Here is a 47,273-nt window from a genome sequence, read left to right as displayed (position 1 = left end):
AGAAAATCAAGAAGTTCCGGCGGTTATCTACACGCTATGAGCGACTGGCAAGAAACTACCAGTCACTCCTCTGCCTCGTGTCAGCCGCCATATGGCTGGCCTAATTGTTAACGCCCCCTAGGGGGGATAAACTTTACTGGCACTGACCGCCGCCGGGCAGGAGTACCGCAGCGTATGGCAGAGCCGGGACAGGTCGCAAAGGGGTTCTACGCCAAGGATGGCGTAGGTAGCGTCCAGGGATGGATTTACAGCGCCCCGTGCAGACCTGTCCCCGGCTCGGCTCAAGGTTTACGGTTAACTGTGTGATAATAGCCGCCTGACTTCGTTGACAATAAGTGCGTAACCATGACCGATTCACCGAAAACCCGCGTGCTGACCGGCATCACCACCACCGGCACGCCGCACCTGGGCAACTACGTGGGCGCCATCAAGCCCGCCATCGAGGCAAGCCAGGACCCCAGCGTGCAGTCGTTCTACTTCCTCGCCGACTACCATGCCCTGATCAAGTGTCAGGACCCCAGGCGCGTGCAGCAGTCGCGGCTGGAAATCGCCGCCACCTGGCTGGCGCTGGGGCTGGATACCGACAACGCCATTTTTTACCGCCAGTCCGACATTCGCGAAATCCCCGAGCTCACCTGGATGCTCTCCTGCGTCTCGGCCAAGGGCCTGATGAACCGCGCCCACGCCTACAAGGCGGCGGTGGCCGAGAACCAGGAGGCCGGCAGCCAGGACGCCGACAAGGGCATCACCATGGGGCTTTTCGGCTACCCGGTGCTGATGGCGGCGGATATCCTGATGTTCAACGCCAACCGCGTGCCGGTGGGCCGCGACCAGATCCAGCACATCGAGATGGCCCGGGACATCGCCGGGCGCTTCAACCACCTCTACAAGGGCGAGTACTTCACCCTGCCCGAAGCGGCGGTGGACGAAAGCGTCGAGGTGCTGGGCGGGCTCGACGGGCGCAAGATGTCCAAAAGCTACAACAACACCATTCCGCTGTTCGTCTCCGAGAAAAAGCTGCAGAAGCTGGTGCGCAAGATCAAGACCAACTCGCTTGAGCCCGGCGAGCCCAAGGACCCGGAGAGCTGCACGCTGTTCCAGATCTACGCGGCCTTTGCCACGGCGGAGGAGACCGCCGCCATGCGCGAACGCTACGCCGAGGGCATCGGCTGGGGCGACGCCAAGAACGCGGTGTTCGAGCACCTCAACGCCCACTTAAGCGGCCCCCGGGAGCGCTATAATGCCCTGATGGAAGATCCCGGCCATATTGAGGCAGTGCTTGAGAAGGGCGCCGAGCGCGCCCGAGAAGAGGCCGCCGTGACCATGGACAAGCTGCGCCACGCCGCGGGGCTTGGCCGCTTTATCTGACGCTTGCTCGATTCATCACTGCTCCATCCACAATGGTGCAGTCAACAACGGGACGAATGCGATGAGTGACGCTTCTGTAGGCGAGCCCCGTCCGCCGGTGGCGCGCTACCGCATCGCCGGGCTGGCAACGGCCGCGGTGGTGCTGGGCAGCGTGCTGCTCGGCGCGCTGTTTGCTGCCAACGTCGGCCTTTTGCTGATTGTCGGCGGGCTCTTTGGCGCGGTGCTATACCACGCCGCTTTTGGCTTTACCTCGGCCTGGCGGGTGCTGATTACCCGGCGCCGGGGCCGCGGGCTGCGCGCGCAAATGCTGATGCTGGCCGTGGCCGTGGTGCTGTTCTTCCCTGCGCTGGGGGCGGGTAGCCTGAACGGCGTCGCGGTGGAGGGCTTTGTCGCCCCGCTGGGCATCTCGGTGCTGGTGGGCGCTTTCCTGTTCGGCCTGGGGATGCAGCTGGGCGGCGGCTGCGCGTCGGGCACGCTGTTTACCGCCGGCGGCGGCAACGCCCGCATGCTGATCACGCTTGTATTTTTTATCGTCGGCTCGGTGATCGGCACCGCGCATTTCCGCTTCTGGACGGAGCTTCCGGCGCTGCCGCCGGTGTCGCTTGTCGACGTTGGCGGCGCCTACGGCGGCATGGCGATAAGCCTTTTGCTGTTCGCCGCCATTGCTGCGGCCACGGTGGTGCTGGAAAAGCGCCGCTACGGCGAGCTGGAGCGCACTGCCCCGGCGCCGCGGCGTGGCCTTGAGCGGCTGCTGGCCGGCCCCTGGCCGCTGCTGGCGGGGGCGGTTGGGCTGGCGCTTTTGAACTTTGCCACCCTGGCCCTTGCCGGGCGGCCCTGGGGCATTACCGCGGCGTTTGCGCTGTGGGGGGCCAAGGGCTTCTCGCTGCTCGGCGGCGACGTTACCCAGTGGGGCTACTGGCAGTCGCCGGGCAACGCCGCCGCCCTCGAGGCAAGCGTCTGGGGCGACATTACCACGGTGATGAACGTCGGCATCATGCTCGGCGCGCTGGCGGCGGCAAGCCTTGCCGGGCGCTTTGCGCCGAACTTTCGCATTCCGCTGCGTTCGGTCGTGGCGGCGGTGATCGGCGGCCTGCTGCTGGGCTACGGCGCGCGGCTGGCGTTTGGCTGCAACATTGGCGCCTATTTCAGCGGCATTGCTTCGGGCAGCCTGCACGGCTGGCTGTGGCTGGTGGCCGCCTTTGCCGGCAATATGCTGGGGGTCAAACTGCGCCCGTTGTTCTTCACCGGCGAGGCGGCGCGGCGGCCCGTGGCCAAAACGTCCTAGCCTGTCACCAATACGCTATGCCAACTGAGGATGACCCCGGTTTTTGCGTCGCCGGCGTGTTACATTAAGCGAGACTGTTTTCAAAAACGTTTTCCACAATCGGTTTTCACAGCCGGTATTCAAGACTGGTGGGCCGCTCCGGCCAAGGGCGTCGTAATGCGCCCTGGCCGCCACTGCCGGCCGCAACGGTTAGTCGATTCATCTGGTAGAGAGTAGCCATGACCATGAGCAAGCGCCCATTATATATCTCCTACGCCGGTCCGTCCCTGCTGGAAATGCCGCTGCTGAACAAGGGCAGTGCGTTTTCCGGGGAAGAGCGCGTGGCCTTTAACCTCATCGGACTTTTGCCCCAGGACCGGGAGACCATCGAGGATCAGGTGGAGCGCGCCTATCGCCAGTACCAGCAGTGCAACAGCGACCTGGAGCGCCACATCTACCTGCGCGCCATTCAGGACGACAACGAGACGCTGTACTTCCGCCTGGTGACGGAACACCTGGAAGAAATGCTGCCGATCATCTACACCCCGACGGTGGGCAAGGCGTGCCAGGAGTTTTCCAACATCTACCGCAACCACCGGGGGCTTTTCATCAACTACCCCGACCGCGAGTACATGGACGACATCCTGCGCAGCGCGACCAAGGAAAAGATCAAGGTCATTGTGGTGACCGACGGCGAGCGCATCCTGGGGCTTGGCGACCAGGGCATCGGCGGCATGGGCATTCCCATCGGCAAGCTCGCCCTCTATACCGCCTGCGGCGGCATCAGCCCGGCCTATACGATGCCGATCACGATCGACGTGGGCACCAACAACCAGGCACTGCTCGACGACCCCATGTACATGGGCTGGCGCCACAAGCGCGTGAGCCAGGAAGAGTACGACGCCTTCATGGACGAATTCATCGCCGGGGTGAAGCGTCGCTGGCCCGACGCGCTGGTCCAGTTCGAGGACTTTGCCCAGGCCAACGCCGTGCCGCTGTTGGAGCGCTACCGCGACGAGCTGTGCTGCTTCAACGACGACGTTCAGGGCACCGCTTCTGTGGTAGTCGGCACGCTGATGGCCGCCTGCCAGGCGCGCCAGGAGACGCTTGCCGACCAGCGCGTGGTGTTTGTCGGCGGCGGCTCCGCCGGCTGCGGCATCGCCGAGCAGGTGATCGTCGCCATGCAGACCCAGGGGATGAGCGAAGAAAAGGCCCGGGAGCGGGTTTACATGGTCGACCGCGACGGGCTGATGACCACCGACCAGGACTGGCATCGGGACTTCCAGCGCCGGCTGGCTCATGACCCTTCGGTGGCCGCCGAATGGCAGGGTCAGGGGCTCGACGAGACCGTCGCCCAGGTCAAGCCGACCGTGCTGATCGGCGTGTGCGGGCAGAAGGGCATCTTCACCGAGCGCGTGGTTCGCACCATGCATGAGCACTGCGAGAACCCGGTGATTTTCCCGCTGTCCAACCCCACCTCCCAGGCGGAGGCGGTGCCCGAAGATATCCTTGAGTGGACCAACGGCGCTGCCCTGGTCGCTACCGGAAGCCCCTTTGAACCGATCGTGCACAACGGCCGCAGCATTCCCATCGCCCAGTGCAACAACGCCTATATTTTCCCCGGCATCGGCCTTGGCGTGGTCTCGGCCAACGCCTCCAAGGTCACCGACGAGATGCTCATGAGCGCATCCAGAGCGCTTGCCCGGGAAGCGCCGCTGGTCAAGGAGGGCAAAGGGGCACTTTTGCCGCCGCTGTCGCGCATCCGCGAGATCAGCATGGCCATTGCCTTCGAGGTGGCCGCCCAGGCCCAGCACGACGGCGTGGCGCTGAAAACCGACGGCAACCGGCTGCGCGAGGCCATTCAGCACAACTGCTGGGAGCCCGAGTATCGCACCTACCGCCGTAGCGCCGTATAAGCGCTCGGCGCTTTGAGGCGGCGCGCCAGTCTGCGATGAAGCAAAAAAAAGCCCCCGCCAGCCAAGCTAACGGGGGCTTTTGCATGACGGCATTCAAGCCGTGGCAGCGATACGCTTACGCCGCGCCGATCATCTTGCGCAGCACGTAGTGCAGGATGCCGCCGTGGCGGTAGTACGCAAGCTCGTTGTCGGTGTCGATGCGGCATTTGGCGTCGAGCTTGTGCTCTTTGCCGTCGGCGGTCTTGATGGTGACCTTGACGTTGCCGCCCGGGGTCAGGTCGGAGAGCCCCTCGATGGAGACCTCTTCGTCGCCGGTCAGGCCCAGCGCCTTGCGGTCCTGCCCCTCGGGGAACTGCAGCGGTACCACGCCCATGCCGATCAGGTTGGAGCGGTGGATACGCTCGTAGGACTCGGCGAGTACGGCGCGCACGCCCAGCAGGCGCGTGCCCTTGGCCGCCCAGTCCCGGGAGGAGCCGGTGCCGTATTCCTTGCCGGCGATGACCACCAGTGGGGTATCCTCCTCCTGGTACTTCATGGCGGCGTCGTAAATCGCCATCTGCTCGCCGCTGGGCACGTGGCGAGTTTGGCCGCCAACCACGCCGTCGAGCATTTCGTTTTGAATACGCACGTTGGCGAAGGTGCCGCGCATCATCACTTCGTGGTTGCCGCGCCGGGAGCCGTAGGAGTTGAAGTCCACCGGCTTGATGCCGTAATCCTGCAGGTAGCGCCCTGCCGGGCTGTCGGGCTTGATGGCACCGGCCGGCGAGATGTGGTCGGTGGTGACCGAATCGCCGAGCATCGCCAGCACCCGAGCGTTTTTCACGTCTTCGACGGTGTCGGGCTCGCGCTTCATGCCGTCAAAGAAGGGCGGGTGCTGAATGTAGGTGGAATCGGGCCATTCGTAGACCTGGCTTTGGGGCACGTCGATGGCCTTCCAGGTCTCGTCGCCTTCGAACACCGCCGAGTATTCCTTGTGGAACATTTCGGTGTTGACCTGCTCTACGGCCTTGGCGATCTCGGCCTGGGACGGCCAGATGTCCTTGAGGTAGACCGGGTTGCCGTCGCTGTCCTGGCCCAGCGGCTCTGTGCTGAGGTCGACCTGCACGTTGCCAGCCAGCGCGTATGCCACCACCAGGGGCGGCGAGGCCAGCCAGTTGGTCTTGATCTGGGGATGGATGCGGCCTTCGAAGTTGCGGTTGCCCGAGAGCACCGAAGCGACGGTCAGATCGCCGTCGTCGACGGCCTTCTCGATTGCGTCGGGCAGCGGGCCGGAGTTACCGATACAGGTGGTGCAGCCGTAGCCCACCAGGTGGAAGCCCAGGGCGTCCAGGTCGTCGTTGAGTCCGGCGGCGGCGAGGTAGTCGGTGACCACTTTGGAACCGGGGGCCAGCGAGGTCTTCACCCAGGGCTGGGTTGCCAGGCCCTTTTCCCGGGCGTTGCGCGCCAGAAGCCCGGCGGCCATCATCACGCTGGGGTTGGAGGTGTTGGTGCACGAGGTGATCGCGGCGATGACCACGGCACCCGGGTTGAGCTTGAACTCCTGGCCGCGGTAGTTCACCGGCTGGCTTTCGGGCTCCTCGTAGCTGCGCTCGACGCCCACGGCGGTTTGTCCGCCTTCGGAAAACAGGCGACCTTTCTCTTCGGACGCGGTGCGTTTGACCCCGGGCGTGGTCTCCTTGGTTTTCTTCTCGTCTTCGAGGATCCGCTCGAAGGTTTTCTTCATGTCGCCCAGTGCCACCCGGTCCTGGGGGCGCTTGGGGCCGGCCAGGCTGGCTTCTACGTCGCCCATGTCCAGCGCCAGGGTGTCGCTGAAGACCGGCTCGGCGCCGGGCTCGCGCCACAGGCCCTGGGCCTTGCTGTAGGCTTCGACCAGCTCAATCTGCTCGTCGTCGCGGCCGGTCAGGCGCAGGTAGCGCAGGGTTTCTTCGTCCACCGGGAAGAAGCCGCAGGTGGCGCCGAATTCCGGCGACATGTTGGCAATGGTGGCGCGGTCGGCCAGGGGCAGGTCTTTCAGGCCGTCGCCGTAGAACTCGACGAACTTGCCCACCACGCCCTTGTCGCGCAGCATCTGGGTCACGGTCAGCACCAGGTCCGTGGCGGTGATGCCTTCGCGCAGCTTGCCGTCGAGCTTGAAGCCGACGACTTCGGGAATCAGCATGGACACCGGCTGGCCGAGCATCGCGGCTTCGGCTTCGATGCCGCCCACGCCCCAGCCAAGAATGCCCAGGCCGTTGATCATGGTGGTGTGGGAGTCGGTACCCACCAGAGTGTCGGGGAAGGCGTAGGTTTTGCCGTCGACTTCCTTGGACCAGACGGTCTTGCCCAGGTACTCAAGGTTGACCTGGTGGCAGATACCGGTGCCCGGCGGCACCACGCGGAAATTGTCAAAGGCGTGCTGGCCCCAGCGCAGAAACTCGTAGCGCTCGCGGTTGCGCTGCATCTCGATTTCCACGTTGTTGGTAAAGGCCTGGGCATTGCCGAATTCGTCCACCATCACCGAGTGGTCGATGACCAGATCCACCGGCGATAGCGGATTGATACGTGCCGGGTCGTCGCCGAGCGCCTGCACCGCGTTGCGCATGGAGGCCAGGTCAACCACGCCGGGCACGCCGGTGAAGTCCTGCATCAGCACCCGGGCAGGACGATAGCCGATCTCGCGGCTGGACTTGCCCTCTTTCTGCCAGTCGACCAGCGCCTGGAGGTCGGCGGCTTCGACGCTTTCGTCGTCGGCGAAGCGCAGCTGGTTTTCGAGTAGAATCTTGAGCGTCTTGGGCAGACGGTCGATGTTGCCCAGCGCCTCAGCTGCCTTGGGAAGGCTGTAGTAATGATACGTCTGGCTGCCGACATCGAGTGTCTGGCGCGTATCGGGTATCTGGCTCATGCCTTTCTCCTCTGCTGACTAGACCACGGATGGCCTGGCGCGACAGGCGCTCGCGTTGCCCGTTACGCTATGGGGCTGGCACGGGCACGGCGTCCGGCGCGGCGGCCGTTGTTCTTCTTTAGCGGCTTTCCTTTAATATGGCTCATCCTAGCCATAGTAGATGGGTGCTGGCGAGGGCGGTTTCAAGGATCTACGCCCAATGGCTAAGGTCCAACCGGCCTCGGCCTTGCGTATCTGCGGCGCCGGGCGCACCCTGCACGGGCCCGGCGCGCAGCGCCCGGGCCGGCTCACGAGCCCGGTTGGCTCATGGCCCTGTTGGACTCATTACCCTGTTGACGAAGAAAGGTGTTTTCATGGAAACGCGGCACGAACGTTTGATCATTCTCGGCTCCGGCCCGGCCGGTTATACGGCGGCGGTGTACGCGGCGCGTGCCAACTTGAAGCCGCTGTTGATTACCGGCATGCAGGCCGGCGGGCAGCTGACCACGACCACCGACGTGGATAACTGGCCGGGCGATGCCGAGGGCGTGCAGGGCCCGGCGCTGATGGAGCGCATGAAGGCCCACGCCGAGCGTTTTGATACCGAGGTGCTGTTCGATCACATCAATGAGGTAAGCCTGGGCGAGCGGCCCTTCACCCTGACCGGTGACAACGGCGTTTACACCTGCGATGCGCTGATCATCGCCACCGGCGCCAGCGCCCGCTACCTGGGCCTGCCCTCCGAGCAACAGTTCATGGGCCAGGGGGTCTCGGCCTGTGCTACCTGCGACGGGTTTTTCTACCGCAACAAGGAAGTCATCGTGGTGGGCGGCGGCAATACCGCCGTGGAAGAAGCGCTGTACCTGACCAACATTGCCTCGAAAGTCACCCTGGTACACCGTCGCGACTCGCTGCGGGCGGAGAAAATCCTCCAGGACAAGCTGTTTGAGAAAGCTGAAGAAGGCAAGGTGGTGCTGGAGTGGAACTACACCCTGGACGAGGTGTTGGGCGACAACACCGGCGTTACCGGCGCGCGGCTCAAATCCACCCGGGACGACAGCGCCAAGGAGCTGGACGTCCCGGGCGTGTTCATCGCCATTGGCCATAGCCCCAACACCGACATGTTCCAAGGCCAGCTGAAGATGAACGGCGGCTACATCGAGGTGACCTCGGGGCTTAACGGCAACGCCACCGCGACCAGCGTGCCCGGGGTGTTCGCCTCGGGCGACGTCATGGACCACGTCTACCGCCAGGCCATCACCTCCGCGGGCAGCGGCTGCATGGCGGCACTCGACGCCGAGCGCTACCTGGACGGCCTGGCTTAAGGCGCCGCTTGGGCCCGGCTAGGAGGCAGCGCAGACGCCGGGGGTGTGACTCACGCTGGTGCGCCCGAGCTGGCTGAGTACCAGGGTGTTGTGGCCGCCGGAAGCTACATTGCCCGCGGGGCACAGGGTAAAGGTGCCGTTGTGCCCGCTGCTGTGGCCCAGCGGGCTGAAGCGCACGCGCCGCCAGCCGCGGTTGTAGGTAATCCGGGCTTCCACCTTGGGAAACACGCGCACAATGCGCTCCGCCGGCAGCGGCGCGCGGGTGTCGCCGGTGACGACCAGCAGGGTGCGGCCCCAGTCAAGACCGCAGGCGTTGCGGCTGCCGGCCCGGGGGCAGACAAACACGCGCTCGCTGCGGGTGATGGCCGTATGCCGGGCCAGCGCCAGCGCGCTCTGCAGCTGGCCTAGCGCCGCCCGCTGGGCGCTGCGCTCTGCCAGGCCGCGCATTTGCGGATAGCCCACGCTTGCCAGCAGCACGACCAGTGCCAGCACTACCAGCAGCTCGAGTAGCATCGTCCCCCGCTGAGCGCTCGCTGCCATGGCGCACCTCCCCGTTTGCCGTGGCCCGAATCTCGGGCCATGGGGTCATGCTAGGAGCGCAAGGTCGGGCGGGCGTAAGACAAAGCGGATAAGGGCGGTAGGACATCGCCCGGCGCCGGCGGGCGGCTGAGGCAGGCTGTGGAGGGCACAAGACTCAAGGCACAGGCGCAGCGGGCGTTCAGGGCGAGGGCTTGTCCTGCTCGGCGAGGAAGCGATCGCGGTGGGCGGGGCAGCAGAACCATTCGGCGCGTTCGCGCAGGGCTTCGTTTTCCGGCACGTGGACGTCGCACCAGCGGCAGCGCACCATCTTCCCGCCTTCGTGGCGGTTTTCGCGCTCAAGGCGCGCCTCGCGTTCGAGTTTCCATTCGCGGTAGATGCCGTAAAGCTTCAGGCCGGCGAAAAATATGACGCCAAAAAGAATCAGCCGAATGATCAAGAGGTTCATCCTTAGTGTCTCCCGAGAGTCGTGCGCGCCTGGCCTTTGCCAGCCGGCAGTGCTTGCGGGACAATGCCACAAGACGCCGTGTAAAAACAGCGGTGAACGCCTGAGCCGGTGCCGCCGTTGGCGCTGCTTGCGCTCGGCCTTCCGGTTCTCCCGACTTCAGATTTTCAAGAGATTTCAACGCCCATGCAAGATTTGACGCTGGTGATGGCGCAGTTCGACCCCCTGGTGGGAGACATTCCGGGTAACGCCGCCCGGGCCGTTGAAGCCGTGCGCGAGGCGCGCATCGAGCATGGGGCGGATATCGTGGTCTTCCCGGAGCTGTTTCTGTCCGGCTATCCGCCCGAGGACCTGCTGCTTCGCCCCTCCATGGAGGCGCGCCTGCGCGAGGCTCGGGCCGTCATGGCGGAAAAGGTCTCCCCGGATGTGATGGTGATCATCGGCTACCCCGGCGTGCGCGAAGGCAAGCGCTATAACCTCGCCGGCGTGCTGTACAACGGCCAGTGGGAGGCCGAGTACGCCAAGCAGGTGCTGCCCAACTATCAGGTGTTCGACGAGCAGCGCTATTTCACGCCTGGCGAGAAGCCTCTGGTTCACGAGCACCGGGGCGTGTCGCTTGGCCTTTTAATCTGCGAGGACCTGTGGGACGAGGCGCCGCTGGAGGCCGTGCGCGACGCCGGCGCCGACGTGATCGTGACGCTGAACGCCTCGCCCTACCACCAGCAAAAGCCCGCCGAGCGCCTGCGCCTGATGGAAGCCCGCGCGGCCCAGGCGCAGTGCCCGCTGGTGTACGTCAACGCCATTGGCGGCCAGGACGAGCTGGTGTTCGACGGCGGCTCCTGCTGTTTGGACGGCGAAGGCGAGCTTGCCGTGCTGGCGCCTTACTGGCAGCCGGGGCTGATGCCGGTGGCGCTGCGCCAGCAAAGCGCCAGCGCCTGGACGGTGATGTCCGGCGAGGTCGAGCCCGACGTCGAGCCCGAAGAGAGCCTTTACTGCGCGCTGGTGACCGGCCTGCGTGACTACGTCAACAAGAGCGGGTTTGACGGCGTGGTGCTGGGGCTTTCCGGCGGCATCGATTCGGCGCTGTCACTGGCCATCGCCGTGGATGCGCTGGGCCCGCAGCGGGTGCAGGCGGTGATGATGCCCTACCACTACACCGCCGATATCTCCCGGGAGGACGCCGCCCGGCAGGCCGATATGCTCGGCGTGCACTACGACGTCATGCCCATCGAGCCTATGGTGGAATCCTTCATGACCTCGCTTGCCGGGGTGTTTGAGGGCACCGAGCGCGATACCACCGAAGAAAACCTGCAGGCGCGCTGCCGCGGCGTGCTGCTCATGGCGATTTCCAACAAGAAGGGCCTGATGGTGCTGGCAAGCGGCAACAAGAGCGAAATCGCCGTGGGCTACACCACGCTTTACGGCGACATGGTGGGCGGCTACAACGCCATCAAGGACGTCTACAAGACCTGGGTTTACCGCCTGGCGCGCTGGCGCAACACCGAGTCGCCGGCGATCCCCGAGCGGGTCATCGAGCGTCCGCCGTCGGCGGAGCTGGCGCCGGACCAGCAGGACAGCGACTCGCTGCCCGGCTACGACGTGCTCGACGCTATTCTTGAGCGCTACATCGAAGGCGACATGAGCGCCGAGGCGATTATCGCTCTGGGCTTTGAGCGCGACGACGTCTATCAGGTGGTCAAGCTGGTGGACCGCTGCGAATACAAGCGCCGCCAGGCGCCGGTGGGCGTGCGCGTGACGCCCCGGGGCTTTGGCCGCGACCGGCGCTACCCCTTGGTCAACGGCTGGCAGCCCGGCGACTAGATCCGGCGGGGCAAGTATTCCGCCAGGAAGTGGGAGCGGACTTCAGTCCGCGAAGAGGCTGCCTTGACACAGCGTTCGCGCAATAAGTTGTGCTCCCACGATAAGTTATCAATGCTTGGGCTTGAACGCGCCGTTTTTCAGCTGCTTGTGGTCCGGGGCGTTGTCCTTGAGTACCTTGAGCACCTCCCGGGCGCGATCGTCCATGCCCAGCCCCTGGTAGCCTTCCACCATGGTGGCCAGGGCGTCGGCGCCGGCGCTGGACTCGGGATAGTTTTCCAGCACCCAGCGGCCGCGCTTCACCGCCGCGACAAAGGCGCCCCGGCGCAGATAGTAGTCGGCGACGTGCAGCTCGTGGCGGGCCAGCAGGTCGCGCAGGTAGACCACGCGCTGGCGGGCGTCCGGGGCGTAGTCGCTTTGCGGATAGCGGGTAAGCAGGTCGCGAAAGTCGTTGTAGGCGTCCCGGGTGGCGCCGAGGTCGCGCTTGGAAATATCGACCACGCGCATCCGCTCGAGGCTGAAGCGCCCGGCCTGCCAGGCCGCCAGGCCGCGCAGGTAGTAGGCGTAGTCGGCCTGGGGGTGGTCAGGGTGCAGGCGCACGAAGCGGCTCGCCGCGGCGCGGGCTTCTTCCCACTTGCTGTTTTCGTAGTAGGCGTAGATCAGCTCCAGCTGGGCCTGCTCGGCGTGTTTGCCAAACGGATAGCGCGAATCCAGCGCTTCCAGCCGCTCGATGGCGGTGGTGTAGAGGCTGCGGTCGAGCGCGTCCCGGGCAAGCTCGTAGAGTTCGCGTTCACCGGTGTTGGCGTATTTCCCCTCGTCAACGGAAGAGTCGGTAGCGTTACTGGCACAGCCGGCGAGTAGCGTAAGGCTGAGCGCGACGGCGCCAAGCCGGGTCGCTGCGGAAAAAGCGCGCATGAAGTTCCTCGTGACAATCAAGCCGTGATCACCGAAATGCGGCGATGGCCGTGGTAGAATGGACGCAGTTGATACACTATAAAACACCTCGAGGCAAAACGCAGGCATCGCCGGCGTGCTCGGGGGCAAGGAATTCTTATGACCCGCACCGTTGACGCCACCGCGCGCGTGCCGACCGGCCTTGCCGGTGCCCGCTTGGACCAGGCGGCGGCCGAGCTGTTCAGCGACTATTCGCGCGAGCGCTTGAAAGCCTGGATCAACCGCGGCGAGCTGACCGTGGACGGCGCCCGGGCCAAGCCCAAAGCCAAGCTCATCGGCGATGAAACCCTGACGCTTAGCGCCACTCTGGAAGAGGAGCAGCGCTTCGTCGCCCAGGACATCCCCCTTGACGTGGTGTTTGAAGACGACCACCTGCTGATCGTCAACAAGCCCGCGGGCATGGTGGTCCATCCCGCCGCCGGCAACCCCGACGGCACGCTGTTAAACGCGCTTTTGCACCATCATTCGCCCGTGGCCGAAGTGCCCCGGGCGGGCATCGTCCACCGCCTGGACAAGGACACCTCGGGGCTTTTGATGGTGGCCAAGACGCTGGCCGCGCAAACGTCGCTGGTCGAGCAGCTCCAGGCGCGCACGGTCTCCCGCCAGTACGACGCCGTGGCGATCGGCACGCCGGTCGCCGGGGGCACCGTGGACGCGCCCATCGGTCGCCACCCCAAGGACCGCAAACGTCAGGCGGTGAACGCCTCGGGCAAGCCGGCGGTGACGCACTTTCGCGTGGTCGAGCGCTTTCGCGCCCACACCCACGTGCGCTGTACCCTGGAAACCGGGCGCACCCACCAGATACGGGTGCATATGGCCCACGCCCGCTACCCGCTGATCGGCGATGCGCTGTACGGCGGCCGGCCCAAGCTGCCGCCGGGGGCGTCGGATACGCTCAAGGAGATCCTGCGCGAGTTCCCCCGCCAGGCGCTGCACGCCCGCCGGCTGGGCTTTGTGCACCCCGAAAGCGGCCAGGAGGTGACCTTCCGCGCACCGCTGCCGGATGACCTGCTGATGCTGCTCGACTACCTGCGCGAAGACCACGAGACGATGCGATGAGCCGGGAGGGCACGAGATGAGCGACGCGCCGGATTTGACGCCAACCCTGATTACCCCCGACTGGCCGGCGCCGGCCAACGTGCACGCCTTTGCCACCACCCGGGAGACCGGCCCCAGCCAGGGCGCCTTTGCCGCCTTCAACGTCGCCACTCACGTCGGCGATAACGCCGACCACGTGGCCCTGTGCCGGCGCCTTTTGGCCAGGGAAACCGGCGACGAACGGCCGTTTCTGTGGCTCAACCAGACCCACGGCGCCCGGGTGCAGCAGCACTACCCGCGGCGCACCGCCCTGCAAAGCGAGATCCCCGAGGCCGACGCCGCCGTGGCCGACAGCGCCGACTACGCCTGCGTGGTGCTCACCGCCGACTGCCTGCCGGTGTTTTTCTGCAACCGCGCCGGCACCCGGGTGGCCGTGGCTCACGCCGGCTGGCGCGGGCTTGCCGGCGGCGTGCTCGAGGCAACGGTCGCCGCGCTCAATACCCGGGCGGAGGACGTTATCGTCTGGCTGGGACCGGCCATTTCCAACGCCCAGTTCGAGGTCGGCCCCGAGGTATTCGAGGCCTTCGTCGCCGTCCACCCCGAGGCCGAAGACGCCTTCGACCTGAGCCCCTACCGGCTGGGCCATTACATGGCCGACCTTTACCGGCTGGCCCGGCTGCGCCTTGAGCGGCTGGGCATCGACGAAGTCAGCGGCGGGCATTTTTGCACCGCCAGCGAATCGCGTTTTTACTCCTACCGCCGGGACAACGGCCAGACCGGACGCATGGCCAGCGTCATCTGGCTAAGCTAGCGCCGTCCTCTTGAAACGCCCGCCCACAGCCGCCATCTAGTCAAGCATACCGATACCGCCGCAAGGTGCCGCGTGACGGCGTTTTCCCGGCGGACAATGCTTTAAGAAGAGGATGGCACAGATGCGATTCGACAAGTTTACTGCCAGGCTGCAAAACGCCATTGCCGATGCCCAGTCGCTGGCCGTTGGGCAGAGCCACAACCAGATTGCCCCGGTTCACCTGCTGCTCACGCTGCTGGACAACGCCGATACCGGGATGAAGTCCCTGGTGGAAAAAGCCGGGGGCAGCGCTTCAACCCTGCGCGATACCCTGACCGACCAGCTGGACGACCTGCCCAAAGTGGGCCAGTTCGACGGCGACGTGCAGCCGTCCAAGGAGCTGATCAAGCTTTTCAACCTCACCGACCGCGAGGCCCAGAAGCGCGGCGACCAGTTTATCGCCTCGGAGCTTGTGCTGCTCGCCGCGCTTGAAGCCGGCGGCGAGACCGGCCGCGCGCTCAAGCAGGCGGGCCTTGCCCGCCGGGCGTTGGAGACCGCCATTGACGGCGTGCGCGGCGGCGAAAACGTCACCGACCCCAACGCCGAGGAGTCCCGGGAGGCGCTGGACAAGTACACCCAGGACCTGACCCAGCGGGCGCTCGACGGCAAGCTCGACCCGGTCATCGGCCGCGACGACGAGATTCGCCGCACCATCCAGGTGCTCCAGCGGCGCACCAAGAACAACCCGGTGCTGATCGGCGACCCCGGCGTTGGCAAGACCGCCATCGTTGAGGGGCTGGCCAGCCGCATCGTCAACGGCGAAGTGCCCGAAGGGCTGAAGGACAAGCGCGTGCTGTCGCTGGACCTGGGGTCGCTGCTGGCCGGGGCCAAGTTCCGCGGCGAGTTCGAGGAGCGCCTGAAGGCCGTGCTCAAGGAGCTGTCCGAGGAAGAGGGGCGCATCATCCTCTTCATCGACGAGCTGCACACCATGGTGGGCGCGGGCAAGGCGGAAGGCTCGATGGACGCCGGCAACATGCTCAAGCCGGCGCTGGCCCGGGGCGAGCTCCACTGCGTGGGCGCCACCACTCTCGATGAGTACCGCCAGAACATCGAAAAGGACGCCGCGCTCGAGCGCCGCTTCCAGAAGGTGCTGGTCGACGAGCCCAACGAGGAAGACACCGTGGCGATTCTGCGCGGCCTCAAGGAGCGCTACGAGGTCCACCACGGCGTGGACATTACCGACTCGGCGATCATCGCCGCGGCCAAGCTCTCCACCCGCTACATCACCGACCGCAAGCTGCCCGACAAGGCCATCGACCTGGTCGACGAGGCGGCCTCGCGCATCCGCATGGAGCTGGATTCCAAGCCCGAAGAGATGGACCGCCTCGACCGCCGGCTGATCCAGCTCAAGATGGAGCGCGAAGCGCTGAAGAAGGAAACCGACGCCGCCTCGCAGAAGCGCCTCGACGCGCTCAACGAGGAAATTCACGAGCTGGAGCGCGAGTACGCCGACCTCGACGAAATCTGGAAGGCGGAAAAGGCCAGCATCCAGGGCGCGGCGCAGTTCAAGGCCGAGCTTGAGCAGGCCCGGCTGGACATGGAGCAGGCCCGGCGCCAGGGCGATCTCGGGCGGATGTCGGAGATCCAGTACGGCACCATCCCCGCGCTTGAGAAAAAGATCGCCGAAAGCAGCGAGAGTGAAGAGGCTGATACCTCCACCCACCAGCTCTTGCGCTCCAACGTCACCGAGGAGGAAATCGCCGAGGTGGTGTCGCGCTGGACGGGTATCCCCGTGGCCAAGATGCTTGAAGGCGAGCGCGACCGGCTTTTGCGCATGGAAGACGCCCTGCACGAGCGGGTGATCGGTCAGGCCGAGGCGGTGCAGGCGGTGTCCAACGCCGTGCGCCGCTCCCGGGCGGGGCTTGCCGACCCGCATCGGCCCAACGGTTCGTTTCTGTTCCTTGGCCCCACCGGGGTGGGCAAGACCGAGCTTTGCAAGTCGCTTGCGCACTTCCTCTTCGACACCGAAGAAGCCATGGTGCGGGTGGACATGTCCGAGTTTATGGAGAAGCACTCCGTGGCCCGGCTGATCGGTGCGCCCCCGGGCTACGTAGGCTACGAGGAGGGCGGCTACCTCACCGAGGCCGTGCGCCGCAAGCCCTATTCGGTGCTGCTGCTCGACGAGGTGGAAAAGGCCCACCCGGACGTGTTCAACATCCTGCTCCAGGTGCTGGAGGACGGCCGCCTCACCGACGGCCAGGGCCGCACGGTGGACTTTCGCAACACCGTGATCGTAATGACCTCGAATCTTGGTTCGGACATCATCCAGCGCATGGGCGGCGACCAGAGCGATGCGGGCGGCGGCGACTACGACGCCATGCGCAGCGCGGTGATGGAGGTGGTGGGCAGCCACTTCCGCCCGGAACTGATTAACCGTATCGACGAAGTCGTGGTCTTCCACGCGCTGGGGCAAGAGCAGATTCAGGCCATTGCCGGCATTCAGCTTGAGCGCCTGCGCGCGCGGCTGGCCGAGCACGACCTGGGCCTTGACGTCAGCGATGACGCCATGGCCCAGCTGGCGGTGGTCGGGTTTGACCCGGTATTCGGTGCCCGGCCGCTCAAGCGGGCGATCCAGAGCCGGATCGAAAACCCGCTGGCCCAGGATCTGCTGGCGGGCAAGTTTGTCCCCGGCAGCGTCATCCGCGTGACCGCCGAAGACGGCGCGCTGCGCTTCACCACCGCCTGAGCACGGTGAAGGCGGCGCTGCGGAATCTCACGCCGCGGTGCCACTTTCGTCGGAGCGCTTTCGTCAAACGCCCTGTCGCCTGCTGCGACAGGGCGTTTTTGTGCTCGTTTTCCCGCCGTGGCGGGCCCCGGCGGTTGACAAGCCAGAGCGCTAATGGAATCTTGAGGGTTCCTGATTTGCGGGCGCGGAACCCACGGGCAACCCCCTATCCCCGCGCGAAGGGTAGGCGTTAACGCCTCTACCCGCCGAAGGACTTCCGGGCTTGGGCTGACCGCCCGACCTGGCCAACGCCCCGACGCGGTAAACCGCCGTGAGAGAGTGCAGACCCTAACCGGGTCACATGCCAGGGTTTGGCATCAGGTGCCGGCGTAACCGGCAGCGGCATATCGCCGCACTCGACATGGTGGGCAACTGCCTGCCGATGGCACTCGAGACCTTCAGGGGAGAAACACTGTGGAACTGCTTTCCGGCGCAGATATGATCGCCCGCTTCTTGCAAGATGAGGGCGTCGAATACATTTATGGCTACCCAGGCGGGGCGGCGCTGCATATCTATGACGCGCTCTTCCGTCAGGACAAAGTCAAGCACATCCTGGTGCGTCACGAACAGGCCGCCACCCACGCCGCCGACGGCTACGCTCGGGCATCGGGCGAGCCAGGCACGGTGCTGGTCACCTCCGGCCCCGGCGCGACCAACGCGGTCACCGGCATTGCCACCGCCTACATGGACTCGATTCCCATGGTGGTGCTGTGCGGCCAAGTGGCCAGCAACCTGATCGGCGAGGACGCCTTTCAGGAAACTGACATCGTTGGCGTGACCCGGCCCATCGTCAAGCACAGCTTTGCGATCCGCCACCCGTCCGAGATTCCCGAGGTGCTGAAAAAGGCCTATTACCTGGCCTCGACCGGCCGCCCGGGCCCGGTCGTCGTGGACATTCCCAAGGACATGACCGCGCCCACCGAGCGCTACGAGTACGTTTACCCCAAAAAGGTCAAAATGCGCTCGTACAACCCGGTCACCCGGGGCCACACCGGCCAGATCAAAAAGGCCGTGGAGCTGATGCTCAAGGCCCGCCGCCCGGTGTTTTATACCGGCGGCGGCGTGGTGCTGGGCAACGCCGGCGACGGCCTGACCGACCTGGTGCAGAAGCTCGGCTACCCGATTACCACCACGCTGATGGGCATGGGCGCCTACCCCCAGAGCGATAATCAGTGCCTGGGGTGGCTTGGCATGCACGGCTCGTATGAATCGAACATGGCCATGCACCATGCCGACGTGGTGATCGCCATCGGCGCGCGCTTTGACGACCGGGTGACCAACAACGTCTCCAAGTTCTGCCCCACGGCCAAGATCATTCACGTGGACGTGGACCCAAGCTCGATCTCCAAGACCGTGCACGCCGACGTGCCCATCGTCGGGCCGGCCCAAAGCGTGATCAACGAGATGATCAGCCTGGTCCAGGGCAAGGATATCGCCAACCCTGACGCTATCAGCGACTGGTGGGAGCAGATCGAGGACTGGCGCGCCGAGCGCGCGGGCAAGCTCTACGAGCCGTCCCGGGACGACGAGATCCTGAAGCCCCAGGAAGTGATCGAAGCCGTCTGCCAAAAGACGCACGGCGAGGCGTTTGTCACCACCGACGTCGGCCAGCACCAGATGTTTGCCGCGCAGTACTACAAGTTCGATAAGCCGCGGCGCTTCATCACCTCCGGCGGGCTTGGCACCATGGGCTTTGGCTTCCCCGCGGCCATGGGCATCAAGCTTAACTACCCGGACGACGACGTGGTGTGCATTACCGGCGAGGGCAGCTTTCAGATGATGATGCAGGAGCTGTCCACCTGTAAGCAGTACGGCATCGGGGTCAAGATCATCAACTTGAACAACGCCTCGCTTGGCATGGTGCGCCAGTGGCAGGACTTGAACTACAAGTCCCGCCACGCGCACTCCTACGTCGAGTCGATGCCCGACTTCCATCTGCTCACCCAGGCCTACGGCTTCACCGCGATTACGGTGAACACCCTGGATGAGCTGGCGCCGGCCCTTGAGCGGGTGTTTGCCGACAAGCACGAGCTGGTGTTTTTGGATGTCAAAGTCGACCCCTTCGAGCACGTCTATCCGATGCAGGTGCCGTTAGGCTCCATGCGTGACATGCTGCTGTCTAAAACGGAGCGTACCTGATGCGTCATATCATCTCGATTCTGATGGAAAACGAACCGGGTGCCCTGTCGCGTGTGGTCGGTCTGTTTTCGCAGCGTAACTTCAACATTGAAACGCTCAACGTAGCGCCCACCGATGACGAGTCGCTGTCGCGGCTGACGGTCACCACCGTCGGCGACGACCGCGTGGTCGAGCAGATCACCAAGCAGCTGAACAAGCTCATCGACGTGGTCAAGCTGGTGGACCTGACCGAGGGCAACCACATCGAGCGCGAGCTGATGCTGGTCAAGGTCAAGGCGCTGGGCGCTGCCCGGGACGAGGTCAAGCGCACCGCGGACATCTTCCGCGCCCAGGTGGTCGACGTAACGCCGAGTCTCTACACCGTGCAGATCACCGGCGATGCCACCAAGCTTGATGCCTTCCTCCAGGCCATGGCCCCGGTAGGCATCTTGGAAGTGGCGCGCACCGGCGTCTCCGGCATTGCCCGGGGCGAAAAGGTGCTGACGCTGTAGCGAGCCCTTTCCCCGTAGACAAAAGGCCGCTTTTTAGCGGCCTTTTTCATGCGCATGTACATCACGTTTGGTGCGATGTCATCACGAGTCGCGAAGCGACGTGGTGATCTCCTCACTGTGCCGCTAGCAAGGAAACCGAGATAGCCACGCTTCGCTCGCTATGACAGGAGAAGAACGCACAGCGTCGCGTTGAGATTAATCAATGCGCCGGGCGCTGGCTTGAGTGGAGCATCTCCCGGGCGTGGGCCAGGGTCTGGTCGGAGAGATTGACGCCGCCGAGCATGCGCGCCAGCTCGCTGACCCGCCCGCCTTCGTCCAGCAGGGCCATCTCGGTGCGGGTGGTGTTGCGCCGGGCGCGCTTTTCGATGTGTAGATGAGAGTGGGCCTGGGCGGCGACCTGGGGCAGGTGGGTCACGGTCATCACCTGGCCGCTGTCCCCTAGCCGGCGCAGCAGCTGGCCGACGATTTCCGCCGTGGCGCCGGAGACTCCGACGTCTACCTCATCAAAGATCAGGCTGGGGATGGTCGAGTGGCTGGCGGCAACCACCTGAATGGCCAGGCTAATGCGCGAAAGCTCACCGCCCGAGGCCACCTTGGCCAGCGGCCGCGCCGGCTGGCCGGGGTTGGCACTGATGTAGAACTGCACCCGTTCGAGGCCTTCGGCAGAGGGAGTGTTCCGGGCCTCGAGCTCCACCTCGAAGCGCGCCTTGTCCATGGCCAGAAACGCCAGCTGCTGCTGGACCTCGCTGGCAAAGGCCGTGGCGGCGCGGCGCCGGGCCTCGCCCAGCGCCTTGGCCAGCTGCCGGTAGCGCTCGCCGCACTCGTTGACCGCTTCGCTCAGGGTATCCAGGTCGTTGTCGCCGGCGTCGAGCTTGTCCAGTTCGGCGCGCAGCGCGGCGTGCAGGCCGGGCAGCTCTTCCGGGGCCACCTGATGCTTGCGGGCAATGCGGTGGGCATCGCCCAGACGGTCTTCCACAAAGTTCAGCCGTTCGGGGTCAAGCTCGGTGCTGGCGGCCAGGTGGTTGAGCTCGCTGGCCGCTTCTTCCAGCTGAATGCGGGCGTCATCGAGAATCGTCAGGGTGTTGGCCAGCGCCCCGCGGTCGCTGCCCGGCAGGTCGCTTAGCCGGCCCTGGGCCTGCTGCAGCAGTGCAAGGGCGCCGCCGTCTTCGCTTTCGCAGCAGTCGGCGGCGAACTGCGTATCGCGAAGGATATCCCCGGCGTGGGCCAGCGTCTGCTGCTCGTCTTCCAGGCTTGGCAGTTCGTCGTCGGCCAGGGCGAGCTGGTCGAGCTCCTCAACCTGATAGCGCAGCAGCTGGCGCCGGGCTTCCACCTCGTCGCCCTGATCGCGGAGCTTTTTCAGCTTGCGACGGGCGTCCTGCCAGTCGCGAAAGGCCGCGGCCAGCGCGCCGGCGTCGTCATTGAGGCCGGCGTAGTCGTCGAGCAGCGCCAGGTGGGTCTCTTCGCGCAGCAGCGCCTGATGGGCGTGCTGGCCGTGGATCTGGATGAGCCGCTCGCCTAGCGCCTTCAGGTCGCTGATGGCGGCGGGCTGGCCGTTGATCCACGCCTTGCTGCGCCCCGCGGCGCTCACCACTCGGCGCAGCAGGCATTCGTCGGTGGGCAGCTCGCGCTCGGCAAGCCAGGCCTTGGCTGCCGGCAGGCGGCTGATGTCGAAACGCGCAGAAATATCGGCGCGCTCGCAGCCGTGGCGCACGCTGCCGGTGTCGGCGCGGCTCCCAAGACAGAGCCCCAGCGCGCCCAGAAGGATGGATTTGCCCGCCCCGGTTTCTCCGGTGATGGCGGTCATGCCGCCCTGGATATCGAGCTCCAGGCGGTCAACGATGGCGAAATCCTGGATTGCGAGCTGGGTGAGCATGGGGCCTCCGGGTGCCGGTGAGCGCGGTTGCCAGCGCGGAAGAAGGCAAGAGGTGGATGAACATTCAGTATTTGGTTTTTTATACAGTAGATGAAGTTTGCCCGCAATACCACGCAAGACGGCACTTGAGATGACGCACATGATCCCCATATACCGCTCAGACCCAAGACGTGAATGGGCTGAATCACAGCCGCTTTCCTCAGGAGACACCGATGGCTAAAGATCCCCAGACCCCGCTCGACGACGAGATGGAACGCCACGACCAGGACGACGCCCAGACGCCGGAAGGCGAAGCCGAGGCTCGCGCAGCTGCCGAGAAGGCCGAGCCGTATCCCGCTGAGGCGGAGCTTGACAGCGTGATCGACGACGAAGGCGACACCGTCAGCACCGAGGCGGAAAGCGACAACCCCGAAGCGGAAATGCTCGCCGCCAGGGTGGAAGAGCTTGAGCAGGAGCTGGCCGATACCAAGGACCAGGCGATGCGCACCGCGGCCGAGGCGCAGAACGTGCGCCGCCGGGCCGAGCAGGACGCCGAGAAGGCGCGCAAGTTCGCGCTGGAGAAGTTCGTCAAGGAGCTGCTCCCTGTCATCGATAGCCTGGAGAAAGCCCTCGACGCCATGGGCGAAGACGCCACCGAGGCCCACCGCGAAGGCGTTTCCATGACGCTCAAGATGCAGCTGGACGTGCTCGGCAAGTTCGGCGTCGAGCCGGTGGACCCCCACGGCGAGCCGTTTGACCCCCAGGTCCACGAGGCCATGACCATGGTGCCCAATCCGGAGATGGAGCCCAATACGGTGATGGAAGTCATCCAGAAAGGCTATCTGCTCAACGGCCGCCTGGTGCGCCCGGCGATGGTCGTGGTGAGCAAAAAAGCCGAGTGATGCGGCTAAAACAGCCCTTGAAATGCCGCCGGCGACCCCCAAATAACACAGCAGCCCGGCGGTAATCGCCAACGCACAGATTGGCTGACGCCATTTTTTGTCACGACGCCGCCCACCGCGACGGCGCGTCATCAACAAATTCGAGGTTTCTTATGGGACGCATAATCGGGATTGACCTGGGTACTACCAACTCTTGCCTGTCGGTACTCGACGGCGACAGCCCCAAGGTCATCGAAAACGCTGAAGGCGGCCGCACCACGCCGTCGGTCGTCGCCTACGCCGAAGACGGCGAGATTCTTGTGGGTCAGGCGGCCAAGCGCCAGGCCGTGACCAACCCGGAAAACACCATCTATGCCATCAAGCGCCTGATCGGCCGTCAGTTTGACGATAAGGTCGTGCAGAAAGACATCAAGATGGTGCCCTACAAGATCGCCAAGGCCGACAACGGCGACGCCTGGGTAGAAGTGAAGGGCGACAAGATGGCGCCGCCCCAGGTCAGCGCGGAAATTCTCAAGAAGATGAAGAAGACCGCCGAAGACTACCTCGGTGAAGACGTCACCGAAGCGGTCATCACCGTGCCGGCCTACTTCAACGACAGCCAGCGCCAGGCCACCAAGGACGCCGGCCGCATCGCCGGGCTTGAGGTCAAGCGCATCATCAACGAGCCCACGGCGGCAGCCCTTGCCTACGGCATGGACAAGTCCCGCGGCGACCGCACCATCGCGGTTTACGACCTCGGCGGCGGCACCTTCGATATCTCCATCATCGAAGTCGCCGACGTCGACGGCGAAACGCAGTTCGAGGTGCTGGCCACCAACGGTGACACCTTCCTCGGCGGTGAGGACTTCGACCTGGCGCTGATCAACTACCTGGTCGACCAGTTCAAGAGCGACAGCGGCATGGATCTGTCCGGCGACAACCTCGCCATGCAGCGCCTCAAGGAAGCCGCCGAGAAGGCCAAGATCGAGCTTTCCAGCGCCCAGCAGACCGACGTCAACCTGCCCTACATCACCGCGGACAACACCGGTCCCAAGCACCTCAACGTCAAGGTGACCCGGGCCAAGCTGGAAGCGCTGGTGGAAGACCTGGTCGCCCGCTCGCTGGAGCCGTGCAAGATCTCGCTCAAGGACTCCGGCCTGTCCGCGTCTGAAGTCGACGACGTCATCCTCGTCGGCGGCCAGACCCGCATGCCCAAGGTCCAGGAAAAAGTGGCCGAGTTCTTCGGCAAGGACGCGCGCAAGGACGTCAACCCGGACGAAGCCGTAGCCATGGGTGCCGCGATCCAGGGCGGCGTGCTCGGCGGCGACGTCAAGGACGTGCTGCTGCTCGACGTCACTCCGCTGACGCTGGGTATCGAGACCATGGGTGGCGTGATGACGCCGCTGATCGAGAAGAACACCACCATCCCGACGAAGAAGACCCAGACCTTCTCCACCGCGGATGACAACCAGACCGCCGTGACCATCCACGCGGTGCAGGGTGAGCGCAAGCAGGTGTCGCAGAACAAGTCGCTGGGCCGCTTTGACCTGGCCGACATTCCGCCGGCGCCGCGCGGCGTACCGCAGATCGAAGTCTCCTTCGACCTCGACGCCAACGGCATTTTGAACGTCTCCGCCAAGGACAAGGCGACGGGCAAGGAACAGTCCATCGTCATCAAGGCCTCCAGCGGTCTGACCGACGAAGAGATCGATCAGATGGTCCAGGACGCCGAGGCCAACGCCGACGAGGACAAGAAGTTCGAGGAGCTGGTGACCCTGCGCAACCAGGCCGACGGCATGGTTCACGCCACGCGCAAGACGCTTGAAGAAGCCGGCGACAAGGCCACCGACGACGAGAAGCAGAAGATCGAGACCGCGATCACCGAGCTTGAAGAAGCCAGCAAGGGTGACGACGTGGACGAGATCCAGAAGAAGCTCGACGCGCTGACCGAGGCCTCCGGCGAGCTGGCGCAGAAGATGTACGCCGAGCAGGAAGGCCAGCAGGCCGGCGGTGAAAGCGCTGAAGACGCCGGCGCCAAGCAGGAAGACGACGTGGTTGACGCCGAGTACGAAGAAGTCAACGACGACCAGAAAAAGCAGTAATGCGCTTTCTGTAAAAGCAGGCGGCGACGCGGGGGGCAACTCCCGCGTTGCTGTTTGCGCAGGCCGTATTCAAGCTAACCAGTGCTCAAGCTAACCAGGAGGCGTGGGACGCATGTCCAAACGCGATTATTATGAAGTCCTGGGGGTCGATAAAGGGGCCGATCAGAAAGAGATCAAAAAGGCCTACCGCCGCCTGGCGCAGAAGTATCACCCCGACCGTAACCCGGACGATGACACCGCCGCCGAGAAGTTTCGCGAGGTGTCTGAAGCCTACGAAGTGCTGTCCGACAGCGAAAAGCGCGGCGCCTATGACCAGTTCGGCCATGCCGGCGTAGACGGCCAGGGCGGCGGTTTCGGCGGCGGCGGCTTTGGCGGCGGCGCCGGCGACTTCAGCGATATCTTCGGCGACGTGTTCGGCGATATCTTCGGCGGCGGCGGCCGGCGCCGCGGCCCCAACGCGCCGGCGCGCGGCTCCGATCTGCGCTACAACCTGGAGCTGGACCTCGAACAGGCCGTGGCCGGCACCAGCGTGGATATCCGCGTGCCGCGCCACATCAACTGCGACCGCTGCGACGGCGACGGCGCCGAGCCCGGCTCCACCAAGGAGACCTGCCCGACGTGTCACGGCATTGGCCAGGTGCGCATGCAGCAGGGCTTCTTTGCCGTGCAGCAAACCTGCCCCACGTGCCACGGCGGCGGCGAGCACATCAAGGTGCCGTGCCACAAGTGTAACGGCGAAGGCCGCGTTCGCGAGACCCGCACGCTCTCGGTGAAGATTCCTGCCGGCGTGGATACCGGCGATCGCATCCGCCTCAACGCCGAAGGCGAAGCCGGCATCAACGGCGGCCCGCCGGGGGACCTGTACGTTCAGGTAGCGATCAAGCCGCACCCCATCTTCGAGCGCGACGGCCGCCACCTGCAGTGCGAGGTGCCGATCAACTTTGTCGACGCGGCGTTCGGCGGCGAGCTGGAAGTGCCTACGCTTGAAGGCCGGGTGAAGCTCAAGATTCCGCCCGAGACCCAGACCGGCAGGCTGTTTCGCATGCGCGGCAAGGGCATCAAGCCGGTACGCGGCGGCGCCCAGGGGGACCTTCTGTGCAAGGTGGTCGTGGAAACCCCGGTCAACCTCAACGACGAGCAGAAAGACCTGCTGGGCAAGCTTCAGGAAAGCCTTGATAGCAGCAATAGCCACCATCACTCGCCGAAGAAGACCAATTTCTTCGACGGCGTGAAAAAGTTCTTCGAGGACATGAAGTCCTGACGATAGCCTGACATGCTATCCTCGCTTGAATGCCGGCACCGGATGTGCCGGCATTTTTTATTGATTCTTGCCGGGAGCGGATGATGCGTGAACATGCGGGCATGCTGCTGTGGGCCTTTCTGGTCGGGCTCTCTTTTCCGGTGGTGGGCTGGCTTGACGCGCTGCCGCCGCTTTTGCTCACCGCGCTGCGCTTTGCGGTCGCCTGCGCGGGGCTCTGGTGGCTGGCCCGGCGCTCGCCGGATTTCTGGCCGGCGTGGCGGACGCTTCCGCTCTACGCGGTGATGGGCCTTTGCCTGGCGGGGTTTTTCAGCGCCATGTTCTGGGCCGCGCATCACGCCACGGCGCTCTCCATGGCCACGCTCTACGTCACCGTGCCTCTGCAGGCCTACGCCATGGGGCTTGTGCTCGGCGTGGAGCGCCGCGCCTGGCGCATGCTCGCCGTTTTGCTGCTGGGCGCCTGCGGCGCGCTGCTGCTGGCGGTGGCCGAGTCCGTGATCGAGGGCGGCGCCCTGCAGTTTGGCAAGGGTGAAGCGGTGTTCTTTCTCGGCTGCGTGGCCTCGGCGCTGTATCCGGTCATCAGCAAATGGGGGCTTGCCAGCGGCCGGCTGTCGGCATCGGCGGCGGTGCGTACCTTCTGGAGTCTGGTGCTTGGCGGGGGGCTGGTCGGAGCCATGGGGCTGGCGCTTGAGCCCGTTGGCGCACTTGCTCTTATGAGCCTGAGCGATGCGCTACTGCTGATCTATCTGGGCCTGGGCTCCAGCGCGCTGACCTTCTGGCTGATGCAGCATGCCACCGCCGCGCTGACGCCGGGAGCGGTTACCGCCTACGGCTATCTGGTGCCCTTTGTTTCCATGCTGCTGCTGTTTGCCCAGTCGCCGGAGACGATCAGCTGGGTATGGCTGCCCGGAAGCGCGCTGGTAGTGCTGACCATCGCGCTGCTCGCCAGCGGCAGGGCGGCGCGCTGACCCGGCCAGGCGCCGGGTTTTGTTACACTGGGCAGACGCTTTTACCCGCTGCCGTTTCCTTCTTGTTTACCTTTTTGCAGGAGCCTACATGACCCGTATTGCCATTGTCGGCGTCGCCGGCCGCATGGGCCGCACCCTGGTCAACGCCGTCGAGCAGGACGCCGACGCCACTCTTGCCGCCGGCATTGTTGCCTCCGGAAGCTCCCTTGCCGGCACGGATATCGGCGAGCTTGCCGGGCTGGGCAAAAAAGGCATGACCGCCGTGGACAGCCTCGATGCCTGCGTCGACGACTTCGACGTGCTCATCGACTTCACCGCGCCCGCCGTTACGCTTGAGAACCTGGCGTTCTGCGCCGAGCACGACAAGCGCATCGTCATCGGCACCACCGGCATGAGCGACGATGATATCGCCACTCTCGACGGCTACCGCGAGCGCCTGCCCATGGTGTTTGCCCCGAACATGAGCGTCGGCGTCAACCTCACGCTCAAACTGCTGGAAACCGCCGCCCGTGCGCTTGGCGACGAGGGCTACGACATCGAAGTGATCGAGTCCCACCACCGCCACAAGGTCGACGCCCCCTCCGGCACCGCGCTGAAGATGGGCGAGGTCATGGCCGACGCCCTGGGCCGCAACCTGAAAGAGCACGGCGTGTTCGAGCGCGTCGGCCAGTGCGGCCCGCGCAGCGACGAGGAAATCGGCTTTGCTACCGTCCGCGCCGGCGACATCGTCGGCGAGCACACCGTGATGTTCGCCACCGAAGGCGAACGCATCGAAATCACCCACAAGGCCTCCAGCCGCATGACCTTCGCCAAGGGCGCCGTCCGCGCCGCCCGCTGGGTCGCCCAAAAGCCCAACGGCCGCTACGGTATGCAGGATGTGCTTGCCTTAGAGGCATAACCGCGCTGCCGTGGCTTTACTGCAATGGCTTCATCGGGGGTATCCGGGGCTAGCGTCTTTGGCTCATATCCTGTAGCATCCCTAAGATTTTGGTCGAGTGGTTCACACAGCCGCGCTTGTTGCGCAGGCCGGCCTGGCGGCCGGAGAAGAGGTCGCCGCGGCCGGGCCGTTTTGGCGAAGAACAGCAAGCGGGATGAAACCGGTTTATTTCCAATCGGCTTCGTCCCGCTTTTTTACGACCCGACGTTTGTAACGCAAACGCCGCTATGACGGATGCCGCTGTCGTGACAGGGGTGTTTTCACCAGCCTTGGGAGGACTTGTCTTGAATAACCCCGCATTGAACGAACCCGCGATTCTGGCGCTTGAGGACGGGAGCGTGTTCCGCGGCATCGCCATTGGCGCCGAGGGGCAAACCAGCGGCGAGGTGGTCTTCAATACGGCCATGACCGGCTATCAGGAAATCCTCACCGACCCGTCTTATACCCGCCAGATCGTCACGCTGACCTACCCCCACATCGGCAACACCGGCGTGAACAGCGACGACGTGGAGTCCGGCGCCATTGCCGCCGCCGGGCTGATCATCCGCGACCTGCCGCTTGCCGCCAGCAACTTCCGCTGTGAGCAGAGCCTTTCCGACTACCTGAAAGGCCAGAACGTGCTGGGCATTGCCGAGATCGACACCCGCCGGCTGACGCGCCTGCTGCGCGACAAGGGCGCCCAGAACGGCGCCATTCTCGCGGGCCGGGAAGCCGAAGGCGACGACGCGGTGGAGCGCGCGCTGGCCGCCGCCCGGGCGTTTCCCGGCCTGGCGGGGATGGATCTGGCCAAGGTGGCCAGCTGCCAGTCGTCCTACGAATGGAGCGAGGGCGAGTGGGTGTCGCCGGGAAAAGGCTATCAGGCCGGCGAGAGCATCGAGCGGCCGTTCCACGTGGTTGCCTACGACTACGGCGTCAAGCGCAACATTCTGCGCATGCTGGTATCGCGCGGCTGCCGGGTGACCGTGGTGCCCGCGCAGACGCCGGCCTCCGAGGCGCTGGCGCTTGAGCCGGACGGCATCTTTTTATCCAACGGCCCGGGCGACCCCGAGCCCTGCGACTACGCCATTCGGGCGCTCGAAGAGCTGCTGGACACCCGCATTCCGCTGTTTGGCATCTGCCTTGGCCACCAGCTGCTGGCGCTGGCCAGCGGCGCGCGCTCGGTGAAGATGAACCACGGCCACCACGGCGCCAACCATCCGGTGCAGGACCTGGCCACCGGGCGGGTGATGATCACCAGCCAGAACCACGGCTTCGCTTCGGACGAAACCACTTTGCCGGATACCCTGCGGCCCACCCATCGGTCGCTGTTTGACGGCACGCTGCAGGGCGTTGAGCGCACCGACTGCCCGGCGTTCAGCTTTCAGGGGCACCCGGAGGCGAGCCCCGGCCCGTGCGACGTGGCGCCGCTGTTCGATCGCTTCATCGCCATGATGCAGGCGCGCCGCTAGGGCCCGCGGCGCCCTGACCGGCGCCCTGACCGGCGCCGCTGCTGTTTACGCCGTTATCTTGTTGCTCATCGTCATTTTTCTGCGGGAACCGTTATGCCTAAGCGTACCGACATCAACAGTATCTTGATCATTGGCGCTGGCCCGATCGTCATCGGCCAGGCCTGCGAATTCGACTACTCCGGCGCCCAGGCGTGCAAGGCGCTGCGCGAGGAGGGCTATCGCGTCATTCTGGTCAACTCCAATCCGGCCACCATCATGACCGACCCGGTCATGGCCGACGCCACCTACATCGAGCCGATTACCTGGCAGGCGGTGGAGAAGATCATCGAGGCCGAGCGCCCGGACGCCATCCTGCCCACCATGGGCGGCCAAACCGCGCTCAACTGCGCGCTGGAGCTGGACAAGCAGGGAGTGCTGGGCAAGCACGGCGTAGAGATGATCGGCGCCAACGCCGACGCCATCAACAAGGCCGAAGACCGCGACCTGTTTGACAAGGCGATGAAGAACATCGGCCTCGAATGCCCCAAGGCCAAGGTCGCGCACACCATGGACGAGGCCTGGGAGATCCAGGCGGAGCTTGGCTTTCCCACCATTATCCGCCCGTCCTACACCATGGGCGGATCCGGCGGCGGCGTGGCCTATAACAAGGAAGAGTTCAAGGAGATCTGCCACCGCGGGTTCGACCTCTCCAACAACCACGAGCTCTTGATCGACGAGTCGCTGCTGGGCTGGAAAGAGTACGAAATGGAGGTGGTGCGCGATCACCGCGACAACTGCATCATCGTCTGCTCCATCGAGAACTTCGATCCCATGGGCGTGCACACCGGCGACGCCATCACCGTGGCGCCGGCGCAAACGCTGACCGACAAGGAATACCAGGCTATGCGCAACGCAAGCCTGGCGGTGCTGCGTGAGATCGGCGTGGAAACCGGCGGTTCCAACGTGCAGTTTGGCGTGGATCCCGATACCGGCCGCGTGGTGGTCATCGAGATGAACCCCCGGGTGTCGCGCTCCTCGGCGCTGGCCTCCAAGGCGACGGGTTTCCCCATTGCCAAAATCGCCGCCAAGCTGGCGGTGGGCTACAGCCTGGACGAGCTTTCCAACGACATTACCGGCGGACGCACCCCGGCGTCGTTCGAGCCGTCCATCGACTACGTGGTCACCAAAATTCCGCGGTTCACCTTTGAGAAATTCCCCCAGGCCAACGACCGCCTGACCACCCAGATGAAGTCCGTGGGCGAGGTCATGGCCATCGGCCGGACTTTCCAGGAGTCGCTGCAGAAGGCGCTGCGCGGGCTGGAAACCGGCGTCGACGGCCTGGATCCCATCGTCACCCACTTCACCGACGAGGCCATGGCCCGGATCAAGGGCGAGCTGCAGGCGCCCGGCGCCGACCGTATCTTCTACGTGGCCGACGCCCTGCGCGCCGGCATGAGCGTCGACAGGCTGTACGAGCTGACCCGGATCGATCCCTGGTACCTGGTGCAGCTGGAAGACCTGATCGCGACCGAAACGGCGCTGGCCAAGCGCTCGCTCTCCGAGCTCTCCGCCGATGAGCTTTACCGCCTCAAGCGCAAGGGCTTTGCCGACGCGCGGCTGGCGAAGCTTCTTGGCGTGTCGGAAAAGGAATTTCGCAAGACCCGCCAGAAGGCCGGGATTCGCCCGGTGTACAAGCGGGTGGATACCTGCGCTGCCGAATTCGCCTCCGACACCGCCTACATGTACTCCACCTACGAGGAAGAGTGCGAGGCGGACGTTTCCGACAAACCCAAGATCATGGTGCTCGGCGGCGGGCCCAACCGTATCGGCCAGGGCATCGAGTTTGACTACTGCTGCGTGCACGCGGCGTTTGCCATGCACGACGACGGCTATGAAACCGTCATGGTCAACTGCAACCCGGAAACCGTCTCCACCGACTACGACACCTCTGACCGGCTGTACTTCGAGCCGGTGACGCTCGAGGACGTGCTGGAAATCGCCGACAAGGAGCAGCCCGAGGGCGTGATCGTGCAGTTCGGCGGTCAGACGCCGCTCAAGCTGGCGCGCGAGCTTGAGGCCGCCGGGATGCCCATCATCGGCACCACGCCGGACGCTATCGACCGCGCCGAAGACCGCGAGCGCTTCCAGCAGATGATCGATAAGCTGGGGCTCAAGCAGCCGCCCAACGCCACCGCGCGCAACTTCGAGGAGGCGTTTGCCAAGGCCGAGGCCATCGGCTACCCGCTGGTGGTGCGCCCCAGCTACGTGCTCGGCGGGCGCGCCATGGAGATCGTCTACGACGCCTCGGAGCTTGAGAACTACATGACCCACGCGGTCAAGGTCTCCAACGATTCCCCGGTACTGCTCGATCACTTTTTGAACGCCGCCATCGAGATCGACGTCGACGCGGTATCCGACGGCAAGCACGTGGTGATCGGGGGGATCATGCAGCACATCGAGCAGGCCGGGGTGCACTCCGGCGACTCGGCGTGCTCGCTGCCGCCGTATTCGCTGCCCGCTGAGGTGCAAAATCAGATGCGCGATCAGATCAAGCGCATGGCCGTGGAGCTGGGCGTGAAGGGTCTGATGAACGTGCAGCTCGCCTGGCAGGACGGCGAGATCTACGTCATCGAGGTCAACCCCCGGGCCTCGCGCACGGTGCCGTTTGTCTCCAAGTGCATCGGTACCTCGCTTGCCCAGGTGGCCGCGCGCTGCATGGCGGGTACCACGCTTGCCGAGCAGGGCTTCGAGCGCGAGATCGTGCCGCATTTTTATAGCGTCAAGGAGGCGGTTTTCCCATTCAACAAGTTCCCCGGGGTGGATCCGATCCTGACGCCGGAAATGAAGTCCACCGGTGAAGTCATGGGCTCGGGTGACACCTTCGCCGAGGCGTTCTACAAGGCGCAGCTGGGCGCCGGCGAAGCCATTCCCCCGATTGACGGGCCGCGCAAGGCGTTCCTCTCCGTGCGCGAGCCCGACAAGGCAGGGATTATCGAGGTGGGCCGTTCTCTGCTAACATTGGGCTTTACGCTATGCGCTACGCGAGGTACGGCGGCCGCGCTGGAAGCCGCCGGCCTTGACGTTGAGCGCGTCAATAAAGTCTACGAAGGACGTCCGCATATCGTCGATCTGCTCAAGAACGACGACATTGCCTATATCGTGAATACCACCGAAGGTCGCCAGGCGATTCTCGATTCTTCGGTCATCCGCCGCACCGCTCTTGCCCGCAAGGTGGCCTATGCAACCACCTTGGCGGGCGCTAATGCTGTATGCATGGCGCTGGCGTATGGTCGGGAGATTACGGTACGGCGTCTTCAGGAATTGCACGCAGGAGCCAGTGAATGAACAAGGTCCCGATGACGGTTGCGGGAGAGAAGCAGCTTCGCCAGGAGCTCGAAGAGCTGAAGAGCGAAGCGCGCCCTCGGGTGATTGCGGCCATCGCCGATGCGCGCGAGCACGGCGATCTGAAGGAAAACGCCGAGTATCACGCCGCGCGCGAGGAGCAGGGCTTTATTGAAGGGCGCGTTCAGGAGATTGAGGGCAAGCTGTCCGGCGCCCAGGTGATTGACGTGACCAAGCTGCCGAAGACGGGCAAGGTGATTTTTGGCGTCACCGTTGAGCTTTTGCGCGTGGAAGACGAGGCGTCGTTTACCTATCGCATCGTCGGCGAGGACGAGGCGGACATCAAGGAGCGTCGCATTTCCGTGACGTCGCCCATTGCCCGGGCGCTGATCGGCAAGGAAGAAGGCGACGTGGCCGTCGTGAAAACCCCCGGCGGCGACGTCGAGTACGAGATCGAAAGCGTCGAGCACCTGTAGCGCGCGAATGCTTCGTGATTGCCTCCGTCCTCGCAATGCGTCACCGCGAGCGATAGCGTGGCGGTCTCCTTGCGGTGGGGTGGCAACAAACCCCGAGATTGCTTCACTACGTTCGCAATGACGCGGGGGTGAGAGTCGCAAGGACATGTTCGCAGGCTCGCAATGACCCAGTCCGGTTCTGGCCTGCCCATAAAAAACGCCCCTGCGGGGGCGTTTTTACGTTAACTGCCTGACATTCGGTGATCAGCGCCGGCCGTGGTGGTTCTCGAAACGGGCAATGTTGGACAGTTTGGGATTGGCCTGGGGGTTCTTGCGGTAGAGCAGCGCCGTCTTGCCGATGGACTGAACAAGCTCGGCGCGGCCGTCGGCGGTGAGCTCTTCGATCATCAGCGCGCGGTCTTCGCGGTCGGGCAGGGCCAGCTTCACCTTGACCAGCTCGTGGTCGCGCAGGGCGCGGTCGAGCTCGGCGATCAGGTTCTCCGAAATGCCGTTTTCCGATACGGTAACCACCGGCTTTAAATGATGACCGATGCTACGCAGTGCTTTCTTTTGTGCCTGTGACAAGCTCATGGTATCTTGCGGTATCCCAAGTTTGCGCTTAACGCTCCATCTTACGGCGAAACGCCGCCGGGTGAAAGCGCCCGCTTTCTCTTTCACGTTCTCTTTCAAGCGCCAGATTCTCTTCATGCAGCACAAGCCGAAAGGCCGTAAACGCCAGGCCAGCAAGTCCAGCGGCAGCTGGATGCAGGAGCACTTCGACGATCCCTACGTCAAGCAGAGCTGGGCCGACGGCTACCGCAGCCGGGCCAGCTACAAGCTGCTGGCGCTGGACGAAAAGGATCAGCTTTTTCGCCCCGGCATGACCGTGGTGGACCTGGGGGCCGCGCCCGGCGGCTGGAGCCAGGTCGCCGCGGAGAAGGTCGGCCCGGCGGGCAAGGTCATCGCTTCGGACATTCTCGCCATGGACGCGCTGGCCGATGTGGACTTCGTCCAGGGCGATTTTACCGAAGATCACGTGCTCGACGCGCTGCTGGAACGCCTGGGCGGTAAAAACGCAGACCTTGTGATGTCGGATATGGCCCCCAATATGAGTGGCATGGCGGGTATCGACCAGCCCCGGGCCATGTATCTGGTAGAGCTGGCGCTGGATCTGGCCCAGCAAACCCTGGCGCCCGGCGGGCGCTTTGTGGCCAAGGTGTTTCAGGGCGAAGGCTTTGATGAGTACTTAAAGACCCTGCGCGAGCAGTTTACCCGGGTGGTCACGCGCAAGCCCGAGGCCTCCCGGGCGCGCTCCCGGGAAGTCTACCTGCTGGCCAGCGGGTTTCGCGGATAGGGTGTCGCGGATAGGGTGTCGCGAATAGGGTGTCGCGAATAGGGTGTCGCGAATAGGGCAAGGTATCGCCAATGCGGGCAAAAGCGAGGGTAAATAGTAAGGATTTATCAGGGTAATTGCCGGACACGCCGCGGCAAGGTGTGCCACAGTAGGCAGCAAACCGCTTATAGAAAATGAATGAACGCATGCTGCGCAGACGATGTCTCAACTAGCAGCGTTAACTGACGGATTCTTGTAATGAGGGTAGCCCCTTGAACGATATGGCAAAGAACCTGGTTCTGTGGTTGGTCATCGCGGCCGTTCTGCTGACCGTGTTCAACAACTTCAGTACGGAAAGCTCGCCTCAGTCCACGAACTATTCGCAGTTTGTGGAGCAGGTGCAAAATCAACAGATACGCAGCGTCACCATCGATGGCTATACCATTGAGGGGGAGCGCTCGGACGGCACGCGGTTCCAGACCGTGCGGCCCGCGGCCGAGGACCCCAAGCTGATGGATGACCTGCTGGCCAACGACGTTACCGTGGTCGGCAAGGAGCCCGAACAGCAGAGCATCTGGTCGCGGCTGCTGATCGCCAGCTTCCCGATCCTGCTGATACTCGCCATCTTCATGTTCTTCATGCGCCAGATGCAGGGCGGCGGTGGCGGCAGCAAGGGCGGCCCCATGAGCTTTGGCAAGTCCAAGGCCAAACTGCTGTCCAACGACCAGATCAAGACCACCTTTGCTGACGTCGCCGGCTGCGACGAGGCCAAGGAAGAAGTCGAAGAGCTGGTGGACTTCCTGCGCGACCCGAGCAAGTTCGAACGCCTGGGCGGTACCATCCCCCGCGGCGTGCTGATGGTGGGCCCGCCGGGTACGGGTAAAACCCTGCTGGCGAAGTCCATCGCCGGCGAGGCCAAGGTGCCGTTCTTCTCCATCTCCGGCTCCGACTTCGTCGAGATGTTCGTCGGCGTGGGCGCCTCTCGCGTGCGCGACATGTTCGAGCAAGCCAAGAAGCAGGCGCCGTGCATCATCTTCATCGACGAGATCGACGCCGTGGGCCGTTCGCGCGGCGCCGGCATGGGCGGCGGCAACGACGAGCGCGAACAGACGCTCAACCAGCTGCTGGTGGAAATGGACGGTTTCGAGGCCAACGAAGGCGTTATCGTCATCGCCGCTACCAACCGTCCGGACGTGCTTGACCCGGCGCTTTTGCGCCCGGGCCGCTTTGACCGTCAGGTCACCGTGCCCCTGCCCGATATCCGCGGCCGCGAGCATATCCTCGGCGTTCACCTGCGCAAGGTGCCGCTGGCCGAGGACGTCAAGGCGTCGCTGATCGCCCGCGGCACGCCGGGCTTCTCCGGTGCCGATCTGGCCAACCTGGTCAACGAGGCGGCGCTGTTTGCCGCCCGTGGCGACAAGCGCCTGGTGGGCATGGACGAGCTCGAGGAGGCCAAGGACAAGATCATGATGGGCTCCGAGCGCAAGTCCATGGTCATGACCGACAAGGAAAAGCTCAACACGGCCTATCACGAGTCCGGCCACGCCATCATCGGCCTGGTCATGCCCGAGCACGACCCGGTGTACAAGGTCACCATCATCCCCCGCGGCCGAGCGCTGGGCGTGACCATGTTCCTGCCGGAAGAAGACCGCTACAGCTTCTCGCGCCAGCAGATCATCAGCCAGATTTGCTCGCTGTTCGGCGGCCGTATTGCCGAGGAAATGACACTGGGCCCCAACGGCGTGACTACCGGCGCGTCCAACGACATCAAGCGCGCCACCGAGCTTGCCCACAACATGGTGGCCAAGTGGGGTCTGTCCGAGGAAATGGGCCCGATCATGTACGATGAGGACGAGTCCCATCAGTTCATGGGCGGCGGACAAAGCGGCGGTATGCTGAAGTCCGGCGACACCACCACGCGGCTCGACAAGGAAGTGCGCAAGATCATCGACGGCTGCTACGAGCAGGCCTACCAGATACTGGAAGACAACCGCGAAAAACTGGACGCCATGGCCGAGGCGCTGATGAAGTACGAAACCATCGATGCGCACCAGCTCAAGGACATCATGGACGGCCGCGATCCGCGTCCGCCCGAGGGCTGGCACGACGACGATGCGCCCGGCGGCGGCTCCCCCGTGGATAGCCGCACGCCCGCCGCGGGGGCCGCCGGTGAGGCACCCAAGGGGCCCGAGGACGACGGCGACGAGGATGACGATAGCCGCCGGCGCCGTCCGTCCGACCCGCTGGGAGGCCCGGCAGGCTCGTAACAACACGGCGGAGATTGCGTAACAGGCGCCTCACTTTGAGGCGCCTTTTTTGCTATTCTGCCGGTCACCATGTCGCTTCATTCATCCTTACCTGTTAACTGAGCCCTCCATGCAACCACCCTTTGCCGCGCCGCCCGGCGATGCTGCGCCGATTATCTGCGGGCCTCATCGGCTCGATCTTTCCGCTCCCCGCGTGATGGGCGTGCTCAACGTGACGCCGGACTCCTTCTCCGACGGCGGCTGCTATACCGCACGGGACGAAGCGCTGCGCCAGGGCGAGCGCATGCTGGCCGAGGGGGCGACGATTATCGACGTGGGCGGCGAATCTACCCGACCCGGGGCGGCGCCGGTAACGGCTCAGCAGGAGCTTGACCGGGTGGCCCCGGTGATCGAGGCGCTGTCTCGGGAGCTGGGCGCGCTGGTCTCGGTGGACACCAGCAGTGCCAAGGTGATGCGCGAAGCGGGCGCGCTGGGCGCCGGCATGCTCAACGACGTGCGCTCGCTCGAGCGCGAAGGAGCGCTTGAAGCCGCCGCCCAGAGTGGCCTGGCGGTCTGTTTGATGCACCGTCAGGGCGAGCCGCAGACCATGCAGGACGCGCCGCATTACGATCAGCCCATCGAACAGGCGGTCGGCGACTTTCTGCTTGAGCGCATTGCCGCCTGCGAAGGCGCGGGGCTTGAGCGCGAGCGGCTGCTGCTGGATCCCGGCTTCGGTTTCGGCAAGACGGTCGAGCATAACCTGCGCCTGCTGAATCGCCTGCAGGCGCTTGACGAGCTTGAGCTGCCGCTGTTGGTGGGCATGTCGCGCAAAAGCATGATCGGCAAGGTGCTCGACCGCCCCGTCGACCAGCGGCTGGCCGGCGGGCTGGCGCTTGCGGCCCTTGCCGTTGAGCGCGGGGCGAAGATTTTGCGGGTGCACGACGTGGCCGCAACGGTGGATGCGGCCAGCATGGCCTGGGCCGTGATCAATGAAAGCGGCAGCGATAACATTCGGGAGAGAAACGCATGACACGGCGCTATTTTGGTACCGACGGGATCCGCGGCAGGGTAGGGCGCGCGCCCATTACCGCCGACTTCATGCTCAAGCTGGGCTGGGCCGCGGGGCAGGTGCTGCACCGTGACGACGGCCGCACCCGCGTGCTGATCGGCAAGGACACGCGCATTTCCGGCTATATGTTCGAGTCGGCGCTGGAAGCGGGGTTTTCTGCTGCCGGCGTCGACGTCGCCCTGCTGGGCCCCATGCCCACGCCGGGCATCGCCTATTTGACGCGCACCTTTCGCGCCGACGCCGGCGTAGTGATTTCCGCCTCGCACAATCCCTTCGACGACAACGGCATCAAGTTTTTTGACGCCGACGGCACCAAGCTGCCCGACGCCGTCGAGGCACGCATCGAAGACATGCTGGAGCAGCCGCTGACCACCGCTGAAGCCGCTGAGCTTGGCAAGGCCATGCGTATTCACGACGCCCCGGGGCGCTACATCGAGTTCTGTAAATCGACGCTCCCCGAGCGGCTCAGCCTGCACGGACTGCGTATCGTGCTCGACTGCGCCCACGGCGCGACCTACCACATTGCGCCCAACGTATTTCGCGAGCTGGGCGCCGACGTCAGCGTGATCGGCGCCGACCCCGACGGCATGAACATCAACCGCGACGTCGGCTCAACCCATCCGGCCTCCCTGCGCGCGGCGGTGATTCACCGCGGGGCGGACCTGGGCATTGCCTTTGACGGCGACGGCGATCGGCTGCTGCTGGTGGACCACGACGGCCACGAGGTCGACGGCGACGATATCCTCTACCTCATCGCTCGGGATCGCCAGCAGCGCGGCCTGCTCAACGGCGGCGTGGTGGGTACTCTGATGAGCAACTTCGGCCTGGCCATGGGGCTGGAAAAGCTCGGCATTCCCTTCGAACGGGCCAAGGTCGGCGATCGCTTTGTCATGGAGCGCATGGCGGCCAACGGCTGGACGCTTGGCGGCGAGCCCTCCGGCCACGTGGTGTGCGCCCACACCCAGACCACCGGCGACGGCATCGTGTCGGCGCTGCAGGTAGTGGCCATCATGATTCGCGATAAGGCCACGCTACCCGAGCTTTTAAGCATCCTGGAGAAAGTGCCCCAGGCGCTGGTCAACGTGCGCCTGCCGGCCGGCACCGATGCCCGGGCGGTGCTGGAAAAGCCCGAGCTGGCCCGCGCCGTGGCCGATACGGAAAGCCGGCTGGGCGAAGAGGGGCGGGTGCTGCTGCGCCCGTCGGGCACAGAGCCGCTGATCCGGGTCATGGTAGAGGGCCGCGCCTATCTGGACGTGGACAGCCTGGCCGGCGAGCTTGCCGAGAAGGTGCAGGCGCTTCTGGCCTGATGCCCCGCGGTCGGCGGTTGTCTTGCCCCGGCCGCTCCTATACCATTTTGCGCAATCTTGAAAAGGAGCTTGGATGCGTACGCCCCTCATCGCCGGTAACTGGAAGATGAACGGCTCCGCCGAGCGGATCCGTGCGTTCGGCGACGCCTTTGCCGGTGACCGGCTGCCCGCGGCGCTGGACGTCGCGGTGATGCCTCCGTTCCCCTATCTGCAGGCCGCCCAGCACGCCTTTGCCGGCACGCCGCTGGCGCTGGGCGCTCAGGCGCTGAACCCCGAGCCTGCCGGCGCCCATACCGGCGAGGTCAACGCCGCCATGCTGGCGGAGTTCGGCGTGGCCTACGTGCTGGTGGGGCACTCCGAGCGCCGCCAGCATTACGGCGAAACCGATGCCGATGCCTGCCGCCAGGTAGAAGCGGCGCTGGCTTTCGGCCTGACCCCGGTGCTGTGCGTGGGGGAAACCCTGGCGCAGCGCGAGGCCGGGGCGACCCGGGAGGTGGTGCTGGGGCAGGTGGCCGCCGTGCTGGACCCGCTCGAGGCGGCGCTGCGTAAGCGCCTGGTTGTCGCCTACGAGCCGGTGTGGGCCATCGGCACCGGGCTTACCGCCACGCCCGAAGAGGCCCAGGCCACCATGGGCGACATACGCGCCTGGCTGGAAACGCGGGACGCTGAGCTTGCGCAGTCGCTGCGGCTGCTTTACGGCGGCAGCATGAAGGCCGACAACACGGCGGCGCTTTTGGCCCAGCCCGATATTGATGGCGGTCTGGTCGGCGGTGCGTCGCTCCAGGTCGATGAATTTTACGCTATATGCCAATCAGCAGGATAATTTCATGCAAGCTGCAATTCTCATGATTCACGTAGTTCTGGCGATCGCTCTGGTCGTCCTTATCCTGCTTCAGCAGGGCAAGGGCGCCGATGCCGGCGCCTCCTTCGGCGGCGGTTCGTCGCAAACGGTATTCGGCGCCCAGGGCAGCGGCAATTTCCTGGCGCGCTTTACCGGCGTGCTCGCGGCCTGCTTTTTTGTCACCTCGCTGACGCTTGCCTACTTTGCCAGCCAGGCGGGTGACGCCCCGGACGCGGGCATTCCCGATGCCAAGCTCGTCGAGCAGCAAAACGCCGCGGACGACGACTCGACAAAATCCCTTGACGGGTCCGAAGATGACGTGGATAATGCAGCGCCAGTGCTAGAGGAGAGCGGCGAGTAGCTTGCACGGCAAGCGAATCAGCGGCCCTTTTAGCCTCCCCTGTTGCCGAAGTGGTGGAATTGGTAGACACGCTATCTTGAGGGGGTAGTGACCTAACGGTCGTGCGGGTTCAAGTCCCGCCTTCGGCACCATTGATAAACCGCCAAGGCTTAGGCGTTGAGCAGTGAGTCAGTGGCAAGCAGCAAGGCAGCACTGAAGTTGAAGCACGCATCGCGTGCGGGACATAAAAGTCGCTTGACGCAGAACCAGCAAGCGCTTAGTATCGTCCCTCCAGATTGATGCGGGGTGGAGCAGTCTGGTAGCTCGTCGGGCTCATAACCCGAAGGTCATCGGTTCAAATCCGGTCCCCGCTACCATTTTTAGGCGCGTTGCGCCATAAATGGTATTACAGGTTTTCTTGCAAAAAGCCCCTTCCTGTGAAGGGGCTTTTTGTTAGTCGCCCTTTTATTGGTCGCCGGTCGCCGCCGCAGCGGTAATCCTTGGCGTGCCGGCGCGCTGATGAAGGGTATGTCTCACTAGCGGATGTCTACCGGGTTACCGGAGGCACGTTGCCGGTCAACGCCGATCAGCCACCTAGCTTTTCCTGTGACTCCTGGCCAGGTGCCTGATGCAACGGCTATAGGAGCTTTGTCTGTGGCCACGAAACACGCCGCGCTTCACGCGCTGATTGAGCCGGTGGTTGCCGCCATGGGCTTTGAACTATGGGGCATCGACTATCTTTCCCAGGGCAAGCACTCGCGCCTGCTCATCTATATCGAGGGTGAAAACGGCGTCAGCGTGGATGACTGCGCCGATATCAGCCGTCAGATCAGCGCCGTGCTGGACGTGGAAGATCCCATCGCCGAGGCGTACCGCCTGGAGGTTTCCTCGCCGGGCATGGACCGCCCCCTCTATACCCTTGATCATTTCCGCCGCTTTCAGGGTCACCAGGTAGCGCTCAAGCTGCGGTCGGCGTTTGACGGCCAGCGCAAGTTTCGCGGCCTGCTCGCCGGTATCGAGGGCGACGAGGTGCTCTTGCAGATGGACGGTGAGGAGTACTGCTTTCCCATCGAAAGCATTGATAAGGCGAACATCGTGCCCCGGTTCGACAAATAACCGGGCGACGCAACCGGCGCTTGGCCGGCTCGAGCACATAAGGACAGGTTTTGGCGAGGCAAACGCATGAGTAAAGAAATCTTGATGGTCGTTGACGCGATCTCGAACGAAAAGGGCGTCCCCCGGGACGTGATTTTCGAGGCGGTCGAAGCCGCGTTGGCCAGCGCCTCGCGCAAGCGCTTTGATCGTGAAGAAGCCAGCGTGCGGGTGCGTATCGACCGTCGCAGCGGCGAGTACGAAACCTTCCGCTACTGGACGGTCGTCGAGGACGACGAGTTCGAGACCCCCGACTACGAAATCAAGCAGAGCGTGGCCGAGCAGCGCACGCCGCCGCTGGCGCTGGGCGACGAAGTGGAAAAGCCGATCGAAAACGCCGAGTTCGGCCGCATTGCCGCCCAGACCGCCAAGCAGGTGATCGTGCAGAAGGTGCGCGAAGCCGAGCGGGCCGAGGTGGTGCGCCAGTACGCCGACCGCGAAGGCGAGCTGGTCGCCGGCATCGTCAAGCGCACCACCCGGGACGGGCTGATCATCGATCTTGGCGACAACGCCGAGGCTTTCCTGCCGCGCAACGAGATGATCCACGGCGAGCGCTACCGCATGAACGAACGGGTGCGGGCGCTTTTGGTCAAGGTAGACCCCGAAGCCAAGGGGGCCCAGCTGCAGCTGTCGCGTACCTGCCCGGAGCTGATCATTGAGCTGTTCAAGATCGAGGTGCCGGAAATCGCCGAGCAGCTGATCGACATCAAGGGGGCGGCACGCGACCCGGGCTCCCGGGCCAAGATTGCGGTGAAGACCAACGATCGGCGCATCGACCCGGTGGGCGCCTGCGTGGGCATGCGCGGCTCGCGGGTACAGGCGGTGTCCAGCGAGCTTGAAAACGAGCGCGTGGATATCGTGCTGTGGGACGACAACCCCGCCCAGCTGGTGATCAACGCCATGGCACCGGCCGATGTCGCCTCCATTCTGGTCGACGAAGACGCGGTGTCCATGGACGTCGCCGTCGCCGAGGATAACCTTGCCCAGGCCATCGGGCGCAGCGGCCAGAACGTGCGGCTGGCCTCCGAGCTTACCGGCTGGCACATCAACGTCATGACCGAAGACGAAGCCGATTCCAAGCACGAACAGGAAATCGACACCCTGGTCGACTCGTTCATCCAGCACCTTGACGTGGATGACGACGTAGCGCGCCTGCTGGTGGATGAAGGCTTTACCACGCTTGAAGAGGTGGCCTACGTGCCCCTGGAAGAGATGCTGGAAATTGAAGAGTTCGACGAAGAACTTATCAACGCGCTACGCGCGCGAGCAAAAGACGAGCTGTTGACGCTGGCCATTGCCTCGGAAGAAGCGCTGGACGGTGCCCAGCCGGCCGACGACCTGCTCGCCATGGAGGGCATGGAGCGGCACCTGGCCTTTACCCTGGCCAGCCGCGGCATTGTCAGCATGGAAGATCTTGCCGAGCAGTCTGTCGACGATCTGGTCGATATCGAAGAGTTGGACGAAGCGCGCGCAGCGGCATTGATCATGACTGCCCGTGCGCCCTGGTTCGAAGACGGCGACAGCGAATCGGATTCGAACACACAGTAAACAGGTCACGGGCTGAGGAGGGTCATAATGTCAGACATGACAGTAAAAGATTTTGCAGCAAAGGTGGGCCGCGATACGTCCCGCCTGCTCGAACAGATGAAAAACGCCGGGCTTTCGCACACCTCGGAAAGCGACGTGGTTTCCGAAGCGGACAAGCAGACGCTGCTTAACTCGCTGAAAAAGAACCACGGCGGCAGCGGCGATGCCAACAAGAATCGCATCACCCTGACGCGCAAGACCCGCAGCCGGATCAAGACCGGCGAGCGCGGCAAGACCATTGACGTCCAGGTGCGCAAGAAGAAAACCTACGTCAAGCGCGCCGAGGCCGAGAAGCCCAAGGCGCCGGAGCCCGCGCACACCGGCCCGCGCCAGCTGGTCGGCGATATGGCCGAAGCCGAGGCGGAGCGCAAGGCGCGCGAAGCCGAAGAGCAGAAAGCCGCCGACGCCAAGCACGCCGCCGATGAGGCCGAGCGCAAGCTTGCCGAAGAAAAGGCCAAGAGCGCCGAGACGCCCACCGATCTCGAGATTCCGGTACCCGACTTTGACAGCGGCAGCACCTCGGGCGAGGACGCGCCCCCGGCGCCGCCCAAGGAAGGCCGTACCGATCGCCGCTCGGCACCGGCGAAAAAGGCGGCCAAGAAGAAGGGCCGTCGCGACGAGCAGGATTCCCGCAGCGACCGCGAAGAGCGCCGTCGCGGCGGCAAGAAGGCCAAGCGCGCCGAGCGTCGTGGCGGCAGCCGCCGCGGCGGCGGCCAGAGCGGCGGCAAGCACGGCTTCCAGAAGCCGACCCAGCCGATCGTGCGCGAAGTGTCGATCCCCGAGTCGATCAGCGTGGCCGAGCTTGCCGACAAGATGTCGATCAAGGCCAACGAAGTGATCAAGGCCATGTTCACCATGGGCGCGGCGGTCACCATCAACCAGACCATCGACCAGGACACCGCGGTGATCGTGGTCGAGGAAATGGGCCACAAGCCCAAGCTGGTCAAGGACGACGCCCTGGAAGCCGAAGTGCTCGAGAGCGTGTCCTACGAAGGGGAAGAAATCACCCGTGCCCCGGTCGTCACCGTAATGGGCCACGTCGACCACGGTAAGACGTCGCTTCTGGACTATATCCGCAAGGCCAAGGTTGCCACCGGCGAAGCCGGCGGGATTACCCAGCACATTGGCGCCTACCACGTGGTTGGCAACAACGGCGGCGCGACTTTCCTGGATACGCCCGGCCACGCGGCGTTTACCGCCATGCGCGCCCGCGGTGCCAAGGCCACCGACGTGGTAATTCTGGTGGTGGCCGCCGACGACGGCGTGATGCCCCAGACCATCGAGGCCATCGAGCACTCCAAGGCAGCCGAAGTGCCCATGGTTGTCGCAGTTAACAAGATCGACAAGCCGGCGGCCGACCCGGACCGAGTGAAAAACGAGCTGTCCCAGCACGGGGTTATCTCCGAAGAATGGGGCGGCGACACCCAGTTCGTTCACGTTTCGGCGAAAAGCGGCGAGGGCATCGACGCGCTGATCGAGGCCGTACAGCTGGTCTCCGAAGTGCTCGAGCTCAAGGCCGTCCCCGAAGCGCCCGGCAAGGGCGTGGTCGTGGAGTCGCGCCTGGACAAGGGCCGCGGCCCGGTCGCCACCGTGCTGGTACAGAACGGGACGCTGAAAAAAGGCGACATCGTGCTCGCCGGCCTGCACTACGGCCGCGTACGCGCGCTGACCAACGAGCTCGCCAAGCAGGTGGATGAAGTCGGTCCGGCCATGCCCGTGGAAATCCAGGGGCTCGACGGCACGCCCGAAGCCGGCGACGACTTCATGGTGGTAGACGACGACAAGAAGGCCCGCGAAGTGGCCAACTTCCGTCAGGGCAAATACCGCGAAGTGCGCCTGGCTCGCCAGCAGAAATCCAAGCTGGAGAACATGTTCAGCCAGATGGAGAAAGACGAGGCGGCCAAGGTCAACGTGGTGCTCAAGGCCGACGTCCAGGGGTCGCTGGAAGCGATCCGCAGCGCGCTTGAAGAGCTCTCCACCGACGAGGTCGAGGTGGCCGTGGTGTCCTCCGGCGTGGGCGGCATCACCGGCACCGATGCCAACCTGGCGCTGGCCAGTGAGGCCATCGTGGTCGGCTTTAACGTCCGTGCCGACGTCGCCGCGCGCGACATCATCGAGCGCGAGGGGCTGGATCTGCGCTACTACAGCGTAATCTACCACCTGATCGACGAGGTCAAGCAGGCCATGAGCGGCAAGCTCGCGCCGGACTGGAAGGAAGAGATCGTCGGCGTGGCCGAAGTCCGCGACGTCTTCCGCGCGCCCAAGATCGGCGCCGTGGCCGGCTGCATGGTGGTCGAAGGCAACGTCCACCGCCACAAGAAGATCCGCGTGCTGCGCGACAACGTGGTCATCTACGAGGGCGAGCTTGAGTCGCTGCGCCGCTTCAAGGACGACGTCAACGAAGTCCGCAACGGCATGGAGTGCGGCATCGGCGTGAAGAACTACAACGATGTCCAGGTCGGCGACAAGATCGAGGTCTTCGACCAGGTCAAGGTCGAGCGCACGCTCTAAGGCGCTTAGGAGGCAACATGCGGGAATTCAAGCGCACCGACCGGGTAGCCGACCAGCTCCAGAAGGAGCTGGCGGTGCTCATCCAGCGCGAGGTGAAAGACCCTCGCTTAGGGATGGTCACGCTGAGCGGCGTCAGCGTTAGCCGGGATCTGGGCTACGCCGACGTCTATTTCACCCTGCTTGGCGAGCAGGACCCGGCACGGGTGAAGGAAAACCTGCAGGCGCTCAAGCGCGCGGGCGGCTTTTTGCGCAGCCAGGTGGCCCGCCGGATCAAGCTGCGCCACGTGCCCGAGCTGCGCTTTCACTACGATGAAAGCGTGGTCCGCGGCCAGCACCTGTCGTCGCTGATTGACGAGGCGGTGCAGACCGACCGCGAGCGCAATGCCGGCCAGGAGGGCGAAGGCGACGACGAAAGCGGCAACGGAGAGCGTAGCTGATGGCGCGTCGTCGTCGCGGGCTGCCGGTCAACGGCGTGCTGCTGCTGGACAAGCCCGCAGGGCTTTCCAGCAACCATGCCCTGCAGCGCGTGCGCCGGCTGTTCCAGGCGCAAAAGGCGGGTCACACCGGCACCCTCGACCCGATGGCGACCGGCCTGTTGCCGATCTGCCTGGGGGAGGCGACCAAGTTTTCCGCCTGGCTGCTTGAAGCCGACAAGGCCTACCGCACCCGGGTGGAGCTTGGTGTGATCACCGACACCGGCGACGCCGAAGGCGACGTCGTGGAGCGTCGCGAGGTGCCCGCGCTCGACGAAGCCTCGATCGAGGCGGTGCTCGCGCGTTTTCGCGGCGAGATCGACCAGGTGCCGCCGATGTATTCGGCGCTCAAGCACCAGGGGCGCAAGCTTTACGAGCTGGCCCGGGAGGGCCGCCACGTGGAGCGTGCAGCTCGGCGCATAAGCGTGTATGATGCCCGCCTCACGGCGTTGGATACCGTCCCGGGCAATGATACCGTTCCGGGAAACCGCGCCTTTGAACTGGACATCCGCTGCAGCAAGGGTACCTATATACGTACCCTGGCAGAGGATATCGGCCTTGAGCTGGGCTGCGGCGCCCACATCAGCGCGCTCAGGCGCCTTGCCACCGGCGCGTTCGACGCCGGCGGCATGTGGACGCTCGAAGCGCTTGAGGCGCTGGCGGATCAGCCCGCGCGGGAAGCGGTGCTGATGTCGCCGGACGTGCTCGTGGCACACCTGCCGGCGCTTGCGCTGGATGACGTCGCCCACGGGCGGCTGATCCACGGCCAGCAGGCCACTCTGGAAAGTGAGCTGGCCGAGGCGGCGACGGCAAGGCTTTACCACCAGGGGGCCTTTATTGGCCTTGGGCGTGTCGTCCGGCAGGCAGACGGCGCTGCCACGGTGGCGCCACAACGGCTGATAAGCCACCCGGCGGAAACGCCGCGCAGCTAAAAATCGAGACTGCAAATATGCGTGGTCTCACCCCTTACATTTTCAGGCATATTGCTTACTGGAGAGACAGATGGCATTAACCGCTGAACAGAAAGCCGACATCGTCAACGAATACGGCCGCGGCGAAAACGACACCGGATCCCCCGAGGTTCAGGTGGCCCTGCTGAGCGCCAACATCAACGGCCTGCAGGATCATTTCAAGACCAACAGCCAGGACCACCACTCCCGTCGTGGCCTGATCCGCATGGTCAACCAGCGTCGCAAGCTGCTGGACTACCTGCACCGCAAGGACTACGAGCGCTATCGCTCCATCATCCAGCGTCTGGGCCTGCGCCGCTAAGCATTGCGTCACCCCCTTTCCCAGGTCGTTTCCAAACGGGTAGCCCCTTGCGGGGCTGCCCGTTTTGTTGTGCGCCAGGCATGGCGCGTAGCACCGACAGGTGCTGTTCCCGGGGGTAGTGCCCCGGGATGACTTGGGGGTGAGAGTCCCCTACGGACCTTGATAGCGGGAACCGTTAGCCGAACAGCAA

The 47,273-nt window shown here is 64.7% G+C and carries 36 protein-coding genes and 2 tRNA genes; 32 read left to right on the top strand and 6 right to left on the bottom strand.

What is annotated here, in order from left to right:
- Window positions 1–345 precede the first annotated feature (345 nt).
- From RS027_RS09745 to RS027_RS09735, 3 genes are all read left to right on the top strand, one after another.
- On the top strand, window positions 346–1,368 hold the full coding sequence (locus RS027_RS09745) for a tryptophan--tRNA ligase (protein ID WP_311956460.1): 1,023 nt from the start codon (window positions 346–348) through the stop codon (window positions 1,366–1,368).
- A gap of 61 nt (window positions 1,369–1,429) precedes the next feature.
- Window positions 1,430–2,653 carry a YeeE/YedE family protein gene (locus tag RS027_RS09740; RefSeq protein ID WP_311956459.1) on the top strand — a complete coding sequence of 408 codons (1,224 nt, stop codon included), beginning with the start codon at window positions 1,430–1,432 and terminating at the stop codon, window positions 2,651–2,653.
- A gap of 218 nt (window positions 2,654–2,871) precedes the next feature.
- The gene (locus tag RS027_RS09735; protein ID WP_311956458.1) at window positions 2,872–4,548 is read left to right on the top strand and encodes an NAD-dependent malic enzyme; all 1,677 of its coding nucleotides are present in this window, start codon (window positions 2,872–2,874) and stop codon (window positions 4,546–4,548) included.
- A gap of 115 nt (window positions 4,549–4,663) precedes the next feature.
- Here the strand turns inward: RS027_RS09735 and acnA are convergent, their stop codons facing one another.
- Window positions 4,664–7,429 carry an aconitate hydratase AcnA gene (gene acnA / locus RS027_RS09730; RefSeq protein ID WP_311956457.1) on the bottom strand — a complete coding sequence of 922 codons (2,766 nt, stop codon included), beginning with the start codon at window positions 7,427–7,429 and terminating at the stop codon, window positions 4,664–4,666.
- A gap of 353 nt (window positions 7,430–7,782) precedes the next feature.
- Here acnA and trxB point away from each other — a divergent pair, with 353 nt between their 5' ends.
- Complete coding sequence (trxB, locus tag RS027_RS09725; protein WP_311956456.1) at window positions 7,783–8,733, top strand: thioredoxin-disulfide reductase; 951 nt, start codon at window positions 7,783–7,785, stop codon at window positions 8,731–8,733.
- A gap of 18 nt (window positions 8,734–8,751) precedes the next feature.
- On the opposite strand, the gene RS027_RS09720 is transcribed toward trxB, so the two are convergent.
- Together RS027_RS09720 and RS027_RS09715 are read right to left on the bottom strand one after the other, a co-directional pair.
- Window positions 8,752–9,273 (bottom strand): GspH/FimT family protein, encoded by a 522-nt coding sequence (locus tag RS027_RS09720; RefSeq protein WP_311956455.1) that lies wholly within the window; start codon window positions 9,271–9,273, stop codon window positions 8,752–8,754.
- Between the two features lie 178 nt (window positions 9,274–9,451).
- On the bottom strand, window positions 9,452–9,718 hold the full coding sequence (locus tag RS027_RS09715; protein ID WP_311956454.1) for a PP0621 family protein: 267 nt from the start codon (window positions 9,716–9,718) through the stop codon (window positions 9,452–9,454).
- Between the two features lie 183 nt (window positions 9,719–9,901).
- Here RS027_RS09715 and RS027_RS09710 point away from each other — a divergent pair, with 183 nt between their 5' ends.
- A complete protein-coding gene (locus RS027_RS09710) occupies window positions 9,902–11,536 on the top strand; it encodes an NAD+ synthase (RefSeq protein ID WP_311956453.1) in 1,635 nt (544 codons plus the stop codon).
- A gap of 108 nt (window positions 11,537–11,644) precedes the next feature.
- On the opposite strand, the gene RS027_RS09705 is transcribed toward RS027_RS09710, so the two are convergent.
- The gene (locus RS027_RS09705) at window positions 11,645–12,448 is read right to left on the bottom strand and encodes an outer membrane protein assembly factor BamD (protein WP_311956452.1); all 804 of its coding nucleotides are present in this window, start codon (window positions 12,446–12,448) and stop codon (window positions 11,645–11,647) included.
- Window positions 12,449–12,586: 138 nt separating this feature from the next.
- Here RS027_RS09705 and rluD point away from each other — a divergent pair, with 138 nt between their 5' ends.
- From rluD to ilvN, 5 genes are all read left to right on the top strand, one after another.
- Window positions 12,587–13,546: a 23S rRNA pseudouridine(1911/1915/1917) synthase RluD gene (rluD, locus tag RS027_RS09700; protein WP_311956451.1), complete on the top strand. Its 960-nt coding sequence runs from the start codon at window positions 12,587–12,589 to the stop codon at window positions 13,544–13,546.
- A gap of 16 nt (window positions 13,547–13,562) precedes the next feature.
- Window positions 13,563–14,336 (top strand): peptidoglycan editing factor PgeF, encoded by a 774-nt coding sequence (pgeF, locus tag RS027_RS09695; protein ID WP_311956450.1) that lies wholly within the window; start codon window positions 13,563–13,565, stop codon window positions 14,334–14,336.
- A gap of 121 nt (window positions 14,337–14,457) precedes the next feature.
- Window positions 14,458–17,061: an ATP-dependent chaperone ClpB gene (gene clpB / locus RS027_RS09690; RefSeq protein ID WP_311956449.1), complete on the top strand. Its 2,604-nt coding sequence runs from the start codon at window positions 14,458–14,460 to the stop codon at window positions 17,059–17,061.
- Between the two features lie 453 nt (window positions 17,062–17,514).
- Complete coding sequence (locus RS027_RS09685) at window positions 17,515–19,239, top strand: acetolactate synthase 3 large subunit (RefSeq protein ID WP_311956448.1); 1,725 nt, start codon at window positions 17,515–17,517, stop codon at window positions 19,237–19,239.
- On the top strand, window positions 19,239–19,730 hold the full coding sequence (gene ilvN / locus RS027_RS09680; RefSeq protein WP_311956447.1) for an acetolactate synthase small subunit: 492 nt from the start codon (window positions 19,239–19,241) through the stop codon (window positions 19,728–19,730). Before RS027_RS09685 ends, ilvN begins: the two co-directional genes overlap by 1 nt.
- 199 nt (window positions 19,731–19,929) lie before the next feature.
- Here the strand turns inward: ilvN and recN are convergent, their stop codons facing one another.
- Complete coding sequence (gene recN, locus RS027_RS09675) at window positions 19,930–21,603, bottom strand: DNA repair protein RecN (protein WP_311956446.1); 1,674 nt, start codon at window positions 21,601–21,603, stop codon at window positions 19,930–19,932.
- A gap of 212 nt (window positions 21,604–21,815) precedes the next feature.
- On the opposite strand from recN, the gene grpE reads away from it, so the two are divergent.
- The 8 genes from grpE (at window position 21,816) to greA (ending at window position 32,973) form a co-directional block, all read left to right on the top strand.
- The gene (gene grpE / locus RS027_RS09670) at window positions 21,816–22,484 is read left to right on the top strand and encodes a nucleotide exchange factor GrpE (RefSeq protein ID WP_311956445.1); all 669 of its coding nucleotides are present in this window, start codon (window positions 21,816–21,818) and stop codon (window positions 22,482–22,484) included.
- A gap of 152 nt (window positions 22,485–22,636) precedes the next feature.
- Window positions 22,637–24,565: a molecular chaperone DnaK gene (gene dnaK / locus RS027_RS09665; RefSeq protein WP_311956444.1), complete on the top strand. Its 1,929-nt coding sequence runs from the start codon at window positions 22,637–22,639 to the stop codon at window positions 24,563–24,565.
- 112 nt (window positions 24,566–24,677) lie between these two features.
- Window positions 24,678–25,826: a molecular chaperone DnaJ gene (gene dnaJ, locus RS027_RS09660; protein ID WP_311956443.1), complete on the top strand. Its 1,149-nt coding sequence runs from the start codon at window positions 24,678–24,680 to the stop codon at window positions 25,824–25,826.
- Between the two features lie 83 nt (window positions 25,827–25,909).
- Window positions 25,910–26,791 (top strand): EamA family transporter, encoded by an 882-nt coding sequence (locus tag RS027_RS09655; RefSeq protein WP_311956442.1) that lies wholly within the window; start codon window positions 25,910–25,912, stop codon window positions 26,789–26,791.
- Between the two features lie 88 nt (window positions 26,792–26,879).
- Window positions 26,880–27,689 carry a 4-hydroxy-tetrahydrodipicolinate reductase gene (dapB, locus tag RS027_RS09650; protein WP_311956441.1) on the top strand — a complete coding sequence of 270 codons (810 nt, stop codon included), beginning with the start codon at window positions 26,880–26,882 and terminating at the stop codon, window positions 27,687–27,689.
- Between the two features lie 338 nt (window positions 27,690–28,027).
- Entirely contained in the window at window positions 28,028–29,176 is a 1,149-nt protein-coding gene (gene carA, locus RS027_RS09645) for a glutamine-hydrolyzing carbamoyl-phosphate synthase small subunit (RefSeq protein WP_311956461.1), read from the top strand.
- A 93-nt stretch (window positions 29,177–29,269) separates the two neighbouring features.
- Window positions 29,270–32,500, top strand: coding sequence for a carbamoyl-phosphate synthase large subunit (carB, locus tag RS027_RS09640; RefSeq protein WP_311956440.1), 3,231 nt, complete (start codon window positions 29,270–29,272; stop codon window positions 32,498–32,500).
- Window positions 32,497–32,973 (top strand): transcription elongation factor GreA, encoded by a 477-nt coding sequence (gene greA / locus RS027_RS09635; RefSeq protein WP_311956439.1) that lies wholly within the window; start codon window positions 32,497–32,499, stop codon window positions 32,971–32,973. Before carB ends, greA begins: the two co-directional genes overlap by 4 nt.
- Before the next feature lie 243 nt (window positions 32,974–33,216).
- Here greA and yhbY read toward each other — a convergent pair whose 3' ends face one another.
- The gene (gene yhbY, locus RS027_RS09630) at window positions 33,217–33,543 is read right to left on the bottom strand and encodes a ribosome assembly RNA-binding protein YhbY (RefSeq protein ID WP_311956438.1); all 327 of its coding nucleotides are present in this window, start codon (window positions 33,541–33,543) and stop codon (window positions 33,217–33,219) included.
- A gap of 115 nt (window positions 33,544–33,658) precedes the next feature.
- Here yhbY and rlmE point away from each other — a divergent pair, with 115 nt between their 5' ends.
- From rlmE to rpsO, 14 genes are all read left to right on the top strand, one after another.
- Complete coding sequence (gene rlmE, locus RS027_RS09625; protein ID WP_311956437.1) at window positions 33,659–34,306, top strand: 23S rRNA (uridine(2552)-2'-O)-methyltransferase RlmE; 648 nt, start codon at window positions 33,659–33,661, stop codon at window positions 34,304–34,306.
- Between the two features lie 251 nt (window positions 34,307–34,557).
- Window positions 34,558–36,552 carry an ATP-dependent zinc metalloprotease FtsH gene (gene ftsH / locus RS027_RS09620; RefSeq protein ID WP_311956436.1) on the top strand — a complete coding sequence of 665 codons (1,995 nt, stop codon included), beginning with the start codon at window positions 34,558–34,560 and terminating at the stop codon, window positions 36,550–36,552.
- A gap of 109 nt (window positions 36,553–36,661) precedes the next feature.
- Entirely contained in the window at window positions 36,662–37,561 is a 900-nt protein-coding gene (gene folP / locus RS027_RS09615; RefSeq protein ID WP_311956435.1) for a dihydropteroate synthase, read from the top strand.
- Window positions 37,558–38,907, top strand: a complete 1,350-nt coding sequence (gene glmM / locus RS027_RS09610; RefSeq protein ID WP_311956434.1) for a phosphoglucosamine mutase — start codon at window positions 37,558–37,560, stop codon at window positions 38,905–38,907. Before folP ends, glmM begins: the two co-directional genes overlap by 4 nt.
- A gap of 73 nt (window positions 38,908–38,980) precedes the next feature.
- Window positions 38,981–39,730: a triose-phosphate isomerase gene (tpiA, locus tag RS027_RS09605; protein WP_311956433.1), complete on the top strand. Its 750-nt coding sequence runs from the start codon at window positions 38,981–38,983 to the stop codon at window positions 39,728–39,730.
- A gap of 4 nt (window positions 39,731–39,734) precedes the next feature.
- Entirely contained in the window at window positions 39,735–40,109 is a 375-nt protein-coding gene (secG, locus tag RS027_RS09600) for a preprotein translocase subunit SecG (protein WP_311956432.1), read from the top strand.
- Window positions 40,110–40,153: 44 nt separating this feature from the next.
- Window positions 40,154–40,240: transfer RNA gene (locus tag RS027_RS09595), tRNA-Leu, on the top strand.
- Window positions 40,241–40,388: 148 nt separating this feature from the next.
- Window positions 40,389–40,465: transfer RNA gene (locus RS027_RS09590), tRNA-Met, on the top strand.
- 277 nt (window positions 40,466–40,742) lie between these two features.
- The gene (gene rimP, locus RS027_RS09585; RefSeq protein ID WP_311956431.1) at window positions 40,743–41,204 is read left to right on the top strand and encodes a ribosome maturation factor RimP; all 462 of its coding nucleotides are present in this window, start codon (window positions 40,743–40,745) and stop codon (window positions 41,202–41,204) included.
- Window positions 41,205–41,270: 66 nt separating this feature from the next.
- Window positions 41,271–42,788 (top strand): transcription termination factor NusA, encoded by a 1,518-nt coding sequence (gene nusA, locus RS027_RS09580; RefSeq protein WP_311956430.1) that lies wholly within the window; start codon window positions 41,271–41,273, stop codon window positions 42,786–42,788.
- A 27-nt stretch (window positions 42,789–42,815) separates the two neighbouring features.
- Window positions 42,816–45,338 (top strand): translation initiation factor IF-2, encoded by a 2,523-nt coding sequence (infB, locus tag RS027_RS09575; protein ID WP_311956429.1) that lies wholly within the window; start codon window positions 42,816–42,818, stop codon window positions 45,336–45,338.
- A 17-nt stretch (window positions 45,339–45,355) separates the two neighbouring features.
- Complete coding sequence (gene rbfA, locus RS027_RS09570; protein WP_311956428.1) at window positions 45,356–45,775, top strand: 30S ribosome-binding factor RbfA; 420 nt, start codon at window positions 45,356–45,358, stop codon at window positions 45,773–45,775.
- Entirely contained in the window at window positions 45,775–46,743 is a 969-nt protein-coding gene (gene truB, locus RS027_RS09565; protein WP_311956427.1) for a tRNA pseudouridine(55) synthase TruB, read from the top strand. Before rbfA ends, truB begins: the two co-directional genes overlap by 1 nt.
- A gap of 70 nt (window positions 46,744–46,813) precedes the next feature.
- Window positions 46,814–47,083 (top strand): 30S ribosomal protein S15, encoded by a 270-nt coding sequence (rpsO, locus tag RS027_RS09560; RefSeq protein WP_311956426.1) that lies wholly within the window; start codon window positions 46,814–46,816, stop codon window positions 47,081–47,083.
- Window positions 47,084–47,273 lie beyond the last annotated feature (190 nt).

Origin of the sequence: Halomonas garicola (genome assembly GCF_031935715.1) — a bacterium.
GTDB lineage: Bacteria > Pseudomonadota > Gammaproteobacteria > Pseudomonadales > Halomonadaceae > Vreelandella > Vreelandella garicola.
The sequence above is the reverse complement of the archived record's forward strand: the minus strand, read 5'-3'. Positions and strand labels throughout refer to the sequence as shown.

Bases quoted from the DNA above. Each gene is read 5' to 3' on its own strand.
- RS027_RS09745 (WP_311956460.1), top strand. From the start codon at position 346: ATGACCGATTCACCGAAAACCCGCGTGCTGACCGGCATCACCACCACC.
- RS027_RS09740 (WP_311956459.1), top strand. From the start codon at position 1,430: ATGAGTGACGCTTCTGTAGGCGAGCCCCGTCCGCCGGTGGCGCGCTAC.
- RS027_RS09735 (WP_311956458.1), top strand. From the start codon at position 2,872: ATGACCATGAGCAAGCGCCCATTATATATCTCCTACGCCGGTCCGTCC.
- acnA (WP_311956457.1), bottom strand. From the start codon at position 7,429: ATGAGCCAGATACCCGATACGCGCCAGACACTCGATGTCGGCAGCCAG.
- trxB (WP_311956456.1), top strand. From the start codon at position 7,783: ATGGAAACGCGGCACGAACGTTTGATCATTCTCGGCTCCGGCCCGGCC.
- RS027_RS09720 (WP_311956455.1), bottom strand. From the start codon at position 9,273: ATGGCAGCGAGCGCTCAGCGGGGGACGATGCTACTCGAGCTGCTGGTA.
- RS027_RS09715 (WP_311956454.1), bottom strand. From the start codon at position 9,718: ATGAACCTCTTGATCATTCGGCTGATTCTTTTTGGCGTCATATTTTTC.
- RS027_RS09710 (WP_311956453.1), top strand. From the start codon at position 9,902: ATGCAAGATTTGACGCTGGTGATGGCGCAGTTCGACCCCCTGGTGGGA.
- RS027_RS09705 (WP_311956452.1), bottom strand. From the start codon at position 12,448: ATGCGCGCTTTTTCCGCAGCGACCCGGCTTGGCGCCGTCGCGCTCAGC.
- rluD (WP_311956451.1), top strand. From the start codon at position 12,587: ATGACCCGCACCGTTGACGCCACCGCGCGCGTGCCGACCGGCCTTGCC.
- pgeF (WP_311956450.1), top strand. From the start codon at position 13,563: ATGAGCGACGCGCCGGATTTGACGCCAACCCTGATTACCCCCGACTGG.
- clpB (WP_311956449.1), top strand. From the start codon at position 14,458: ATGCGATTCGACAAGTTTACTGCCAGGCTGCAAAACGCCATTGCCGAT.
- ilvN (WP_311956447.1), top strand. From the start codon at position 19,239: ATGCGTCATATCATCTCGATTCTGATGGAAAACGAACCGGGTGCCCTG.
- recN (WP_311956446.1), bottom strand. From the start codon at position 21,603: ATGCTCACCCAGCTCGCAATCCAGGATTTCGCCATCGTTGACCGCCTG.
- grpE (WP_311956445.1), top strand. From the start codon at position 21,816: ATGGCTAAAGATCCCCAGACCCCGCTCGACGACGAGATGGAACGCCAC.
- dnaK (WP_311956444.1), top strand. From the start codon at position 22,637: ATGGGACGCATAATCGGGATTGACCTGGGTACTACCAACTCTTGCCTG.
- dnaJ (WP_311956443.1), top strand. From the start codon at position 24,678: ATGTCCAAACGCGATTATTATGAAGTCCTGGGGGTCGATAAAGGGGCC.
- RS027_RS09655 (WP_311956442.1), top strand. From the start codon at position 25,910: ATGCGTGAACATGCGGGCATGCTGCTGTGGGCCTTTCTGGTCGGGCTC.
- dapB (WP_311956441.1), top strand. From the start codon at position 26,880: ATGACCCGTATTGCCATTGTCGGCGTCGCCGGCCGCATGGGCCGCACC.
- carB (WP_311956440.1), top strand. From the start codon at position 29,270: ATGCCTAAGCGTACCGACATCAACAGTATCTTGATCATTGGCGCTGGC.
- greA (WP_311956439.1), top strand. From the start codon at position 32,497: ATGAACAAGGTCCCGATGACGGTTGCGGGAGAGAAGCAGCTTCGCCAG.
- yhbY (WP_311956438.1), bottom strand. From the start codon at position 33,543: ATGAGCTTGTCACAGGCACAAAAGAAAGCACTGCGTAGCATCGGTCAT.
- rlmE (WP_311956437.1), top strand. From the start codon at position 33,659: ATGCAGCACAAGCCGAAAGGCCGTAAACGCCAGGCCAGCAAGTCCAGC.
- folP (WP_311956435.1), top strand. From the start codon at position 36,662: ATGCAACCACCCTTTGCCGCGCCGCCCGGCGATGCTGCGCCGATTATC.
- glmM (WP_311956434.1), top strand. From the start codon at position 37,558: ATGACACGGCGCTATTTTGGTACCGACGGGATCCGCGGCAGGGTAGGG.
- tpiA (WP_311956433.1), top strand. From the start codon at position 38,981: ATGCGTACGCCCCTCATCGCCGGTAACTGGAAGATGAACGGCTCCGCC.
- secG (WP_311956432.1), top strand. From the start codon at position 39,735: ATGCAAGCTGCAATTCTCATGATTCACGTAGTTCTGGCGATCGCTCTG.
- nusA (WP_311956430.1), top strand. From the start codon at position 41,271: ATGAGTAAAGAAATCTTGATGGTCGTTGACGCGATCTCGAACGAAAAG.
- infB (WP_311956429.1), top strand. From the start codon at position 42,816: ATGTCAGACATGACAGTAAAAGATTTTGCAGCAAAGGTGGGCCGCGAT.
- rbfA (WP_311956428.1), top strand. From the start codon at position 45,356: ATGCGGGAATTCAAGCGCACCGACCGGGTAGCCGACCAGCTCCAGAAG.
- truB (WP_311956427.1), top strand. From the start codon at position 45,775: ATGGCGCGTCGTCGTCGCGGGCTGCCGGTCAACGGCGTGCTGCTGCTG.
- rpsO (WP_311956426.1), top strand. From the start codon at position 46,814: ATGGCATTAACCGCTGAACAGAAAGCCGACATCGTCAACGAATACGGC.